The sequence below is a fragment of the Ensifer adhaerens genome (assembly GCF_002007205.1).
Taxonomy (GTDB): domain Bacteria; phylum Pseudomonadota; class Alphaproteobacteria; order Rhizobiales; family Rhizobiaceae; genus Ensifer; species Ensifer adhaerens_D.
On the sequence record NZ_LAZS01000012.1, the window covers coordinates 1 to 57,671 of the forward strand.

The following is a 57,671-nucleotide window of genomic DNA, read 5'->3' on the forward strand; positions in this document are numbered from 1 at the left end:
GACGCCCTTGACGATCTTGGCGACGGCGAGCGGCTCGACCTGGTCTTCGGTCTCGACCAGGATGGCGCGGTCAGCGCCCATGGCGAGCGCCGTCCGCAGCGTCTCTTCGGCCTTGGCCGGACCGACGGACACGACGACGACTTCGTCCGCCTTGCCGGCTTCCTTCAGCCGCAGCGCTTCTTCGACCGAGATTTCGTCGAACGGGTTCATCGACATCTTCACGTTCGCAAGCTCGACGCCCGAACCGTCTGCCTTCACGCGGATCTTGACGTTGTAGTCAACGACCCGCTTCACCGTCACAAGTATTTTCATGGCGAACCTTTCTCCCGCGCTCGGTATCGGCCGAACGCCTTTCGTCAGTGTCTCGATCGATCAGGCAACAATGCCCAGAATGCAAACAGCGGTTTTTCACCGGAACGCATGGCGTGTTTGACGCCAGGCGGATTGTAGAAGGAACCTCCGATCCCGGGTGAAAACCATTCGGAATCGCCATGCTGAAACTCGCCTTCCGACAGGACGAGGTAAGTCTCTTCCGGGGCGTGGTCGTGGTCGGGATAGCGCGCGTTCGGCGCCATCAGCGTCGCGCCAAGCCAGAGGTCCCTCCGATCCTCCAGGCCGCCCGGTCCGACGATCATCGCATTGGCGTGGCCCATCAGGAAATTCTCGCTGGCCGTATGGTCGTAGACCGAGCGCCACTTCCATTCGAGCATCGGCTCAAGGTCCGAGAAGCGCCTGATTAGCGTATCCAGGGACGATCGGCCGGTTTCTGCAGCCAGCACACCGTCGAGATGTTGGCTGCAGACCGGGAGGCGCTTGCCGATGTCCAAACGTTGCGGTTGCGGCGCTTCAAGCTGGGCAAAGATCTGCATCAGTGATTGGCGCGCCGTCAGATCCTGTGAAAACTGGTTGAACGCGACAAAGGCCGCGTCCAGAAACGCTTGCAAGGCGTCCAACCGCGCCATTCTCAGATGTCCTTGGCAAGACGCAGCGCATCGTAGATGGCCGCATGTGTGTTGCGGGCGGCGACCGCGTCACCGATCCGGAAGAGTTGATAGGCGCCCTCCGGGTTGCGTTCGACGGACTGCGGCGTGCCGGCAATAAGCTCTTCGTAGGAGACTTCGCCGAGGTTCCTTGAGCCAGGCTTCAATTCGAAATAGAGGTCGTCCAGCGGGATGGTGCCGTGGTTGACGACGATCTGGTCGAAGGTCTGCTGCTTGGCCACACCACCATAGTCACTGCCGACATGGGCGATGATCTGGTTGCCACTCTTTTCAACCGACTCCAGCCGGTACGTGACGGTGAGGGTCACGTCGAGCTTCTGCAGCGAGCGCATGTAGGGAACGAGGTTCATCGCCATGACCTCGGGCGCAAACGAGCGGTCCGGTGTCATGATTTCGACCTTGGCACCGGCTTTGGCGAGGAACTCGGCAGCCTGGAGGCCCGCATGGTCGCCGGCGTCGTCGAAGATGAGCACGTTGGTTCCAGGTTTCACATCACCGGAGATGATGTCCCAGGAGGAAACGACGAGTTCGTTGCCCTTCGACAGCACCTCCGTGTGCGGCAGTCCACCGGTCGCGATGATGACGACATCGGGCTTTTCGGTGAGTACAGTGTCAGCCTCGGCCCAGGTATTGAACCGGAAGGTGACGCCGAGCTTTTCGCATTGGCTCATGCGCCAGTCGATAATGCTGATCATTTCCCGCCGGCGCTCGCTCTGGGCCGTCAGGCGGATTTGACCGCCCGGATTATTCGCGGCCTCCAAAACGACGACCTCGTGGCCCCGCTCCGCAGACACGCGGGCGGCTTCAAGGCCGGCCGGCCCCGCCCCCACGATGACGACTTTCTTGCCAACGGCGGCCTTCGGGATCCGATGCGGCATCGTCTCTTCGCGGCCGGTCGCGGCGTTATGGATGCAGAAGGCCATGCCACCTTGATAGATGCGATCAAGACAGTAGTTGGCGCCGACGCAAGGGCGGATATCATCCTCGCGCTTTTCCATGATCTTGCGCACGATATGCGGGTCGGTCATGTGGGCGCGGGTCATGCCGATCATGTCGACCTTGCCGGCAGCGATCGCGTGACGAGCCGTCGCCACGTCCTGGATCTTCGCGGCATGGAAGGTCGGGAACTTGGTTGCCGCGCGCACATCGCCGGCAAAATCCAGATGCGGCGCGCTCGCCATCCCCTGGATCGGGATGACATCTGTCAGGCCCGGATCCGTATCGATATGACCGCGGATGACATTCAGGTAATCGATGAGGCCGCTTTCCTTGAGACGACGGGAGATCTCCAGGCCTTCGGCCTTTCCGGTCCCGCCGGGAAGACATTCATCTGCCGTATAGCGAACGCCGAGGATAAAGTCGTTGCCGACCCTTTCGCGCATGGCCTTGAAGACGTCGAAACAAAAGCGCAAGCGGTTATCGAGCGAACCGCCGTAGGGACCGTCGAGCTCGTTGGTGAGCGGCGAGGTGAACTGGTCAATGAGATGCCCGTAGGCTTCCAGCTCGACACCATCCATACCGCCCGCCTTCATCCGTTCGGCGGCGTCCGCAAAGTCCTTGATAATGCGCTCGATGTCCCAGTCTTCGAGCTTCTTGGGAAAGGCACGGTGCGCTGCCTCGCGATGGTGTGAGGGTGCAACGACCGGGAGCCAATCACCCTTGTCCCAGCGAGTACGCCTGCCGAGGTGCGTGAGCTGGATCATGATCGCAGCTCCCTCTTCATGCACGGCGTCGGTCATTTGCCGGATCCACGGCACGATCTCGTCCTTGTAGGCGAGCAGGTTGTTGAAGACCGGAGGGCTGTCCTTGGAGACCGCCGCCGAGCCAGCGGTCATCGTCAGCGCCACGCCGCCCTTTGCCCGCTCAACCGTATAGGCGCGGTAGCGGTCCTTCGGCATGCCGTCTTCGGGATAGGCAGGCTCGTGAGACGTAACAATGATGCGGTTGCGCAGGGTCAAATGCTTCAACTGAAACGGCTGAAGCAGGGGATCGTTCGACATGCGACGGGCTCCGGTTTATGGGAATTTATCGCAACGGTAAGCGGAAATGTACATATGTGTCAATAATCAAAAACACCGTGGTTCAGATATTCGACACACATGTACATTTTGCTTGAAACGGCCGTTTGGATTTGTTAGGAGGCAATCATGGAACAGGCGATGACTGACACTGGCTGGCGCGGTTCTCAGGAGGGATGGCTCGAGGCCGCCTATGACTCCCTGCTCGAGTCGGGCGTGGACTCGGTGAAGATCCTGCCGTTGGCCAAACGGCTCAATCTTTCCCGGACCAGCTTCTATTGGTTCTTCAAGGACCGGGAGGAACTGCTGAGTGCCCTCGTCGCGCGCTGGAGGGAGAAGAATACCGGTAATCTGGTCAAACAGTCCGAAGCCTATGCGGAGTCCTTGGCCGAGGCGATGCTGAACGTTTTCGACTGCTGGGTGAACAAGGAACTGTTCGACTCCCAGTTCGAGTTCGCCGTTCGCAGCTGGGCGCTGCAATCGCCCGAGATACAGGCCGAAGTCCATGAGGCCGATCAGGCGAGAATGGAGGCGCTGGGCCGCATGTTCATGCGGTTCGGATATGACGCGGGACCGGCGGACGTTCGCGCACGAACGACCTACCTGGTCCAGATTGGATACATCTCGATGCAGTCCAAGGAGGATCTTGCGCTCCGCATGAAGCGCATTCCGGAATACATCGCGATTTACACCGGACAAACACCACAGCAGAGGGAGCTCGATCGCTTCTTCGCCCGGCATGGCTACAAACCAGAGTGAGAGAAGCATGGAAACGGGCGGGCCTTTGAGGGTTGGCGTAATTGGTGGTGCGGGATGGCTGGGCGGAGCAATCGCCGACGCCATTCTCGACGCCGGCATCGTCGAGCCTCAAGACCTGTCACTGTCCTATCGCAGCGACCGGCCCGACCGTTTCGATCACTCCTTCTGGACAACAGACAACCAGGCACTCGCCGACCGTTCGGACGTTATCGTTCTCTCCGTCCGCCCGGCCGACTGGCAAAACCTCAACGTCGATGCCAAAGGCAAACTGCTCATCTCCGTCATGGCCGGAATTCGCCTGAACGCTCTCAGCGAGCACCACCGCACCGACCGCGTGGTCCGCACACTGCCCAATGCAGCGGCCGAAGTTCGCAAATCCTATACCCCCTGGATCGCCAGCGCTGGGCTGCAGCACGGTGATCGAGCGGTCGTAAAGGCGATCTTCGACGCTTGCGGCTCTCAGGATGAGGTGCGCTCGGAGGCCGAGATTGACTATCTGACCGGCCTCACCGGATCGGGTCCAGCCTTTCCGGCGCTGCTCGCTGCAGCGATGATGGCAGACGCCATCTCGCACGGACTGGAGCCGGAGATCGCCAAGCGCGCCGTCAACGCCCTCGTCGTGGGCGCCGGCCACCTGCTGGAACAGCGTGACGACTGTCCGACCGACATTGTCCAGACCTTCCTCGACTATCGCGGCACCACTGCGGCCGCGATCGAGGAAATGCGCGCGGCCGGCTTTGATGCCGCCGTTTCGCGCGGGTTGTCGGCGGCGTTCAGGAAATCGGTTCGCATGGGAGAAGCCTCCTAGCGCCGGAGGGCAGGTTTGCGGCAACCCGCTCCAAAAGAAGAAGCCGCCAAAGAGGGAACGATAATGAAAAGCTTGCTTGCATCGACATGCCTCTTCCTTGGGACCATCGCCGGATCATCGCTCGCCAACGCGGCCGACTGCGGCAGCGTCACCATCGCCAGCATGAACTGGCAAAGTGCCGAGGTCATTTCCAATCTCGACAAGATCATCCTCAATGAAGGTTACGGCTGCAGCGCCGAAATCACCATCGGCGATACCGTACCGACGATCACCTCCATGGCGGAAAAAGGCGAGCCGGATATCGCGCCCGAGGCCTGGATCGATCTGCTTCCCGACGTGGTCAAGAAGGGAACCGAAGAAGGCCGTATCGTAAAGGTCGGGTCTCCGCTTCCCGACGGCGGCGTCCAGGGCTGGTGGATCCCGAAGTACTTTGCCGATGCCCACCCGGACATCAAGACGATTCCCGACCTGCTGAAGCATCCCGATCTCATCAAGGATCCTGAAGACCCGAGCAAGGGCGCGATCTTCAATGGCCCGCAAGGTTGGGGCGGCACGGTCGTGACCGCACAGCTCTACAAGGCTTTCGACGCCGAAAAGGCTGGCTGGACGCTGGTTGATACCGGCTCCGCTGCGGGTCTCGACGGGTCGATCGCCAAGGCCTACGAACGCAAGGAAGGCTGGGTCGGCTACTACTGGGCGCCGACCGCCCTCCTCGGCAAATACGAGATGGTGCAACTCGAAGCCGGCGTGCCCTATGACGCAGCGGAGTGGAAGCGCTGCGTAACGGTTGCCGAATGCACCGATCCCAAGCCCAGCGCATGGCCGGTCGACACGATTGTGACGCTGGTCGCCAAGCCCTTCTCCGAAAAGGCCGGCCCGGAGGTCATGGACTACCTCAACAAGCGCTCCTGGAGCAACGAGACGATCGCCAAGCTGATGGCCTGGATGACCGACAACCAGGCGAGCGGCGAAGAAGGTGCCAAGCACTTCCTCGAAGAAAACCCGGATATCTGGAAAAAGTGGGTTTCGCCCGAGGCCGCCACGAAGATCGAGGCCGCGCTCTAAGCAGCACTGCCACAAGCCCGGTGCGGTTTGCCTCGCAGGCCGCACCGTTCCTGCCGACATAACAAGAAGAACGGATCGGCTCTTTCGAGAAGGGGAACCGAATGGACTGGTTTTATCAATTTCCGCATATGAACGACAACGCGCTTCGGGACCTGAAGAAGGTCATCGACGAGACTTTTCGCGGCTTCACCCGTAATTACGGCGAACTGATCGAGGGCTTCTTCGCACCGCTGCAGCATTTTCTGATCGCCGCCGAACGATTCATGACCAAGACGCCCTGGCCGATCATCACGCTGCTGATCCTCGCCATCGCCTGGGCAGCGACCAGAAGCATTCGCATCGCCGCCGGCTGTCTTGTGACGCTGTTGTTGATCGGCTACTTCGGCATGTGGGACGATACGATGCGGACGATCTCGATGATCTTCGTCTGCACCGTTCTGTCGATCGCCATCGGACTGCCGATCGGCATTCTCATGGCGCGTTCCGACAGGGTCCAACGGGTCGTCAATCCGGTACTCGACGTGATGCAGACCATGCCGAGCTTCGTCTACCTGATCCCCGTCGTCATGCTGCTCGGCATCGGCAAGGTTCCCGGACTGATCGCCGTCGTCATCTACGCCATCCCGCCGATGATCCGCCTCACCAATCTCGGCATTCGCCTGGTCGACAAGGATGTTCTGGAAGCCGCCGATGCTTTCGGCGCCGACAACAAGCAGAAGCTCTTCAAGGTGCAGCTCCCGCTTGCGCTGCCGACCATTATGGCCGGCATCAACCAGACGATCATGATGGCGCTCGCCATGGTCGTCATTGCCTCGATGATTGGCGTTCAGGGCCTTGGACAGCCGGTATTGAAGGCAATCGCCAACCAGTATTTCACGCTCGGCATCTTCAATGGCCTCGCCATCGTCGGCATCGCCATCATGTTCGACCGTGTCAGCCAGGCCTATGGCGAGAGACTGCAGAAGCACCGGGAGGTCGTCCATGGTTGACCACGCTTTCGGCGGCATCGCGATCCGCCATCTCTACAAGATCTTCGGGCCAAACGCCGGGGCGCATGTCGAGGCAGTCAGGAACGGCCTGACCAAGACCGAACTGAACGAGCGGCACGGACATGTGCTCGGCCTAAGTGACATCAACATCGAAATGCCGTCCGGCTCCATCCAGGTCATCATGGGGCTTTCCGGATCGGGCAAGTCGACGCTCATCCGCCACATCAACCGCCTGATCGATCCGACCGCCGGCGAAGTCCTCGTCGACGGCGTCGACGTGGTGAAGATGCCGGAAGCGGAGCTGCGCGAATTCCGGCGCCACCAGACGGCCATGGTGTTCCAGAAGTTTGCCCTGCTTCCGCATCGAAGCGTGCTCGACAACACGATCTTCGGCCTTGAAATCCAGGGCGTATCACGTGCGCAGAGCATCGACACCGCCATGCGCTGGCTGGAGCGCGTTGGGCTCAAGGGCTTCGAGAAGAAGTACCCGAACCAGCTGTCGGGTGGCATGCAGCAGCGCGTCGGCCTTGCCCGGGCGCTCGCCAACGACGCGCCTGTTCTGCTCATGGATGAAGCCTATTCGGCCCTCGATCCCCTCATCCGGACAGACATGCAATCGGTGCTTCTGGACCTTCAGAAGGAGATCAAAAAGACGATCGTCTTCATCACCCACGATCTCGACGAAGCGCTGAGGCTCGGGGACCAGATCGCCATTCTTCGCGACGGCGAGGTCATCCAGCAGGGCACCAGCCAGGATATCGTGCTGAGGCCTGCCGACGACTATGTCGCCAATTTCGTCAAGGAGGTGAACCGGGGCCGCGTTGTGAACGTCGAGGCCGTTATGGCGCCACTTGGCGCGGCCGCGACCGGCGGCCCGAGCATCCCGGCCGGCGTCACGATCGAGGAGGCCGTGCGCACACTTGCATCTGCCCCCGAAGGCGACATCACGGTCATCGACGCATCCGGCGGGCCTGTCGGCACCGTCACCTTCCGCCAGCTGGCGGGCGCGATGGTCAATGCGCGTGAGACGAACGATCACGCGATCGCAATCGCGGCCACCGCCGCCTGACTTTGCCGCCGTCTTAGTCGGGGCGGCTTGCCGCCCCGACAATCTCTCCTCCGGGCGGCCCGTCCGGGACTGCATGGAAGGCGGAGAGAGCCCGCCTTCGAATCCCGATCCTCCCCGCCCGGAGTTGCGCGCGATGTCCAAGAAGTTTGCCCGGCTGTTCTCCCCTCTCAAGTTGCGGTCGCACACGCTGAGGAACAGGATCGTGTTTGGCGCTCACACGGCGAACATGGCGGTCGAGGGTCTGCCGACCGAACGCCATGCCGCCTATTACCGGGAACGAGCGATCGGCGGGGCCGCCATGATCGTCGTCGAGCCCATGCCGGTCCATGCCGCGGCCGTCTTGACCCGCGGCAATTTCCGCCACTCCGACGATAGCGTCATCCCCCATTTCAGGAAGGTGGTTGAGGCGATCAAGGAGCATGGAGCCGTCGCGATCCAGCAGCTCTATCACGTCGGCGCGCACGGGGATTCCGACAACTCCTTTCATCCGCACTGGTCGCCCTCAGGCGGGCCCAGCTATCACGACAGCGACGGCTCGCATCCGATGACCGAGGCTGAAATCCTGGAGACGATCGATGGTTTCGTCGAGGCGGCACGGCGATGTCGGGACGCCGGCTTCGACGGCGTCGAAGTCTGGGCAGCCTATCTCGGCATGGTCGACCAGTTCTGGACCCCCTGGTGCAATCGGCGCGACGACCAATGGGGCGGATCGCTTGAAAACCGCACGCGGATATCGCGCGAAATCCTGACACGGATCAGGCAGGTCTGCGGCCCCGACTTCATCGTCGGCCTTGCCGTCAGCGACGAACCGGACGTGAAGGTCGCGCTTCAACGCGACGAGCTTGCCGAAATCATCCGCCTGCATGACGAGCTTGGCCTCATCGACTATGTCACCTGCGGCTCGGGCGGGTACCTGGATTTCTACAAGCTGATGCCGACGTTTCTCTATCCTGAAAAACTTGGCGCCGATCTGGCATCGGTCCTGAAAGGCGTCGTCAAGAATGCCGTGGTGATCGCCGAGAGCCACATCCGCACCCCGGAAAACGCCGAAACGGTGCTCGGCGAAGGAGCCGCCGATCTCGTATCGATCGTGCGCGGGCAGATCGCCGATCCGCATCTGGCGACCAAGGCGGGTGACGATCGCCCGGATGACATCCGCGGCTGCATTTCGTGCAACCAGATGTGCTGGGGACGCCGGTCGCGGGACTACTGGATCAGTTGCCTGATCAACCCCTCGGTCGGGCGCGAAGCCGAATGGAACGGCGACCGCTTCGTAAAGACCGGCGATCCGAAGCGCGTCCTGGTGATCGGCGGCGGACCCGCCGGCCTGGAGGCGGCCCGGGTGGCTGCGGAACGCGGGCACAAGGTCGTTCTCGCCGAAGCATCGAGCCGCATTGGCGGCAACTTCCTTTTGGCGGGCATGCAGCCGCGAAGGGCACAGATCCTCGATCTCATCGCGTGGTACGAACGGCAACTCGACAAACTCGGCGTAGAGGTTCGCCTGAACTCCTATGTCGAGGCCGAGGATGTAGAGCCCTCCGAATTTGACCGCGTCATCGTCGCCACTGGCTCCTATTCCCCGGAGACAGGCTTCCAGAAGGCGCTTCCGACAGTCGAGAGGATGCCGGGCCTGGCGAAGGGCAATGTCTTCACGGTCGAAGCGGTCATGGCACGCCAGGCCAGACCCGGCAAACGCGTGCTGCTCCTGGATGAAGGCGGCGGATGGCGCGGCTGCGGAACGGCCTGGAAGCTCGCCGAAGAGGGCCACCAGGTGACGATCCTGACGCCCGATCCGTTCGTCGGCAAGGAGCTGCAGAGAACTGCGGCAGACGTTCCCATGCGGCAGGCGCTGAGGAAACTCGGCGTCGAATGGATCGTCGAAGCGAGCATCACCGAGTGGCATGGCAGTGGCGCGACGATCGTCGATCACACGACGGGAGAGTGCCGCTTCATCGAGGCAGACGCCCTTGTCACGGCCACCACGAATTCTCCGGCCGACTGGCTGATGCCCGGCCTTGCCGAACGCGATATCGTTGCGCGCCAGATCGGCGATTGCGCCGCACCGCGGCAGGCACCCTATGCGTTTTATGAGGGTAGGAAAGCGGGACTGGAGATCTGAGATGGAAGAGGTCGAACTCAACCAGAGGCAAGCAGAAGATCTGGCGCTGAGAGCCTGCCTTGGTGCCGGCGCCAATCCGGCGAGCGCCCGATCGCTCGTGGACGCAACAGTGTCGGCCGCCCGCTTCGGCCCGGATGCTGTCGGGTTTCCGCACCTGGTCGATTATCTGAACAGCTTTCGCGAGGGGCGCATCAATTGCGATCCCACGCCGGTCGCCACTCGCCCCTTCCCCGCTCACATCACCTGCGATGCCGACCGAGGCATCGCGCAGCTCGGTTTCGACCTTGCCTTCCGCGATTTCGTGGATGCTGCCCGCAACTGCGGGATCGCGCTCTTCACCCAAAAGAACAGCTATACAACGGGCGAGCTCGGCTACTACGTGCGCAGGCTCGCGCTGGAAGGCCTGGGCGGTCTTGCGGCGACCAACGCCAATGCCATGGTCGTAGCGAAGGCAGGAGGACCGGCTGTCTACAGCACGAACCCCATCGCCTTCGGATTTCCGCTCGGCGCCAACGCGCCGCCACTCATCGTCGACCAATCGTCAAGCGCAACTGCCTACGTCAACATTGCCGCCGCCGCCGCCGAGGGGCGAGAAATCCCGGAAGGATGGGCGGTCGACAACGAAGGCGCCAATACTCAAGACCCCGAGAAGGCGCTTGCCGGCGCTCTTCTACCCTTCGGCGGCCGCAAGGGTGCGAACGTCGCGCTCCTCGTCGAAGTGCTGTCGGCCGGGCTTTCCGGTGGTTCCTGGTCGCTGGACACGCCAAGCTTCAGAACCGGCGATGCCTCTCCCGCTGTCGGGCTGACGGTGATTGCGATGATGCCGGGCCCGGAAGGGAGCGACCACATCGCCCGCGCACACGACCAGATCCGGCGGCTGGAGAAGCTCGGCGTTCACGTCCCGGGCGTCACGGGCAGGCCACCTGGCTCGACGGAGCAACCATTGCGCATGTCCCGCGCTGTCTTCGACGCCATCGATCGTTTCGCGTCGAATGAACATCAATCGTCCGGCGGGCTAACGTAAGAACACCGGAGGCCCGTATACGTTACACACCGAGAGAAATCGCCATCCCTTCCGGGGCGGCATACATCGCCATGTTCTTGCGCGACAGATCGAGGTGTGCGCGGATCAACACCTCCGCTCGGTCAGCGTCGTGGTTCGCTATTGCATCGATGATTTCGTCGTGCTGGCGCGACGCCTCGTGCAACTCCTCCAACATGCGCGCGTTGCTCGGTCTGTAAAAAATCTTGCCGATACGCGCATGATCGATCAAGAGCCGGCGAAGGCTTGGAAGAATGTAGGCATTGTTCGCGATCTCGCCGACCCGAAGATGAAACTTGTCATTGTAGAAGACGCGCCCGTCGACGTCATTGCTGTGGACCGCGTCGCGAAAGCTGTCCTGTATCTCGCGCAGGCCCGCGATGTCGGCCTTCGACGCGTGTTCAGCGGCCAACCGCGTGGCCGCGACGTAGATCATCGGCGCAATCAAAAAGAAATCCCGAAGGGATTGGTAGCTCATTGACGTCACGCGGGCCGGTCGGTTCGCCTCAAGTTCGATGAACCCTTCCCCCGCAAGCTGCCGCATCGCTTCGCGCACCGGAGGGCGGGAGAGCCCAAATTCCTCGCTCAATGCGACTTCGTCCAGAACCGATCCCGGCGCTATCTGCATTGTCAGGATACGGTGGCGCAAGGTGTGGTTCAGCGCAGCCTTTCGATCCGGTCCGACGCCTGCTTCAGGTGAGCTTTGATTGTTCGCCATAGCAAACTCCTTCTGAGTGCATCTTGTCTACAAAAAGTAGACTGGTCAACGTATTTCGATTTTCGTCGACTCTCCCCTGCGACCAAGCGGCTCCTTTTGCCCGCACTTCAGAAGATGTGCAAGGCCCGACCAGCTCCACTCGAAGGCAAATCCCCTATCACATATTCGGTTATTAGCCCTGGTTCCCCGAGATGAGGCGCAGCACTGCCCTGCCACCGCACCTCACGTGTCTATTGACAGTAGATCAAATGTCTATCTATTGTATTATGACAAATGAACGAGCGGCGAACCACGTCGAACGTTGCGGATAAATTTCGGATCGATGGGAGCAGACGAATGACGGAACTTCTGACCAGGGCGCAGTACGAGCAAATCGCGTCGCAACTATCCCTCCCCGCACGGGCCATCATCGATGGCCGTTCCGTCGACGCGAAATCGGGACGAACGTTTGCGACGACCAATCCCGCGACAGGAGAGAAGCTCGCGGACCTGCCCGCCTGCGGCCCCGAGGACGTCGACGCGGCGGTTGCGAGCGCGCGGCAGTCGTTTGCCGACGGCCGCTGGGCGAAGCAGCATCCCGCTGCCCGCAAGCAGGCGCTTCTTCGCCTTGCCCAACTCATCGAAGACAATCTGGTCGAACTCTCCGTCATGGAGAGCCTCGACAGCGGCAAGACGATCCTCGATTGCCAGACGGTCGACGTGCCCGAGACCGTCAACTGCCTGCGCTGGCATGCCGAAGCGATCGACAAGATCTACGATCAGGTCTCTCCGGCCTCGAACGACCACATCGCGCTCGTCGTTCGCGAGCCCGTGGGCGTCGTTGGGCTGGTCCTGCCGTGGAATTTCCCGCTGCTCATGCTCGCCTGGAAGATCGGCCCGGCGCTTGCCGCGGGCTGCAGCCTCGTCGTCAAGCCGGCGGCCGAGACGTCGCTGACGGCGCTTCGGGTGGCTGAACTGGCGCTGGAGGCGGGCATCCCGGCCGGCGTCTTCAACGTGGTGACAGGCTCAGGTTCGCAGGTCGGCGAGCCGATTGGCCGGCACATGGATGTCGATGCCGTCTCGTTCACTGGTTCCACGGAAACCGGGCGCCGTTTCCTCAAATATTCGGCCGAGTCCAACCTCAAGGAAGTCGTGCTCGAAATGGGGGGCAAGAACCCCTCGATCGTCATGGACGACGCCGACGACCTGGACGCCGTGGCAGCGCATATCGTCAACGGCGCGTATTGGAACATGGGCGAGAATTGCTCGGCCATTTCTCGACTGATCGTCCACTCCGCCGTCAAGGGGAAGCTGCTCGACAAGATCGTCTCCGAGGTGAAGGGCTGGCACGTGGGCGATCCGCTCGATCCGGACAACCGTGTCGGCCCCCTCGTCTCCGAGGCGCACTTCCGGAAAGTTGCAAGCTACCTCGGCGATGGGGTGAAGGTTCTTCACGGCGGCGAAACCAGCAAGGGCCGCTTCGTTCACCCGACCATCGTCGAGGTCGAAAGTAACGCCGCCCGGCATGCGAAGGAAGAAATCTTTGGACCGATACTGACGGTCATCACGGTTGACAGCCTGAACGAGGCGGTCGCGATCGCCAACGAGACGGAATACGGCCTGACCGCTTCCGTCTTCACCGGAAACGGTAAGCGCGCCGTGCGAGCTGCCCGCGCTCTTCGAGCCGGCACCGTCACCGTCAATTCCTTCGGTGAAGGCGATATCACCACACCCTTCGGCGGTTACAGGCAGTCCGGTTTCGGCGGGCGCGACAATTCCGTTCACGCCCACGACCAGTACACCCAGCTCAAGACCATCTGGCTCGACCTCAACGACGACGAAACCGCGGATCTGTAACCATGACCAGCTTTCCGTTTCCCGGACTGAACCTCGCAATCGCAACGCCCTTCGACGCGGAAGGCCGCATCGACTACGCCAAGCTCGAACAGAATATAGAGCGCTACCTTGCGCTCGGCGTGCCCGGTTTCGTGTTGAGTTCGGGCACTGGCATGCACGTCTATCTGACGAAAGAGGAATCGAAGGAATTCGTGCGGCGCGGCTCAAGGATCATCAATGGCCGAGCTAAGGTGATCGCCCAGACCTCGGCGCTGCTGACAGCCGACGTGGTCGAGCGGACGAAGTTTGCGGCCGATTGCGGCGCTGACGGCGTCATGGTCCTGCCGCCCTTCTTCGAAGGGCCGACGGACGATGAAGGCATCATCGACTTCTACGCGGAAGTGGCGGCTGCCGGCCTTCCGGTCATCGGCTACAACGTCCCGCACGCCGTCGGCGTGACCGTGACGCCGGAGCTTCTCAAGCAGCTTTGCGCGATCCCGAACTTCTGTGCCGTCAAGGACTCGAGCGGTGATCTCGGCAGGCAGGCATCGCTCATTCGTACCGGCCTACCGGTCATGAACGGCGCCGACCACCTGGTTCCCTTCGCTCTCTGGTCCGGGGCGAGCGGCCTCATCTGGGGTGGAGCCAACTTTGCGCCGCGCACGGCGCTCGCGCTGGTCGCCGCCGCAAGCGCCGGCGAATGGGCCAAGGCGCGCCAGATCTGGTCCCTGCTCGAACCGGCGATGTCGCTCATCTGGGAAGGCGACTACGTGCAGTCGGTCTATGCCGCCGCCGAACTCACCGGCTTTGGTGCCGGCGCGCCGCGCAAGCCGCTCCGTCCGCTCTCGGCAGACCGCATCGAAATCATCCGCGCTGCCCTCGGCCATCTGATCGAACGGGAAGCCTGAGCCGTGAGCACCCCCTCGAAAAAGGTCTTTGTCGCATCGAGGCTCCCGAAGAACACGGGCGTTTCCGGGTGGGTGGCGATGCTCCCTCCCCGCCAGGCAAAACCCCGGCTCGAGGGGCATATCACCGCCGACGTCGTCGTCATCGGCGGTGGTTTCGCGGGGCTTTCCGCAGCCCGCAGGATCATGGAGTTCGATCCGACACTCCATGTCGCCGTCCTTGAGGCCGGCGTCATCGGGGAGGCTGCGGCCGGCCGCAATTCCGGCTTCATCATCGACCTACCGCATGAGGTCTCCTCCGAGGACTACGGCGGGGACTCGACCACCAAAAGCCGCGAGGCCATCGAGATCAGCCGCACCGCCATCGCCCTTGCCAGTAGCGTTGCACAGGAACAGGGCTGGGGCCGCGACATCTTCGATCCGTGCGGGCGCTATAGCGTCGCCATCAGCGACGAGGGCGACCAACATCTGGTCGACTATGCCAAGGGATTGGTGAAGCTTGGCGAAAAGCATCAGCTGCTCAATGCGCGCGAAATCGCCGACGTGACGGGCACGAACACCTATACGTCGGCGCTTTTTACCCCTGGGACCATCATGGTGCAGCCGGCGGCCTATATCCGCGGCGTCGCCGACAGCCTGCGCGAACCCGTCAGGGTCTATGAAAATACCCCCGCAGTGAAGTTGGAAAACGCCGGTCGCGGGTGGCTCGTCAAGACACCCAAGGGCTCGATCAGCACGGGCCGGATCATCCTCGCCAACAATGGCCATGCGGAGAGCTTCGGCTTCTTCAAGAGCCAGCTGCTCCATGTCTTCACCTTTGCCTCGATGACGAGAACGTTCGACCCAGGCCGGTTGCCGGGTCAGCGCAAATGGGCAGCGACCCCGGCCCTTCCGATGGGCACGACCGTGCGGCGCATTCAGGGTCAGGCTGGCGACCGGATCCTCATCCGCTCCCGCTACACCTATCACCACAACATCGAGGCGAGCGAAGGAACTCTTCGGCGCGCGGGTGCGAAGCACGACCAGAAATATCACGCCCGCTTTCCCCAGTTGCCGGATATCCCGATGGAGTTTCGCTGGGGTGGCGCCATGGCGCTGACGTGGAATTCGGTGCCCGCCTTCGGCGAGATCGAGCCCGGCCTGTTTGCCGCCTGCGGCTGCAACGGCGTCGGCGCTACGAAAGCCACGGCGAACGGCATCGCTGCGGCGGACCTGGTGCTCGGCGTCAATTCACGACTGACCGAAATCTTCGCGCGCTTCGACGCACCGAAACCGCTGCCTCGCCAACCGTTTCGGACGATCGGCGCCAAGGCGAACCTCGCGTTTCGCGAGTGGCGCGCCGGTGGCGAGTAGATGGTCGCCGCGAACAAGCGCGGCAGCAGACGATTTCGATAACTGAAGCCGGTGGTCGCGGCACTCCGGCTTTGATGGAACACGCCGCCAAAAGAGGGAACGGAAAAATGAAAAAACTGCTTGCATCTACCTGCCTGATGTTCGGCCTGCTTGGCGGAGCATCAGTATCGAATGCCGCGGAATGCGGAAGCGTGACCATCGCCAGCATGAACTGGCAGAGCGCCGAAGTGCTGTCGAATCTCGACAAATTCATCCTCAATGAAGGCTATGGCTGCAGCGCCGAGATCACCATCGGCGACACTGTGCCGACCATCACTTCCATGGCCGAGAAGGGCCAGCCCGACATCGCTCCGGAAGCGTGGATCGACCTCTTGCCCGATATCGTCAAGAAGGGAACGGAAGAAGGCCGGATCATCAAAGTCGGCTCTCCGCTGCCCGATGGCGGCGTGCAGGGGTGGTGGATCCCGAAATATCTCGCTGACGCCCATCCGGACATCAAGACGATTGGCGATGTGCTGAAGCATCCGGAACTCTTCCCCGATCCGGAAGACGCGAAGAAGGGCGCCATCTTCAATGGCCCGCAGGGCTGGGGCGGCACGGTGGTGACGGCCCAATACTTCAAGGCGTTTGAAGCCGAGAAGGCTGGTTTCACGCTGGTCGACACCGGCTCGGCGGCAGGCCTCGATGGTTCCATCGCCAAGGCCTATGAGCGCAAGGAAGGATGGGCGGGCTACTACTGGGCGCCGACCGCGTTGCTTGGCAAGTACGAGATGGTCAAGCTCGATGCAGGCGTGCCGCTTGATGCCGCCGAATGGAAACGCTGCATCACGGTTGCCGATTGCTCGGATCCGAAGCCGAGCGCCTGGCCCGTCGATACGATCGTGACGCTGGTGGCCAAGCCGTTCTCCGAAAAGGTTGGGCCCGAGGTGATGGACTATCTCAACAAGCGCGCCTGGAGCAACGACACCGTCAGCAAGCTGATGGCCTGGATGACCGACAATCAGGCAAGCGGTGAGGAAGGCGCCAAGCACTTCCTCGAAGAGAACGAAGCGGTCTGGTCGAAATGGGTCTCGCCGGAAGCGGCCGAGAAGATCAAATCGGCCCTTTAAACCTCACCCGGGTGCGGTGAGCCCAGGCGCACCGCACCCTTTGCCAAAATCGAACACCTTGCGCCGGCTTCTTCAAAAAGGGGAACCGAATGGAATGGCTTTATGAATTCCCACACATGAACGACGATGCTCTTCGCACGCTGAAGAAAGCGATAGACGAAGGATTCCGGTCGTTCACGCGCGCCTATGGCGACACCATCGAGGGCTTCTTCTCCCCCTTGCAGCACTTTCTGATCGCTTCCGAGCGCTTCATGACCCAGACGCCCTGGCCCATTATTATCATGATCATCCTGGCGATCGCCTGGGGCGCGAGCAGAAGCTTGAAAGTCGTACTGGGCTGTCTGGTGACGCTTCTGGCGATCGGCTATTTCGACATGTGGGACGACACGATGCGGACGATCTCGATGATCTTCGTCTGCACGCTGCTGTCGATTGCCATCGGTATTCCGATCGGCATTCTGATGTCCCGTTCCGATCGCCTCCAGCGGGTCGTCAACCCGGCGCTCGACGTCATGCAGACCATGCCGAGCTTCGTCTATCTGATCCCGGTGGTAATGCTGCTCGGCATCGGCAAGGTGCCGGGGTTGATCGCGGTGGTGATCTACGCGATCCCGCCGATGATCCGCCTGACGAATCTCGGCATCCGCCTGGTCGACAAGGATGTCCTCGAAGCCGCCGACGCCTTCGGCTCGTCCGGCTGGCAGAAGCTCAAGAACGTGCAGCTGCCGCTGGCCCTGCCGACGATCATGGCGGGCATCAACCAGACGATCATGATGGCGCTCGCCATGGTCGTCATCGCCTCGATGATCGGCGTCCAGGGCCTCGGCCAGCCGGTGCTGAAGGCGATCGCCAACCAGTACTTCACGCTGGGCATCTTCAATGGTCTCGCCATCGTCGGCATCGCCATCATCTTCGACCGCGTCAGCCAGGCATACGGCGAGAGACTGCAGAAACACCGGGAGATCGTCCATGGCTGACATCACGTTCGGCGGCATCAAGATCCGCCACCTCTACAAGATCTTCGGCCCGAACGCAGGCGCGCACGTCGACGCCGTGCAAAAGGGCCTGACGAAAACCGAGCTCAACGAACAGCACGGACATGTTCTCGGTTTGCGCGACATCAATATCGAGATCCCGTCCGGCTGCATCCAGGTGATCATGGGCCTGTCGGGGTCGGGAAAGTCGACCCTCATCCGGCACATCAACCGCCTGATCGATCCGACGGCCGGCGAAGTGCTTGTCGACGGTGTCGACGTCGTCAAGATGGGCCAGCCGGAGCTGCGCGAGTTCCGCCGCCACCAGACAGCGATGGTGTTTCAGAAGTTCGCGCTGCTTCCGCATCGCAACGTTCTCGACAACACGCTTTACGGCCTTGAGGTTCAAGGCGTCGAGCGCGCGAAGGGCATAGACATCGCCATGCGATGGATCGAGCGCGTGGGGCTGAAGGGCTTTGAAAACAAGTATCCCAATCAGCTCTCCGGCGGAATGCAGCAGCGCGTCGGCCTTGCCCGTGCGCTTGCCAACGATGCGCCGGTTCTCCTGATGGACGAGGCCTACTCGGCACTTGATCCGCTCATCCGCATGGATATGCAGACGGTGCTTCTCGACCTGCAGAAAGAGATCAAGAAGACCATCGTCTTCATCACCCATGATCTCGACGAGGCATTGCGGTTGGGGGATCAAATCGCGGTCTTGCGCGATGGCGAAGTCATCCAGCAGGGCACCAGTCAGGATATCGTCCTGAGGCCAGCAGACGACTACATCGCCAACTTCGTCAAGGAGGTGAACCGTGGTCGGGTCGTTCATGTCGAGGCCGTCATGACACCGGTCGCCGCCGATCACGCCGTCAACGGCGCGACGCTGAGCACGGGAAGCACGATCGAAGCTGCCCTGAAGATCCTGGCGCACAAGGAGGCCAAGGATCTGGTGGTGGTCAATGCCGTCGGCATGCCCGTCGGCGTCGTCGATCTGAAGCGGCTGGCCGCAGCGGTCGTAACGCCGCATTGAGCGGCGGGAGCCTGCACATATTCAATGGAAACCTAGGAGCCCGGGCCAAGCGTCGCCACGGCGGAAGCCGCTCGTCCAAGTTCCGGCCCTATCGATGGAGAAAACATCATGAAGTTCGAAGGCATCTACACCCCGGCCGTCACGCCGATCGGCCACGACGGGCAAATCGACCGCAAGGGCTTTGCAGCCGTGCTCGAGTCCCTCATCGAAGCCAGGGTTCACGGCATCATCATTGGCGGATCGACGGGGGAATACTACGCCCAGAGCGCAGAGGAGCGGTTCAACCTCGCTGCCCTCGCCAAGGATGTGATCGGTTCACGGCTCCCGCTCGTTGTTGGCACGGGTGCCACGAGAACGGAAGACTCCGTGGCGTTTGCCAAGGCCGCCAAAGAGATCGGCGCCGACGCCATTCTCGTGTCGTCGCCGCCCTACGCCTTGCCGACCGAGGAGGAGAATGCGGCCCACGCGCTGACGGTGGATCGGGCGGCGGGTCTACCGATCATGCTCTACGACTACCCGGCCCGCATGGGCGTGATGATGGGCGACGCGTACTTCTCCCGCGTCAGCGAATCGAGAAACGTCGTGGCGATCAAGGAAAGCTCCGGCGACATGGCCAATCTGCATCTGCTCGCCCGCAAGTATCCTAACATCGCACTTTCCTGCGGCTGGGATGACCAGGCACTCGAATTCTTCGCCTGGGGCGCAAGGAGCTGGGTCTGCGCCGGCTCCAACTTTCTGCCCAAGGAACACGTCGCCCTTTATGAGGCCTGCGTCATCGAGAAGAACTTCGACAAGGGACGGGCGATCATGACGGCGATGCTGCCGCTCATGGATTTCCTCGAAGGCGGCAAGTTTGTCCAGTCGATCAAACACGGTTGCGAACTGGCCGGCCTGCCAGCGGGACCAGTCCGCGCGCCGCTCGGTCCGCTCAATGCCGAAGAAAAGGAAACGCTCCAGACGATCGTCGCCACATTGAAGCGCAATGTCGCTGAGATCACCGATGGAAACCGCCATGCGTGAGCGAATGACTGCCGCCGAAGTGATCGCCAGGTCGCGCCTTGAACCCATGAAAGAGGCGTTCCGATGATCACGCGGCCCGTCAAACGCTTGCCGGTCGAAAATGGCATCTCGGGCTGGGAGGCGATTAGCCAACGTTCGTTTCCGGTCCGCTGTCTCGAAGGCAGGGTGAACGCGGACTGGCTGATCATCGGCGCGGGCTTTGCCGGTCTCTCGGCAGCGCGCCGGCTGCTGCAACTGCATCCCGATGACAAGATCGTCGTTCTCGAGGCGAGTGAAGTTGGCAAGGGCACGTCGGGCCGGAACTCCGGCTACATGATCGACGTGCCGCACAACCTTTCATCCAGCGAATATTCGAGCGGAGGCGCCGACAGCACGCGCCGGGAAATGGCCCAGAACCGGTACGCGATCGAATTCGCCAGGCGAGCGGCGGAAGCCTATGGAATGTCGCGCGAGACCTTCGACCCCGCCGGCAAGATCAATGCAGCTGCGACGGCCCGCGGCATGAAACTCAACGTGAGTTTTGGCCAGTCGCTCAAGGCGGCTGGGGAGAAGCATACCTTCCTCGACGCCGCCGAGATGCGGGAGATAACGGGATCGAACTATTACCTCGGCGGCCTCTATACGCCCGGCGCGGTGCTGATCCAGCCGGCGGACTACGTGCGCCAGTTCGCTGCCGGACTTTCACACGACATTGATGTCTTCGAGCGCTCCCCAGTGACGTCGCTCCGGCGCGACAATGGGACTTGGATGGCATTGACGACGCTCGGATCGGTCTGCGCGCCCAAGGTCATCCTGGGCGTCAACGGCCATGTGGAGGATTTTGGCCATTTCGGCGGGCGACTGATGCACATCTTCGCCTACGCCTCCATGACCGCGCCGTTTCCGGCAGATGATTTCGGCCACAAGGCTTCCGGTCGGGATCGCTGGGCCTTGCTCCCGGCCGATGCCATGGGCGCCACGGTACGAAAGATCACATCAGGTAATCAGTCGCGCATCGTGATCCGCACCAGATACACTTACGACACGACGCTCACCCTGTCGCAAAGCCGCCTCTCGAAAATGGCGCAAGCGCATCGACGTTCGATGGATGCGAGATTTCCTAACCTCGAGGGAATACCGTTCGAGCACAGTTGGGCAGGCCGTCTTTGCCTCAGCCTCAACCACGTACCGGCCTTTGGCGAGATCGACGAGGGGCTTTTTTCCGCGTGCTGCGAGAACGGGCTTGGCACCGTCAAAAGCACGCTCGCCGGCATGATGGCTGCCGACTTGGCGACCGGGTTCACCTCACGGGAACTCAAGGAATATATGAACCACCGCGGCCCAACCCGGCTCCCGCCCGAGCCGTTTGCCTGGCTCGGGATAAACTCAGTGATCCGGTTGCAAGAACTGCGCGCAGGTCGCGAGGGGTGATCCCTCTCGGGCAACGCGATGGGTGGATGGAACGTGCGTTCATGCCGTGAATGAGCGTCTGCGGGGAGGCACTGTACTGCCGAATTTTCGTGCAGATGAGCCCCTTGGGCTATGCCCTCAGCAAGCGGATTTGAGGAGCGCGCCTCCGCTACGCGCAAAGGTGCCAACCAGGGCTTCGGCGGAGAGGTAGGTTTTCTATGACAACGACCATGCAATCCAACACAGCATCGACGAACCGCCTCAAGATCGGTTTCGTGCTGGCCCGGTCCTTCACGCTTTCCGCCTTCGCCCTCTTTGTCGATACGCTCCGGCTGGCGAGCGACGAACTCGACAAGTCCGGCCGCATCCGAGCCGACTGGCAGGTGCTCGGCAACACGAGGCATCTGATCGCTTCGAGCTGCGGCGTGCAGGTGGCGCCGACATCGGGCCTCGTAGACCCTGTCCAATTCAACTACATCGTCGTGGTCGGCGGTTTGCTCAACAGTGAGAACCCGATAGACGACGAGACGATCGCCTTCCTCAAGAAGGCCGCCGTTCGAAAAGTTCCGTTGATCGGCCTGTGCACAGGGACCTTCATACTGGCTGAAGCCGGCCTGATGAACGGACACAATGTTTGCGTCAGCTGGCTTCACTATAAGGCTTTTCGCGAACGGTTCCCGGGTCTCAAGGTTCGTTCGGACCGCCTCTTCAACCTGGAGCGCAGCCGCGGATCCTGCGCCGGCGGCAGCAGTGCTGCCGACATGGCAGCCCATATCGTGCGGCTACACATCAGCAAGGAAGCGGAACGGAACGCGCTCGAAGTGCTGCAGATCGACAAGGCGCGCTCGCATCTTCACGTCCAGCCTCGGAAACCGCTCTCGATCGAGAGCAACGATCCCCGTTTGAACGCTGCCCTCATCATCATGGAGCAGCATACCGAAAACACGATTTCGATCCCTGAACTGGCCGCCTCCGTCGGCTTGTCCCGGCGGCAGCTGGAACGCCTGTTCATGGAAAAGGCGAAGATGTCGCCGGCCCTGGTCTATCGGAAGTTCCGGCTGGAACGGGCCAAGCACCTTCTCACGCAGACCGATGCATCACTGATCGAAATCGCGCTCGAGGTTGGCTTCGAGAGTGCCGGGCACTTCTCCCGAATATTTGCGAAGGCCTACGGACAAACGCCGAGCTCGCTGAGAGCACAACATCATATATGAGCAATCCAGCGGCCGTCTCAATGAGAAACGCGCGGCAGTGTGCGGCAAAGGGGCTGCGTGCCGCGCACTGGACGTAGCAGTTGATGCATTATGCGACCCTAACCGCACAAAACCTGACCATATGAAGACCTCGGACTAATCCGTACGAAACCAAGCCAGGGCTTGACGGCGATCGCAGTTTCAGTTCGCCTTCAGCGCGGCCTCAATCGTCGCGAAGATCGTCTCGACCTCATGCTCACCGATGGTGAGCGGCGGCGACAGCACGATCGTGTTTGCCACCGGACGAACGAGCACTCCGTGTTCGAAGCAGTGCTCGTAGACTTTCCTGGCCAGCTCCTTCCCGCTGACGGGATCCTCTCCAAGTTCGATGCCGGCGAGCAGACCGAGGTTGCGGATGTCGACGACCCCTGGAAGACCCTTGAGGCTGTGGGCGCATGTTTGCCAATGCGGCTCAAGCCGCGCTGCCCTTTCGAACAGGCCTTCGGAAACATAGACATCGAGCGACGCGAGGCCGGCCGCCGCTGCCAGCGGATGGCCGGAATAGGTGTAGCCGTGGGACAATTCGACGGCACCCGAGGCCGCTTTCCCGGTGACCGTGTTGTAGATGGCGCTTGAGGCGATCACGCCGCCCATCGGAACCGCGCCGTTGGTCATCCCTTTCGCGACCATCAGGAGATCGGGTATGACCCCGAAGCGATCGGCCGCAAAGGGCCGGCCAAGCCGCCCGAAGCCGGTGACGACCTCGTCAAAGATCAACAGGATGCCATGGCGTGAACAGAGATCGCGCAACCGTTCGAGATATCCCACCGGTGGCACGAGCACGCCGGTCGAACCGGCGACAGGTTCGACGATAACGGCTGCGATCGTCGAGGCGTCGTAGGTCGCGATCATCTGTTCGAGTGCATCGGCAAGCTCTGCACCGTGGCGAGGCTGACCGAGGCTGAAGGCGTTCCTTGCCGGATCGTGCGTATGGGGCAGGTGAACCGCGCCCGGCAAGAGCATGCCAAACTGCTTCTTGTGCGGCCCCATTCCGGCGGCCGACAGGCCCCCGAAACCAACACCGTGATAGCCGCGCTGGCGCCCGACGATACGCTGGCGCTGCCCCTCCCCCCGTGCGTGATGATAGGCAAGCGCGATCTTGATCGCCGTATCGGCGGCTTCGGAACCCGAATTGGTAAAGAATATATGGTTCATATCCGCCGGAGCGATCGACGTCAGCCGATTGGCATATTCGAAAACCAGCGGGTGCCCGAGGCCGAACGAGGAGGCGAAGTCCAGCCGCGCCGCCTGCTTCTGGATCGCCTCGACGATCCGCGGATGACCATGCCCGGCGTTGACGCACCAGAGACCGGCAATGGCGTCGAGCAGGCGATGGCCGTTGCTGGTGAAGTAGTAGAGCCCTTCGGCATGCGAGATGAGTGCCGCATTCGACTTGAAATCCCGGTTTGCCGTGAACGGCATCCAATAGGCATCAAGGCTGTTCGGGCCGGGCGTGGTGAGCGTATCCATGTGATTGGGCCTTCTGTTCGCTGGGCAAGCGCACCGGCAAGGCGCGCCGGTAGGCCTTCAGGCCGCGATTTCATCTCGGTAGGTCGGGTAGCTCTTGAAGCTCGGATTGTCGGCCGGCAGCACCGCGAGTTCCATCTCGCCGGCCGCAGGCCGCATCACGATGGTCGCGACCGTCGCTGAGACATGGCCACGCGACGAACGATGTGGCGGACGGCAGACGGCATAGGGATAACCGAACTTGTCAGAAAGCGCGGCCTTGACTTCGGTGACCCCGATCTTGTCGGACTTTTCGAGAATGCGGCGAACGCGCCAGTCGCGATAAAAGCTGTCCGACCAGCTTGAGTGGGCCTGCTCGCGCAATTTCAGAAGCGCCGTTTGGCTCTGCCAATGGTTGGCATGCACGATGAGATCGTTTTCCGGATAGATGTTGAACGCTTCGTCCGGCGCGCATTCGAAGCTGACGGCAAAGCCATCCTTGTGGCTCACGATGATGTTGTTCGACGCCGACTTCCTCGTTCCAGCCACGGCGCGCATCGCCATCGCCAGATGTTCCTGTTGCAGGACCATGCGCCGGATGAGTGCCAGCGGCACGCCATCGCCGGCAAAGTCGCGATCGCTCTCGAGATAATTGGCCGTGACGGCGATGCCCTTGTCGTTCATCCCGCTGCGTGCAAGGCCACCGGCCTCGGTGAACGTCTGGTAGGACGGACCTTCATCCGGTTTGACGCGCAAGACGATCGCCGTCTCCGCGCATTCTGCCATCCAGTCCCAGTTCTGCGCGTGCACGAGCTCTCCCGTGGCGCTGCGCTCGGGCAGGACAACGACACCGGTGCAGCCATCGCCCGAATGCTCGGCCCTCGCCGCCTGGGTCCTTCGCGCCCTCGCAAGGATCTCGGTACGGGCATTGATCAGTACGACGTGCTCGAACGGCAAGTTCGCACCTTCGGCTATGCCCTTCATCTCCACCACGAAGTTTGGGTCGAATGCCTCGATGAGGGGCACATAGCCGGCAACGATCGATTTCAGGTCGTCGGCCAAGACCCCGAGCGTCGCAAGCCGGCCAGCATACAGATCGACGCTGCGACGCACACGGTCCTTCGCCTGCTGCCCATACTGACGCCCACGCTCGAGCGGAGTTCCTGAGATCGAAACGAACGGAAACGGTGCGGCGGTCATCTGTCTTCTCTTTCACTCTATGTTGCGTTTTGTGTTGTTAAAATGCATTATCGCAAGGAATTGTCCAGAGGAAATCGAACAGCTATGTCAAAAGCGCACCCCAAAGACCGACCAGACCCTGGAGCCAGTTGATGAGCACGGAAAGCAGCCCGAGCGCGTTGCAGATCGACATTGCCCGGCAGATCCTGCTTCAGGCACAAAAAGAAGGCTGGCGGGCCGGTCATCCGATTGTCGAGAAGACCCTGGCAACCATGTTCGGCGTATCGCGCACGCCGATGCGGGCCGCCCTCGAGATCCTTGCGACCAAGGATCTCGTGCGTCTCATCCCCAACAAAGGCTTTATCGCCGCCACCGATCTCGGCAACGGCACCTACATCGAGACATTCAGCGAGAGCGAAACGGAACGCCTGAAGCAGCAGATCCTGCGTGACCGCTCTGTCGGCACCATTCCGCAGGAAGTGTCGGAAAACGAGCTGACGGAACGCTACGGCATTGCCCGCGGCACGATCCGCAAGGCGTTGACACAATTGTCCTCGCAAGGCCTCATTCACCGCCAGCGCGGCCACGGATGGGCGTTTGTCGATTCACTCGACAGCGCGGAAAGCCTGGCGGAAAGCTACCGTTTTCGCATCGCGATCGAGCTTGCGGGCCTTGCCGAGCCGAACTACCGCGCCGATCCGGATGCGCTGAAGGCCCTCATTGCTGAACACGAAAGCATGTTCGAGCAGATCAATGCCGCGGGCAGCATCCCCCGCGACAGTTGGTTGAAACTGAATGCCTCCTTCCACGAGACACTCGCCGCATGGTCCGGCAACCGCTTCATCCTGCAATCCGTGCGCATGCAAAACGACCTCAGACTGCTGCGCGAGTCCTCGGTGTTCGATCGGCTCCGGCCCGAGCGCATGGAGAGGTCGCTGACGGAGCACATCCAGATTCTCAGGTATATCGGCTCCGGCGAGATCGAATTCGCCCAGCTTGCGCTGCGTCGCCACCTCGAATCCACGCTGCAGAAGGTCGAGGACCGTATCCGCAGCGAAAGATAACGCCTGCCGAGAGCGGGTAACCTCTTCATTTGCAGAGGCGGAAAAGGTCCGCGATTTTTTGTATTGCATTATGAGCGAACAAAAGGCACAATTTGATCAACCACAAAAACGGGACAGACCGCGAAGAGGAGAACTGAGGTGAACCGTAGACAGAGACTTGCCGCATCGGCCGCAGCAATAGCGCTGAGCTTGACCTGCGGCCCGGCCGCAGCCGAAACGCTGAAAATCGCACTCAATGCCGACATCCGCAGCCTCGACCCGGGCGTAAACCGAGATGCTAACAGCGACGCCGTCGTCTTGCATATGGTCGAGGGTCTCGTCGCATACAGCGAGGACGCCTCGGTAAAACCGCTGCTCGCCAAGGAGGTCGCCGTCTCGGACGACGACCTGACCTACATTTTCACGCTCAGGGATGGCGTCAAGTTCCATAACGGCAACGTGCTCACATCAGCCGACGTCGTCTGGAACTGGAACCGCTACATGGACGAAGCCACGAAATGGCGATGCCGCAACGACTTTGCCGAGGGCGGCGCCGCCCATGTCGTATCGGTCACGGCACCCGACGACAAAACCGTCGTGTTCAAGCTCGAAAAGCCGAACGCCCTTTTTCAGGCAACGCTTGCCAGAACCGACTGCGGCATGACCGGCATTCTCGATAAATCATCGTTCAACGCCGACGGCTCGTTCAATGTGCCTGTCGGCACCGGTCCCTTCCGGTACAAGGAATGGCGCAAGGGCGAATTCATCGACCTCGAAGCCTTTGCCGACTATGCGGTACGCAGCGAAGAAAAGCGGGACGGCTACACCGGCGCCAAGCGTCCGCTCGTCTCGGCCGTCCGCTTCGCCGTCATTCCCGACCGCTCCTCCGCCAAGGCTGCGCTGCTCAATGGCGACATCGATATCGTACCGGACGTTCCCTATGCCGATGTCGAGGAGCTCAAGCAGAACGCCGATACCGCCGTCTCGCTGGCGACCAATCCCGGCATCGTCGCGCTCCTGTTGCAGACGCGCGATCCTCTGCTCAAGGACATGCGCATCCGCAAGGCGATCGCCATGGCTCTCGACACCAAGACCATGGTCGAGGGAATTACGCTCGGTCTCGGCAAGGCCAACAACTCGCTGATACCGCCGACCTCAAAGTACCATTCGCCAGCCCAGGGCCAGGGCTACAGCTACGATCCCGAGGCGGCAAAGGCGCTCCTGCGGGAAGCCGGCTACAACGGCCAACCAATCAAGCTCATCGCCAATACGCGCTACTCCAACACCTACGACGCAGCAATCGTGGCACAGGCAATGCTGCAGCAGGTCGGCATAACCGCTGAACTCGAAGTGCTGGAATGGGCGGCACAGCTCGACCGATATCAAAGCGGCAATTATACGGCGATGGTATTTCCCTATTCGGGACGCTACGACCCCGCGCTGACCATGGACTCCGTCATGGGCAACAAGGACAAGGAGCCGCGCAAGGTCTGGGACGATCCGGACGCACAGGCCATGCTCGCCGATGCCGTGCGCTATTCCGATCCCGCCAAGCGCCAGGAGCTCTTCGACAAGCTGCATGCGCGCTTCCTGGAAACCGTGCCCTTCATCATGCTCTATAACGGGCTCGAGGCGTCGGCTTACCAGAAACACGTCCAGAACTACGCGGCCTCGATCTTCTCCATGCCCAGGGCATGGGAAGTCACGATCGCCGAGTAAGAAGGTATCGTCGAGATGCTGCGCTTCATCCTGTCGCGAATAGGAATGGCCGTTCCGACGGTCTTCCTCGTCGCCGTCGTCGTCTTCTTCCTGATCCGCCTCGTTCCCGGTGATCCGGCGGCACTCCTGCTTGGAGACATGGCGTCGCCTGAGAGCGTCGCCGCCCTGCGGTCGGATCTCGGACTGGACAAGAACATCCTGACGCAGTTTGCGATCTGGTTGACCAACGTGTTCCAGGGCGACCTCGGGACGTCGATCACGACGAAGGAGCCGGTGGCCCATCTCGTCATCGAGCGTTTCAAGGTGAGCGCCGGCATCGTCCTCGTTGCCGTCGCCCTTGCCTCGCTGGCTGCGGTCCCCGCCGGCTTCATTGCCGCGCTCCGGCAGAACTCGAAGCTTGATCTGACGCTGGTATCGGTTGCGGCCTTGCTCTTGTCGATCCCGACCTTCTGGCTCGGCCTCGTCATCCTGCTCATCTTCGGCCTCAAGCTCGGCTGGTTGCCGGTGGTCGGTTACGTATCGGTTGCCGAAGACCCGAGCCGGGGGCTGCTTTACGTGCTGATGCCGATCCTTACCCTGTTCCTGCACGAGATCGGCGTGCTCCTGCGCATGGCCCGCGCCTCGGCGCTCGAAGTCCTAAGGCTCGATTACATTACCCATGCCCGCGCCAAGGGCCTTCCCGAGCGCACCGTGCTGTGGCGACACGTGTTTCCCAACGCCTTTGCGCCGACGCTGACGCTGATCGGTCTGGTTCTCGGCAACATGCTGGGCGGCATCGCCGTCGTCGAGACCGTATTCACCATCCCCGGCCTCGGGCGCCTTCTGGTCGATGCGATCTTCGGCCGTGACTATCCGGTGATCCAGGGATGCCTGCTGTTCATCGCTGTCATCTACGTGCTGGTCAATCTGATCGTCGACCTCTGCTATCCGCTCTTCGATCCGCGAGTGAAAATCACATGAAGACCCTTTCTGCCAATGCGATGGTTGGCGGCCTGTTCGTCGGCGCCTTCGTGATCGCAGCCTGCATCGGTTCGGTCTGGACACCCTACGATCCGATGGCGCTCGACATGAAGGCGCGCCTGGCCGGACCGTCGACCCAGCACCTGCTCGGCGCCGACGAGTTCGGGCGCGACGTGCTCAGTCGTCTGATGCTCGGCGCCTCGGCAAGCGGCATCGTCAGTCTCGCGACCGTTGCGATTGCGACCGTTCTCGGCACCGCGCTCGGCTCGATATCGGGCTATCTCGGCGGATGGACCGACCGGGTGCTCGTCGCCGTCACCAACGCCCTGCTCGCTTTCCCCGGCATCCTGCTCGCACTCGGCCTGCTCGCGATCTTTGGCGCCAACAAATACGGCATCGTGCTGGCGCTCGGCATCGCCTACACGCCTTCAGTCGCCCGGATCGTGCGCGGTACCGTGCTTTCGCTTAGGGAGCGGGAGTTCATAGATGCCTCGCGGATATCAGGTGATTCCGGGCTTTACACGCTGCTTCGCCACATCCTGCCCAATTGCATCGCCCCGTTGACAGTTCTGACGACATCGATGTTCGGCTGGACCCTGCTTTCGGAGAGCGCCCTTTCCTTCCTCGGCCTCGGTGTACCCCCACCAGCGCCGACCTGGGGCAACATGCTGGCCGCTGCCCGGCCTTACCTCGCCCAGGCCGCCTGGCTTGCGATCTTCCCGGGCCTTTGCATCTCAATTGTGCTGCTCGGCATCAATCTGCTCGGCGACGCACTGCGGGATCGGCTCGATCCGAAAATGAGAGGCATGCAATGAACACGCCACCCCTCCTCACGGTCGACCGGCTGGTGCTCGGCGCCACAGCCGTCGCCACCCAGGTCGTCAACGGCGTCAGCCTGACGCTTCGCCGCGGCGAGCGCATCGGCATCGTCGGTGAATCCGGCTCCGGCAAGTCGATGCTGATGCGCGCCGTCATCGGCCTTCTTCCGCCCGCAATCTCCAAGCTCGGCGGCAGCGTCCGGTTCGAGGATCGCGACATGGGAGATCTCCAGCCTGAGGAACTGCGCAAGCTGCGCGGCAAGGGCATAGGGCTCATCTTTCAGGAGCCGATGACCTCACTCAACCCTGCGCTCACAATCGGCCACCAATTGGAGGAAGGCCTGGCACTGCATACCGCGATGGATGCCACGGGACGCCGGGACGCAATCCTGGCGATGTTGAGGCGTGTCGGCATTGCCGATCCCGATGCCGCCGTTCGCGCCTTTCCGCACGAGTTTTCAGGAGGCATGCGCCAGCGCATCATGATCGCATCCGTCATGTTGCTGGAGCCGGCACTGTTGATCGCCGACGAGCCGACGACCGCACTCGACGCCGTCGTCCAGCGAGAGGTGCTGGAACTCTTGCATGCCCTGGTGGAGGAGAAAGGCACCGCAATGGTGCTTATCAGCCACGACATGGCGATGGTGGCCCAGTACACCGATCGCGTGCTGGTCATGCAGAAGGGCGTCTGCGTCGAGGAAGGAGCGACCAGCGAACTGTTGCGCGCTCCGCGCCACGAGTACACCCGGAAACTTTTGTCCGCCCTTCCCCGCCGCGCGCCGGCACGCGCGATCGCACCCAACGCGCCGCTTGCCAGCGTCAGAAACATGAAACTTGCCTATGGCAGCGGCAGCAGCGCCAAGGCTGTGCTGCACGGCATTGACCTCGACATCCATCCCGGCGAGATCGTCGCGCTGGTTGGGGGATCGGGTTCCGGCAAGACGACGCTTGGCCGCATCATCGCAGGGCTGCTACAGCCGAACGAAGGCACACTGACCTTCCGCGGCCAGGCGGTGAACAGGAAAAGCGGCGGCTACGCCGATTACCGTGCGAATTGCCAGATGGTGTTTCAGGATCCCTACTCCTCGCTTGATCCCAGGATGCGTGTGCGCGAGATCGTCGCCGCGCCGCTCCGGCACGAAAAGTCGATGCATTCGACCGCACGCCGCGAGCGGGTGAACGAAGTCTTGAGCGAGGTCGGGCTCGGTCCGCAATTCGCCGATCGTTTTCCGCATCAGCTCTCGGGCGGACAAAGGCAGCGTGTTGCGATCGCCCGTGCGCTCGCTCGCCGGCCGGACCTCGTCATCGCCGACGAAGCGGTCTCGGCTCTCGACATGACCGTAAAGGCCCAGATCCTCAAACTGTTGTCGCAGTTGCAGGAACAGCAGGGATTTGCGTGCCTTTTCATCTCGCACGACCTTGGCGTCGTCGAACAAATCGCCGATCGCGTCGTGGTAATGCATCGCGGCGTCATCGAGGAGCAGGGCAGCCGTGATGAAATCTTCGATCGGCCGACGTCGTCCTACACGAGGAAACTCCTGTCGGCGGTTCCCATGCTTACTCCGGCTGACGGCGGCGGCATCGACCTCGTCTGGCGAGCGGCTTAATCCAGGCGTTCAGCAGTAGCGGACGGCACAGTCTCGGCTGCCTTGCTGCTGCGCCGCCATTGTTGGCGATCAGGAATAGCCGGCAAGGCCCGCTGGCCCGATCAATTCACCTCGCGCGAACGAGGCGATGAACATTCATCAAAGGCTCTCCATGGCTCACTATCCAGACATTCTGCTTCACATCGATGGCATCTGGCGCGCCGCACGCTCCGGCAAGACCATTCCCGTCATCGACCCTGCCAGCGAGGAAACGATCGGTCAGGTGGCCTGGGCCGAGGTGGAGGATCTGGACGAGGCGCTTGCGTCCGCCGAGAAGGGTTTCAAGACGTGGCGGGCCACGTCCGCCTTCGACCGCGCCCAGGTGATGCGGTCGGCAGCCGCCCTGCTTCGCGAAAGGGCCGGCGACATCGCCTGTCTGATGACCCGCGAACAGGGCAAGCCCCTTGCCCAGTCGAAGGGCGAGATCCTCAGCGCGGCCGAAATCATCGAGTGGTTCGCCGAGGAAGGAAAGCGCGCCTACGGCCAGATCATTCCGCCGCGTTCGCCCGACGTCACCCAGATGACCGTCAAGCTGCCGGTCGGTCCCGTTGCCGCCTTCACGCCCTGGAACTTCCCGATCAACCAGGTGGTGCGCAAGCTGTCGGCGGCGCTGGCCACCGGATGCTCGATCATCGTCAAGGCGCCGGAGGAGACGCCGGCGTCGCCGGCCGAGCTCATCCGCTGCTTCGTCGACGCCGGGCTTCCGGCCGGCGTCGTCAATCTCGTCTACGGTGTGCCCTCGGTCATCTCGGAATATCTGATCGCCCATCCGGTGATCCGCAAGATGTCGTTTACCGGCTCGACCCCGGTCGGCAAGCTGCTCGCCGCCCTTGCCGGCCAGCACATGAAGCGCGCAACGATGGAACTGGGCGGGCATGCGCCTGTCATCGTCACCGATGACGCCGATGTCGAGCGCGCCGTCGCCGTCATGGCCGGCAGCAAGTACCGCAACGCCGGCCAGGTCTGCGTGTCGCCCACCCGCTTCCTCGTGCAGGAGCGCGTCGCGGACCAGTTCCTCGACGGCTTCGTCGCCGCGTCGAAAAAGATCAGGGTCGGCAACGGTCTCGAAGCCGGTATCGACATGGGGCCGCTTGCCAACGAGCGGCGCATCCCGGCGATCGAGAGCCTGGTCGCCGACGCGGTGGAACATGGCGCCCGGCTGGCAACCGGCGGCCATCGCATCGGCAACCGTGGCTACTTCTTCGAGCCGACGGTGCTGGCGGACGTGCCGCTTTCCGCGCGGATCATGAACGACGAGCCTTTCGGCCCCGTCTCGATCATCAACCGGTTCCAGGATCTGGACGAGGCGATCGATGAGGCCAATCGCCTGCCCTTCGGCCTTGCGGCCTACGCCTTCACCGGATCGGAGCGCAGCGCCCATCGCCTCGCAAGCGAGGTCGAAAGCGGCATGATTTCGATCAACCATCTGGGCCTCGCACTGCCGGAAGTCCCCTTCGGCGGCATCAAGGATTCCGGTCACGGTACCGAGGGCGGTTCCGAGGCGATCGAAGCCTATCTGGAAACGCGCTTCGTCACGCGAAAGAGCGTCTGAGCCGACAGAGCGAGTGCACCCGCCCTCGGCGACTGCCGGCGCCCCCTGGGCGCCATCCAACTTCTTCTCTTCTAAAACTCGGACTTCAACTTGCGTTACCATCGCCGCGACTGTTTCGAGATCGAACGCTCCTTCCGTCCACCTCCGGAACTGACACTGGAACGGAACGACGAGGCGCGATCCTGTCTTCATCAGCATCGACGTTTCGACGCCCTGAGGCTTATGCGATCTTCGGATCTCTTTCCCAATACCAAGCGACATACATCTTGCTGCGATCGTGTTGCCGCGCCTTGAGGTCCGCCTTGATCGCTCGTATGTCTTTTTTCTCGCAGGCAGCCCAGATGAAGGTCTCGTCATCTGCGGCTTCAATCGCTGCTTTCGCCTCTGAGACGAGAACGTCGGCGGTGTCCTCCCGGTAGCCCGCCCGGTGCAACCAACGCACGTTGAGCAGGCTATCGGTTAGAAGCACCTGCTCTTCGTCCTTGTCCTCAACCTCGATGATCGCTCGTATCTGTGTTCCGGCCGCCGCCTCGGCTGCGATACGTGCAATCGCTGGTAATGCGCTCTCGTCCCCGATCAGCAAAATGGACCGCGCTTCTGGTAAACCGCCTGCGCCAGGCCCGAGAAGAGCGACCGCGTCTCCCGGCTGGGCGTCGCGCGCAAAGTCCGCGCCTGGTGTCGATACGCCGGGTACGGGATGCTGCAAGAAATCGATCCACAACTCGCCCCGATCGCAATCGACGGCGCGGATGGTATAGACCCGAACAAGCAGCTCGTTCTCACCCTCCGGCCAGGCGATACGGCCGTCTTCTCGGAAGCCGGGCCAGACCGGCGGCTTGCCCTTCGGCGGCACCAGCAGGCGGACATGCATGTCGCCGCCCACGAAGGGGTTTACATCGGCGCAGGAAAATATCACGCGCCGCATATGGGGAGTGACATCGTGTGCCGAGACGACTTGCACTTCATGAAGGTTCGGGAGCACCGACAACGACGTCGGCTCCGACCACGTCAATTCAAACGGCTGGCCTTCGGCAAAGTAGAAAAGATGTTCGGCCAGGATCGTGCGGCTCATGTGCAGCATTTCACGCGTCGGGCAGTCGAGCTCGATCAACAACTGGGCCTTTTCGATCCTGATGTGGGCGACACCGAGCTTGCTTCGCAACACCGCCAAGTCGTCTTTACGTTCGACCTCGGCATGTTCGACGAAATGCTCGCAGATCTCGTCGAGCATGTCGGCCGGGCTGACGGGGACGGCTATACCGGACAGCTTGAAATTAGCCGCGTTCATGCGCTCTCCTTTTGTGATGCATCACCCATGCCGCCGATGGCGATCATCCGGTGTCGCCCGATCGGCAGCATGATTGGCCGGCCCGATGTGGGGTCGCTGATGACGCGACTATCGAGGCCGAAAACCTGTCGTACGGTCGCTTCGGTGAGCACCTCTTCCGGCGTGCCCGATATTTGCACGCGTCCATCGGCGATCGCGACGAGATGATCGGCATAGCGCGCAGCAAGGTTGAGATCGTGCAGCACCATGACGACCGTCGTGCCGCGCGTACCGTTGAGATCGGTCAGGAGGTCGAGCACTTCGATCTGATGGTTGATGTCGAGAAAGGTCGTCGGTTCATCGAGCAGCAAGATGTCGGTCTGCTGCGCAAGCGCCATCGCGATCCAAACACGCTGCCGTTGACCGCCGGAGAGTTCGTCGATCGGCCGTTCGGCAAGGTCGATTGTCTTTGTCGCCGTAAGCGCGCTGTCGACCGCCTCGTCGTCCTGTCGCGTCCAGCGGGAAAACAGGCTTTGATGCGGATGCCGTCCCCTGCTGACGAGGTCGGCCACGGTGATCCCTTCCGGCGCGATCGGCGATTGCGGCAGCAGACCCAGCGTCCGGGCGAGCTCTCTCGACGGCGTCCGGTGGATGGACTTGCCGTCAAGCATAACCTGTCCTGCGCTTGGTGCGATCAATCGCGAGAGCGTGCGCAGAAACGTGGATTTGCCACAGGCATTGGCGCCGACGATCACCGTGACTTTGCCCGGGGGAATGGTGAGGTCGAGCCCGTGCAGGATTTCGGTATTGTCGTAGCCGGCCGTCAATCCGCTGGCGACGAGCAGATGATCGGTCATAACGACCCTCCGATCCGATTGATGCGAACGATGAGGTAAATGAGGTAAGGCGCACCAAGCGCTCCGGTGACGACGCCGACCGGGTAGCGGCCCGGCAGAACGTGTTGCCCGACGTAATCGGCCAAAAGCACGAGCACGGCGCCCGTCAGCGCAGCGGGTGTGAGCAGCGAGCCATCGTTTCGCACGATCCGGCCGGCGATCGGTCCCGAAAGGAATGCGACGAAAGCGATCGGTCCCGTCGCTGCGGTCGCCGATGCGATCAGGCCGACCGCAGCGACGATCACGAGCATTCGTGTCTGCGAGACCCTGGTGCCAAGGGCCGCCGCCGTATCGTCACCCAGCCGCAGCGTCTCGAGATCGCGACCGCGAACGAGCAGTAGCCCGCCGAAGAAGAGGAGGGCAAGCAGAAGCGGCAGCGCCTGGCCAAGCTGCGCGCCGTTGACGCTACCTGTCAGCCAACGCATCGCTTCCTGCAGGTTCCAGTCAGGTGCCGACTGCAGGATGTAGGCGATAACACTTTGCAGCATGGCGGAGACGCCGATGCCGACCAGGATCAGCCTGGTGCCGGCGACCCCGTTGCGGAAGGAAAGGCCGTAGACGAGCAGCGCAACCCCAAGTCCCGCAACAATGGCGACGACCGAAACCATCGGCCCGTTCATCGACAGGACGGCAATGGCGAAAACCGCAGCCGCCCCTGCCCCGGAGCTAATTCCGATGATATCGGGGCTGGCGAGCGGATTGCGCAACATGACCTGGAATGCCACGCCGCCCAGTCCAAAGCACAAGCCCGCAAGGATCGACAGCACGGCGCGAGGTAATCTCAGTTGCCCGACCGTAAAGGACGCGCCCGAAACCGGTTCTCCGACGAGCACGCGCAGAACGTCGCCCGGCGGCGTGATGGATTGCCCAACCGACAAGGTGACGGCGAAAATCGCTGCGACCAGGGTCAGTAGCACCGCAAGAACGAGCCTGTACCTGCGCGCGCTTTTGCGGCGGTGTGCGATGACACCATCAATGGTGGACGAGGGAATTGTCACAGTTCCCTCACACGTTGGCGCCGGACGATCCAGATGAAGAACGGCGCACCGATCAGCGCGGTGACGATGCCGACGTCGATCTCTGCGGGGCGCGCGACGATGCGCCCGAGAACGTCTGCGGCGAGCAGGAGGCACGCGCCTGCAACCGTCGAAAACGGCAGCAGCCATCGATGGTCGACGCCAATCAACAGGCGGCAGATATGCGGCACGACCAATCCGAGGAATCCGATCGGTCCGCACACGGCCGTCGTCGCACCGCACAGAAGAATGGCGCCGAGGGAGGCAACGGCGCGCGCGGTTGCGACGCTTTCGCCGAGCCCGGTCGCAAGCTCGTCTCCGAGTGCAAGAGAGTTGAGTTTTCTGGCCGACAACAGGCTGACCAGGAAGCCTGCGAGCAGAAACGGCAGGACCGGAAGGATACGCTCGTAAGTCGCCCCGCCAACGCCACCGATCTGCCAGGAATGAATACCGCCCGCGATGTCGCCGCGCGGCAAAACGATGGCGATAACCAAGGACGCAAACGCGACCGAGGTTGCCGCACCTGCGAGCGCCATTTTCAGAGGGGTTGCGCCGCCCCTGCCGAGCGAACCTATGGCGTAGACGAAGATCGCGGCGCACCCGGCACCCAGGATCGCCACCCAGATGTATGCATAGAGTGACGACATTCCGAACCAGGCGACGCCGACGACGACAGCGAGAGATGCCCCCATGTTGACGCCGAGAATGCCGGGGTCGGCAAGCGGATTGCGGGTCACACCTTGCATGATTGCCCCTGCCAATCCCAGTGCACCACCGGCAAGCAGCGCCAGCAAGGTCCGTGGAATGCGCAACGCAACCGATGCGCGACCGATGTTGTCCTGCGCTCCGCTCAGCGCCGCGACGATATCGCCCCACCCGACATAGCGCGCACCGACCGTAACAGAGGCGACAAGCAAAAGACCGAGGAGCGCGAAAAGCGCTGCCAGCCAAAGACTTCGCATGCGGTTGGAACGGGAAACGGGCGAACACCACCCGCCCGATGTCTTGTTGGTCCAGGCGTTCATTTCGCCTTCTTGGCTGCCTCACTCAGCAGCCTCACGTAGTCCTTCAGGACCCAACTTATGGACAGAGGCGTGGGATTGGCGGCATTCCCGACAGCGTTGTTGCCGAGCATGACAATCGATTCTCGCGCAACTGCCGGCATATGCAGCATCAGGGCGTTGGCTTTCAAAGCGTCGAAGAGCATCCCGTCGCCGTAGGTCACGAGAATATCGACATCGTCGAAGGCATCGATCTGCTCCGCGCTGACCGAGCCCGAGAATTTTCCAGGTTGCGACGCCTGGACCACACTTTTCGGGGACGCGAGCCCAAGGTCGGCGAAAAACCTGACGCGCGTATCGTTGGTCGTGTAGAAATTGACGGTGCTGAGGTCCCATGAACTCAGATGGGTGATGAACATCGCCGATTTGCCCTTGAGTTCGGGATGTCCGTCTAGCGTTTGGGCAATGTCGGCCTCGATGCTGGTGATCAGCGCGTCCCCTTCGGCTGCCATCCCGAGCCCCGCACTGTTCAACCGGATCGTCTCGCGCCAGTCGGTGGACCAAGGAGCCTGCGGATAGGCGATGACAGGCGCAATCGCGCTCAACGTGTCATAATCCACCTGGCTGAGGCCCGAATAGGCCGCAAGGATGACGTCCGGTTGCGTGGCGGCGACCGCCTCGAAATCGATGCCATCGCCTTCGTCAAAAAGCACCGGCTTTTCGGCCTTGAGTTCATCCAGCCGCGCGGCCACCCATGGCAGAATGCCGTCGCCATCATCGTCGCCAAAGTTGGCGCGCGCCATGCCGACCGGAACAATGCCAAGAGCCAGCGGTACCTCATGGTTCGCCCAGGCAACGGTTGCAACCCGCTCCGGCTTCCTTTCAATGACGGTCGTACCGAAGGCGTGGGTGATGGTGATGGGATACGCAGCACCCTCGGCGGCGTGCACAAGATCGTGCCTACCGATCCAGAAAAGGGCGATCATTGCCAGCACGGCGAAACGGGCAAGCTTCATCGCCCCACTCCATCCAAGATAATAAGTTGACCCCAAGTCTCAGCTTATTTACCCGGCGTCAACGTCAAAGCAGCCGATATCCAGAAAGTGCGTGGAGATTCCCGCGGGATCGTACAAAAGCGGGGGAATATACAATACTGGACAAATCCGCTCCAGTTAATAGCGGAACCGTGGGACAACGACTTCAAGACGGGGATGTCCGGGGCAGCTTTGATGGGCACCGGACGGCAAGACGCGATGCGGTTCGGCGGCCTTCGACGGCATTAATCAGGCCGATCGCTTCAGCGTCTACGTCAATTGGAAAAATGGATATGAACATGCAGACAAGCCGCAGCCCGAAGCGGGCACCGATCCGCTACCGCAACGCGCTTCTCCTCGGCTGCACGACACTCTTTGCCTGGGCACCTGCCCTGTCTTTTGCACAGCAGGCAGGAACGGAAGGCGGAGTGACGGCGCTGGAAAAGATTGTCGCCGAAAGTGCTCGTGGCGGCAGCGTGCTGAACACCGATGACGATTCGAAGTCGATCGTTGCGACAGAGACGACCGGCGTCGGCAAGATGCCGACCGACATCCTTATTGCTCCTGCCTCGGTTTCCGTCATCACCTCCAAGGAGATTGAGGAGCGTGCCGCCGACACCGTTGAGCAAGTCGTTCAATACACCGCTGGTGTGGTGACCGACTTCTATGGCTCGGACGACCGCTTTGACTACTTCGACATTCGCGGCTTCACCCCGTACACCTATCGCGACGGCCTGGCCATCGGCAGGACCTTTGCTGGCGTTCGCGAAGAACCCTATGCCTTCGAGCGCATCGAGGTCTTGAAAGGCGCGAGCTCCTCGAGTTTTGGCACGGCAGAACCCGGCGGATCGGTCAACTACGTCACGAAAATGCCGAAGAGTGATCGTTTCGGTGAAGTCTATGGCACGGGCGGCTCGTTCTCGCACAAGGAACTGGGCTTCGATCTTGGGGACAACCTCACCGAAGACGACACCCTGTCCTATCGTTTGACGGGCAAATTCCAGCGCTCGGACGCCGAATACGATTATTCCCAGGATGACGAAAACTTCATCATGGGTGGCCTGACATGGCGTCCCACCGACACGACGAGCCTGACGTTCGTCTTCGATCATCTGGACAAGGACGGTGTCCCAGGCAGCGGTGGCCATCCTCTGGGTACTGATTTTGACAGGGACAAGTTTTTCGGTGAGCCGGACTATTACTTCACCGAAACGAACCGTAACAGCTACAGCGTCCTGTTCGACCACGATTTCGGCAACGGCCTGAGCTTCAGCTCCAATGCGCGTTACAGCAATCTGAATGACGGGTTCGGCAGCGCCTATATTGGCAGCACGCCGACCAACGGATCGACTGTGGCGGGCCGCTATTTCTTCGGAAACGAGAAATCGAATGAACAATTCGTCATCGACGCGCACCTCGTCTACGAGGCGGGTTTCGATAATGTCGAGAGCCGAACCTTGTTCGGCGCCGACTACAACAAATACGAGTCGGACAGCGCGAATTTCTATACGCTTGCGCCGTCGATCGACTGGGAAAACCCGATTTATTCCGGCGGTCCCGGCGCGATGGCCCCCTATGCCAAGACGAACAACGACCAGCAGACCAACGCCATCTACCTTCAGCAGGATCTGACCTTCTTCGACAGGCTGACCGTCAGCGTCGGCCTGCGCAACGATTGGCTGGATCTCCGCGAGACAAACCTGCTGGCAGGAACCACGCGGAGTGGCAGCCACAGCGAATTCACGACTCGAGTCGGCGCGAGCTACAAGATAACCGAGGAGCTCGCTCCCTATATCAGCTACGCCGAATCGGCAGCGCCGCCCGCCGCAGGCAGCGATCCAACGACGGGAAAGCAGTATGAAGCCGGTATCAAGTATCGTCCGGATGCTTTCCCGGCCCTGTTCACCGCTTCCGTCTACGATCTGACGAAGGGCAACATTACCGTCTTCGACCAGGTCACCTATCTGCCGCAAACGGTCGACAAGGTTCGACATCGCGGCTTCGAACTCGAAGCGAAGGCTGAGGTGACGGATAATTTCAGCGTGATCGCTGCCTACAGCTACATCGATTCCAAGATCGAAGAACCTGGCGGCGCCAATGACGGCAACCGCCTGATGCGCGTTCCGAAGAATATTGCTTCGGTGTGGGGCACTTACACACTGGAGGGAGAAGGGGCCCGAGGTGATATGATGTTTGGGCTCGGGGCGCGTTACACGGACGCGTATTACACCAACATCACCAACACCACATCATCGGACAGCGCGGTCGTGTTCGATGCGGCCTTCACCTATAAGGTCCAGGAAAACACGACGTTCCAGGTGAACGTCAATAATGTGTTCGACGAGAAACACGTGGCGAGCAAGGATAGCGGCGCGGTGTACTACAATCCGGGACGCAGCATCCTCGCGACGCTGCGTCAGACTTGGTAGACATGGGTCATCCCGCCCGCGACATGCCGGGCGGGATGCTTAAGATTGCCCGAATTGCCGCGTCCGCCGCCAAGCCGCCGGTGTTTCGCCAACGATCTGGCGGAAAACTTTCGTCAGGTGCGCCTGATCGGAAAAGCCGAGTTGCGCGGCGATGCTGGCAACGGAAAGATCACTTTCGCCCAGCAATTGTTTCGATAGGTCGACGCGCTTTGAGAGTTGCCACTGCAACGGCGTATTTCCCGTCGTTTGCTTGAAGACGTTCGCAAACCAGCTTTCGGACAGACCAACGACAGCAGCCATGTCGGCAACCGACATGCGGTAGTCGCCAAGCGCGTCGATATGCGAGGTGAGCTTGTTCATCTGTGCCTGGGTGAGCCTGCCGCCGACCTTTTCCTCCCGGTCAGCCGGAATATCCAGGAGCCCGGCAATGATGCTGCCGATAAGGCTCTCGGCATAGACTTCATGCTTCGAGGGGCTCTTTATTTCGTCGGCCAGCAGTTTCGCCAACGCATCGAGCGCCGCCACGTCTTGAAGCTCGACCGGACGGCGTAGCGCCGTCTGCGCTACTGAACTCCCCACCGATGGGGTCAGATAGCGCAACACCCGGTCCTTATGGAGGTGCAGGTTAAGATGGGAGAAGGTATGCGTCCTCCGGCTGCCCGTCCACAGCGGGACGCCGGCCGGGACATACACGGCACGCGCCATTGGGCGTGAATTCCTCGTTACATCATTGTCCAAGTTTGAAATGCGGACATTCGGCGAGATGTCGTTGAAAAAGAACATGATGCGCGGATCGTCCGCCAGGTAGTAGCCACTGGCACCGGCTTGGCTTTCTGCCTCCCAGAGAACACCAACCATCCCATCGTACTGACGCCATTGGACTGGTGCGGTGACCCGAATGCCTTCGGTTTTCCAGGACATGGAATGCCAGAAGCCCATTTTGAGATCAGTTCTTCCTCTCGAGGTGTGCCGATGCGAGCCGGTCAAATCCGCTTTCGCCTGACGCCGTCACCTCTCAATACCAGTAAGTTGACTCGTATTCTCATATTTATACTGGTGTGGCAAGCCGGGCTAGGAAGCTCCGCGAAAAGGCGGACACCTTTGGCACTCCAAGCGCATTCGGATGTCTCGATCGCGTCGACCTCTCATCCCTGTCTGCCCCGTCCGGCGAGCCTAAACACCGCGGCCGATCCCGCAACGACGAGGAACACCCGGGCGATGTGATGGAGAACGACGAAGGGCACTTCTATGCCAAGCGACAGAGCAATCAGGCTCATTTCGGCGACACCGCCCGGAGAGTAAGCGAGCACGAGCGCGATGAAGCGGTCGCCGGTCAGATGGGAAAGACCAGCGGCGAAGGCGAGCGACACACAGAGCAACAGGACGGTGGAGCCGATCGACAGGCCCACGGCCTTCATGATCGTTCGTGGCGAGGCCATGGCGAAGCGACAGCCGATCGTGGCGCCGATCACCACCTGCGCCAGGCCGAGGGCCACGCTCGGCAGGACGAACTCGGTCAACCCTGCGAGATGCATGATGGCGCTGAGCAACATCGGGCCGAGCAGGTATCGCGCCGGCAAGCGCAGCACTGCGCCGGCGCCGACACCGATCACGATAGCCGTGCAGAACCACAGAAAGTCCTCAAGGTTGACGCTTGCGAGCGCGACATAGTCAGCGCCGTTCCGATCCAGGGTGATCCCAGTGGCGACCTGAACAAGGAACGGCAAGGACAGGACGACCAGAAAGATACGGGCGGCGTGGATGAGCGCGATCATCTTCTCGTCGCCACCGCGCTCGGCGCCGAGCGTCACCATTTCGACGAGCCCGCCCGGCATCGCGGAGAAGAAGGCTGTCGGATGGTCGAAGCCGGCAACGAAGCGAAAATAGGCATAGACCGATGCGCCCGCGACCGCGATGAAGACAGCAAGGCCACCAAGCGAAACCAGCCACAGCCCGGCATGCTCGAAGATGGCCGGAGAGAACGAAGTTCCGAGCATCGCCCCAATGATCGCCGTCATGGGCGGGCGCGCAAAGGCCGGCATCGACACCGGTGCTCCAAGCAGCGCACCGAGCCCGGTCGCGATCATCGCGCCGAGCAGCCACGCCAGCGGCAAATGCAGATGCCACATGACCCAGCCGCCAGCCGATCCGAGCGCCACCGTCAGCAAGAAACGGCCTGTTGCCGCAGTTTTACTACGCATCATCACCCATAGGAGGCCAGCGCCTCGGTATGGGTCACCTTCGGTGCACCGTCGAAGCAGTGGCTGACGAGCCGCCGCCACTCCTCAAAATCGTCCGAATTTCGGAATCCGATCATGTGATCGTCGACCGTCTCCCACTTGACCACCAGACGATAAACCGACGGCATCTCAACGACACGGTGCAGGGACAGGCCGTGGCATCCCTTGGCCCTCAAGAAAAGTGGCACGGCCTGCCGAACACCGTCTTCGAAGGCACGCTCGCTGCCCGGCTGGATACTGATTTCTGCAACCTCCAGGATCACTTGCCGCCTCCCCCGCCGGACTGATGCCCGTGCTCGGCATCAATCGCCCGTTCCTCGCCGGTCGCAATCATCGTTCGCGTCGCATCAATCGAGGCGTAGATCCAGAAGATCCGCATCGGGGCAGTCGCAGATGCATTGATGAAACGGTGCGGCACGTTTGCCGGTATCCAGGTCGTATCGTTTGTATCGAGATGGTGCCGCACACCGTCGACCTCCGCGATCGCCTGGCCTTCGATCACCATCACGCTTTCTTCGCAATTGTGCTTGTGTAGCCCGATCGCAGCACCCGGATCAAAGGCGGTGATGCCGTTGATCATGCTGGTCGACCCACATTCGCGCGTGACCAGCGGCGTGGTGCGCGCACCACCGCCACGGTCGTTGGTCGGCAGTTCACGCGGGCGAAGTATTGCTGGTTGGGTCATCAAAGCCATCCCTTACTTTGCCGCGGCGGCAGGGCCGATCCAGACGGTCTTGATGTTGACGAACTCGCGAATGCCATAGACCCCAAGTTCGCGACCATAGCCGGAGCGCTTGATGCCGCCGAAGGGATAACGCGGATCGGATGCGACCATGCCGTTGATGAAGACGGCACCGGCATCCAGATCGCGCGCGAGCTTGCGCGCCCTATCAACGTCTTTGCTCCAGATCGCCGAGCCGAGTCCGAATTCGGTCTGGTTTGCCAGGCGGATCGCTTCCTCGGCATCTGTTGCCCGGATGATCGCCGCGACAGGTCCGAAGGTTTCTTCGCGGAAAGCGGTCATTTCCTCAGTCACATGATCGAGCACGGTCGGGGGATAGTAGAAGCCCTGGCCATCGATCGGCTTGCCGCCCATCTTGAGAGTCGCACCGGCCGCGACCGTCTTTTCCACCTGGGTATGCAGACCGCTCAAGAGATTGGCACGCGCCATTGGCCCGATATTCGTGTCGCGCTCAAGGGGATCACCGATCTTCAGCTTGGCAACGCCCGCGCAGAAAAGCTCGACGAAACGATCGGCGACCGCGTCCTCGACGATGAACCGCTTTGCGTTGACGCAGGACTGGCCGACATTGATGTAGCGCGCCTTGACGGCAACGGCGGCCGCCTGCTCCAGATCGGCGTCGGCAAGCACGATGAACGGATCGGAGCCGCCGAGTTCCAGCACCTGCTTCTTCAACGCCTTGCCGGCCTGCGCGGCGACAATCGCGCCGACCTCAGTGGAGCCCGTCAAAGTAACCGCAGCGATGCGGTCGTCGGCGATGAGGCCCGCGACCTTCTGGGGCTCGATCAGAAGCGTGCGGAAAAGCCCCTCAGGGCAGCCCGCCTCTTTCAGGATCTCTTCGATCACCAGCGCGCATTGCGGCACGTTGTTGGCATGCTTGAGGATGGCGCCGTTACCGGCCGCAAAGGCGGGTGCGGCGAAACGAAAGAACTGCCAGAAGGGATAGTTCCACGGCATGATGGCCAGAACGATGCCGAGCGGATCGAAGGCGACGACGCTTTCGGACGCATTGGATTTGATCGGCTCGTCAGCAAGATAGCACGGCGCATGCTCGGCGTAGAAATCGCAGTTGTAGGCGCACTTCTCGATCTCGGCTTCGGCCTCGGCAATGGGCTTGCCCATCTCGAGCGTGATCATCTCGGCATAGCGGGCCTTGCCGGCTCGCAGCGCCCTCGCCATGCCTCGAAGAAGGCCAACTCGCTCTTCGACGCGCACCTTGCGCCAAACCTTCTGGGCGGAGCAGGCCGCAGAAAGGGCGGCGTCGACATAGGCATCGTCATGCGCCTCGAAACGCGCCAGTTCCTTGCCCGTTGCCGGATTGATTGCTGTGATCATGCGAACCTCCTGTCTTGCCGCATCTGCTGCAACTTGGCGCCGATCGATTGCTTCCAGCCGGGAAGGAAAGCGGCGCTGTCGATTGTGGTCTTGGAAGGGATGTATTCGAAGCCGATTGCGCCTTCGTAGGCGTGTTCGGCCAGGGCATCGAGAAGTGCTTCGAAGTCGATTGCTCCGGTTCCGGGTTCATGCCGGTCCGGATAATCGGCGATATGGATATGCCCGACCCGGTGCGCGTTGGCCTCTATCCACTGCGCCAGATCGACGCCGTTTGAGCATGCATGGAAGGTGTCAACCAGCAGCGAGAGATTGCCGGGTCCGAAGATGTCCTGAATTCGGCTCGAATGGTCGAGCGTGGACATGAAGTAGCCCGGCACTGCCGCCTCACTGATTGCCTCAATGAGGATCTTGACGCTCGTGCCCGTTGTTCGCTCCACGGCATAGCTCAGATTGCGATGATAGGTTTCCGCCGCCGCCGACATCTCGGCATTGCCTGGGACACCCGCCATCGGGTGCACGAAGGGGCAATCGACGGCGACCGCGTAATCGAGCGCCCGGTTGAAGCTCTCGCGAAATTCGCGTTCGCGACCAGGAAGTGCGCCCAAGCCTTTTTCGCCTTTGCTGGCGTCACCGACAGCCGCGCAGAGCTGCGCGAACGAGAGGCCGCTCGCGACCAGACGCGATCGCATTTCGGTTGCGGGAACATGCCATGGACTAGGATGCTCGATCGCCGTGAACCCGGCGTCGGCCGCCGCCTCTATCCTTTCCGGAAGGGTGTGTTCCGTGAACAAGTAGGCGATATGGGCTGACAAGCGGTTCATCAGGCGGCCTCGCCGGATGCGCGGCCGGTCGGGAAGTCCACGCCGATGCGTTCGCCTTCCTTCATCAGGTCGGCAACGACATTCTCGGTGATCGGAATCCCGGTCCCCAAGCGCTCCTCCTCGCGGCGCTGTTCCGGCTCGCCCGGCATCATGATCTCCCCGACACCAGCCGCCTTCGGCAGCGCCTTGATGCGTTCGTAGAATTCGTCCATGCGCGCATCGAAGTTCTCGAGCGACATGAACAGATCAGGCTTGATGGCAAAGAAGAGGTGGCCGACGTTCTGCGGCTCACTGTGATCGAAATAGAGGCTCTTCACGTCGCCGCCGAAGTTTGCGCCGGTGAGCACGCCGGACATGAGGTCCATCAATGTTGCAAGCACGGAACCCTTGACCCCACCAAACGGCAGGCAGACGCCTTCGAACGCCTTGGCCGCGTCCGTCGTCGGATTGCCGTCCACGTCCAGTGCAAGTCCTTCCGCAATGGCTTCGCCCTTCATTGCCGCAAGGCGAATCTTGCCGCGGGCGATCACGGTCATCGCCATATCCATCACATAGGGCGCGTGTTTACCGCCCGGGATGCCCGCAGCGATCGGGCTTGCACCGAGGAAGGTGGTACGCCCGCCCCACATCGGGATCGCTGGCGACGAGTTCGTGAAGATCATCGAGATATAGCCGGCCTCGATCGCCTGCAGCGCGTAAAGCGCACCCATGCCAAAGTGGGTGCTGCGGTGAACCCCGACCAGGCCGATGCCGTTGGTCCTCGCGAGCTCAACTGCTTCTTCCGTCGCCTTGTGTGAGGCAAGGAACCCCATGCCATTGTCGCCATCGACAAGAGAGACGGCTCCGGCAACCTTCTGCACGCCGATTATGGGTTTCGGGTTCACCAGCCCGCGCTGCAGCCGCTCGACATACATCGGGATCCGCGAGACCCCGTGGGAGTCGATACCGCGCAGATTGGCCTTCACCAGATCGCGGGCGATCGTGGCCGCATCTGGCTCTGACATTCCAGTGCCGGCGAATATCTTCGTCGCGAAGGCAGTCAGTTCGTCGACGGAGAAGTATGTGACTTTCGACATGGCGATGTTCCTGGTTGATCGGTGACCGACGACAAGGCTCAGACTTGGTTTGCGGCTTGGTTTGCGGCTTCGCTTGCCTGGCGTGCAGCACGCCAGCGCAAGACGGTAGGCACGAGAACAAGCGTCAGAGCGATGACAATCAGCGCGAGCGAGATCGGGTGGGTGAAGAAGACGCTGGCATCCCCCTGACTGATCGTCAGGGCGCGACGGAACTGCTGCTCGGCGAGCGGTCCAAGGATCAAGCCAACGATGCAAGGCGCGACCGGGACGTTGAGCACCCGCATGCCAAAGCCGATGACGCCAATGATCCAGAGCAAGGCCACGTCGACGATATTGTTGTTGAGCGTATAGGCGCCCATCGTCGCAAACAGCAGGATGCCTGAGTAGAGCCACGGACGCGGGATGGCGAGCAGTTTTACCCAGACCCCGGCAAGCGGCAGGTTGAGCAGAAGCAGCATGACGTTGCCGATATAGAGGCTGGCAATCAGTCCCCAGACGAGCTCGGGGTTGTTATCAAAGAGCAGCGGTCCCGGCTGGATGCCGTATTGCTGGAAAGCTGCCAGCATGATCGCCGCTGTCGCCGAGGTCGGCAGACCGAGCGCCAGGAGAGGCGCAAGCACGCCCGCGGCTGAAGCGTTATTGGCCGCTTCCGGTCCGGCGACCGCCTCGATCGCACCATGACCGAACTCTTCCGGGTGCTTGGAAAGGCGTTTTTCCGTCAGATAGGACAGGAATGTCGGGATCTCGCTGCCGCCGGCCGGGAGCGCGCCGATCGGAAAACCAAGGGCCGTACCACGCAACCAGGGCTTCCAGGAGCGACGCCAGTCCTCACGGCTCAACCACTTGGAGCCCTTGAGCTGATAGAGTTCCTCGGTTTCGAAACAGTGACGGGCGACGGTGAAGAGAGTTTCCCCGACGGCGAAGAGGCCGACTGCAACAACCACCACGTCGATGCCGTCGAGCAGCTCCGAAATGCCGAGCGTAAACCGGGCCTGACCGGTCTGCAGATCTATCCCCACAAGCCCCAGCGCAAGTCCGAACAGCAGGCTCGCAAGACCCCGAGAGAGCGAATCGCCAAGCACCGCGGTGACGGTAGTGAGCGCAAGCACCATCAGCGCGAAGTATTCCGTCGGGCCGAAAAGCAGCGCGATCTTCACCATCAGCGGCGCGACGAAGGTGAGCGCGATGGTGGCGATGGTGCCGGCGACGAAGGAGCCGATCGCAGCGGTGGCCAGCGCCTGCGCACCGCGGCCCTTGCGCGCCATGGCGTGGCCGTCGAGCGCCGTGACGATGGATGCGGATTCACCAGGCGTGTTGAGCAGGATAGAGGTGGTCGATCCGCCATACATGGCGCCATAGTAGATGCCGGCAAACATGATGAAGGCGCTTGTCGGCTCCATCCCGTAGGTGACGGGCAGAAGCAAAGCGACCGTCAGCGCCGGTCCGATGCCGGGAAGAACGCCGATCGCTGTTCCCAGAGTCACGCCGACGAGGGACCAGAACAGATTGTATGGCGTGGCGGCAACGGCAAAGCCGTGGAAGAGTGCTGCTAGGGTATCCATGTTCATTCCGCCCTTGGGCTATGAGAATTCGGCCAGGTCTCTGGTTTCAACATTCGAACCGAGCGCGACTTCAAACGGAGCCGCCGGCAAGATCGATCAGGTCTTCGACGTAGCTGCCAGTCGGCAGATCGAGATCGAGCCCGTAGTCGAACACGAGATACGTCAGCGCGGTCAGCAACAGCCCGATCAGGAGATTGCGGAGATGGGTCCGGCTGCCGAAGGCCATTGCCGAGACGGCGAAGAGGAAGGTGCCGGAGACGATCCAGCCGAGCCTCTCAAGCAACACGAGCTGTGACGCGAAGGCAGCAGCCACAAGGATGACGGCCTTCCAGTCGAGCTCGGGAAATTCCTCCGCCTGCAAGCGATGAAGATAAGCCTCGCAGAGAAGCTGCAGGCCGACGAGGATCAGTCCCGTGGCGATGAGGGCAGGAAACAGACCTGGTCCGATCACCGTCTGCGCTGCGATGGGAGGCGTCGACCATGTCTCGACACCGATGAAGAGGCCGAGACCGAGCGATGCAAGTCCGAGGATTGTCTCCCCGATCCGGAAATTGGCCGATTTCAACATGATGACACCTCCCAACGTGGACGCCGGTCAGAGCAGCCCGACTTCCTTCAATGCGCCCTCGACGCGCTTCTGCTCGTCGGCGAGGAACGCGCCGAAAGCGTCTGCAGGCAGATAGGTGTCGATCCAGCCGCGCTTCTCGAGGGCAGCCTTCCACTCGGGGGTCTTGACGAGGGCGGCGATCGCGTTTTCGAGCCCTTCTCGATCTTTATCGGCGAGCTTCGGGTGCGCCATGATCCCGCGCCAGTTCATGACGGCGAGATCAACGCCCGCCTCCTTCAGCGTCGGTACCTCGACCCCCGGGATACGAGTGTCGCCGGTGACGGCAAGCGCGCGAAGCTGGCCGGCCTCGACCTGCGCGCGGAACTCCTCATAGCCGCTGATGCCAACGGTCGCATGGCCTCCAAGTGTCGAGGCCAGCACCTCGCCGCCACCAGCATGCACCACGTAGTTGATCTTCTTCGGGTCGACGCCGACGGTCTTGGCGATCAAGCCCGCAGCGACGTGATCGATGCCGCCGATCGAGCCACCGGCCCAGGAGACCTTCGCCGGATCTGCCTTCAGACGGGCTACAAGGTCATCCATCGTCTTGATATCGGAATTCGCCGGCACCACGATGGCATCGGCTTCCCCCATGAGCCTCGCGACCGGAACAGTCTGGTCGAGCGTCACGGGCGACTTGGTCGTCAACACGCCGCCGACCAACGCAAAACCGATGACCAGGGCCGACGGATGGCGCGGCTTGGTCGTCACGAACTGCGAAAGGCCAACCGTTCCGCCGCCGCCGGCAGCGTTCTGAACCTCGACCGGTCCGGTGATCTTGCCTCCTTGCAGAATGGTCTGAATGGTTCGAGCCAGTTGGTCGTAACCACTGCCAGGGCTGCTCGGGGCCATGATGTGCAGGGATTCCAGCTGTTCTTGCGCGAAGGCGGGAACGGTCGCCTGGTGGACCAGCATTGCCGTTGCAGCGGCGGCCAGCGCCGTCGAAAAGACGCGTCGTGTGATCTTCTTCATGGAAACTCCTCCATCCATGTGTCTGTGTTGTTCGATCCCAGGGACCGCCACTCGGCCCCCTCCTCCAGGATCGCCGGAACACATTCCCGGCTTGCCCTTTCGGGAATTGCAGGTGTGCTCACGCGGCCGACGTCGAAGCACCGGCGGCGCGAATGGCATCCACCACCTTCGCGGTGAAGGCGTCGGTATCGAGACCTCCGCCAACGTCGCGCGTGCGTGATTGCGGCTCCCGCAACGCGGCGTCGATCGCTGATTCGATGAGTGCCGCGGCACGCGCGAGGCGCGGGTCGTTTCGACGGCGAGCGAGCCAATCAAGCAGCATGCCGGCCGAAAGAATGAGCGAGGTCGGGTTCGCCACGTTCCTGCCGGCGATGTCAGGTGCCGAGCCATGCTGGGCTTGTGCGACGCAGATATCGTCACCTGCGTTGATGGATCCACCAAGACCAAGGCTACCCGAGAGCTCCGAGGCCTCATCCGAGAGGATATCGCCGAACATGTTGGTGGTGACGATGACGTCGAAGCGATCCGGGGAACGAATGAGATGGGCGGCCGCCGCATCGACGATCAGCTCTTCCAGGTGAATATCCGGATAGGCTTCTGCGATCTTGCGCACTTCGCGCAGGAACAGCCCGTCTGACAGCTTGACGACATTGGCCTTATGCACCGCGGTCACCTTCCTGCGGCGGTGGCGTGCCAGTTCGAAAGCCGTCTTGGCCACGCGAGAAGACGCCTTGGCGGTCACCTTGCGGATCGAAAACGCCATATCCGGATCAGGCATGAATTCGCCAGTTCCGGCATACATGTTGCGGTCAGAGTAGAAGCCTTCCGTATTCTCGCGCACCAGGACGAGGTCCATGGGTTTGCGAAGAATGGTTAGCCCGTCGCGCGAGCGACAGGGGCGAATGTTGGCGTAAAGCTCGAATTTGGTTCTGAGTTCGCCGGACGGATTAATCCCGCCCCTGTCGCGCGAGGGATATTCATAGTGCGAGACCGGCCCAAGGATGACCCCATCCACCTCGGGCACGCGCTTCATCACCGCATCCGGTAGCGTCGTGCCCTGCTCGGCAAGGGACTTGAGGCCAATGTCTTTGAACTCGAAGTCGAGCCCCACGCCGGTTGCAGCGTCGGCAGCCTTCAGCACCTCCAAGGTCGCGGTCGTGATTTCCGGACCGATCCCATCACCTGGCAGTACGAGAAGTTTAATCGTCATGTCTTCCTCACCGTTCAGGAGATGGCGGAGGCCACGCGAGATCGTTCGCCGACTTGGCGCCGGCGTCGAACAAGCAAAGATCGAATTGGAGTCCTCCAGACCGACTTGGTCTTTTTCTCCTCTAAAATACCAATTACGCCGTCGCTTGGTATTTTGCAATAGAGAAAAACCAAAATCTCTTGGCGTCGTCACCGCGTTGTGGCATAGATGAGCAAAATCGGGAGCTTAGCCTTGCAGACCACCCCGCTGATCGTCAGCCTCGCCGACCAGATCGTCGCCCATATTCGCACCGACAAGCTTTCCGAGGGCGATCGCCTGGTGGAACGCAAGCTTGCAGAACAGTTCCGGGTATCACGCTCGCCGGTGCGCAACGCCATGAAGTTGCTGCACGAAGCGGGCGTGCTGAAACAGGGCGAAGGTGGCGGCTACATGATCGCCGATATCGGGGCGGCTGAGAAACTGTCACTGGAATCCGCCTCCACAGAGGATGACGAACAGATCTATCTGACGATCGCCGACGACCGCCTTCACGGCCGTCTGCCGGAAAAGATCACGGAAAGCGAGTTTCTGCGCCGCTACGATCTCACGAAAGGCCGGCTGTCAAAAATCCTGCTGCGCATGGCCAATGAGGGCTGGATCGAGCGTCTGCCGGGCCACGGCTGGGCATTTCTGCCGGTCCTCACTTCGCTCCAGGCTTACGAAGACAGCTACCGCTTTCGCCTGTTGATCGAACCAGCCGCATTGCTGGAGCCGACCTTCAAGCTGAACCGACCTGCACTTCTGCGCTGCCGCGAGGAACAGGAGTGGCTGGTCAACGGCGGCATCTGGACCGTGTCGGATGCAAAGCTGTTTGGACTAAACAGCGGGATGCACGAGGCGATCATCGAATGCTGCCAGAACAGTTTCTTCATCGATGCACTGAACAGGCTCGACCGCCTGCGCCGGCTCATCGACTATCGCCAGATGCTCGACCGCGACAGCGCGCGCGAACGTTGCCGCGAGCACATCGAACTTTTGGACCTGATCCTTGCGGGGAAAAACGAAGAAGCGTCGTGCTACATGGCACGACACCTTGGAGACCTTAGCCGCCTGAAAACGGTTGCGAGAGAGATGCGAGGCTAACGCAATTCACCCTAAATCTTGCTCCGACGGCGGCGAGAGACACTTGCCAAGCCTGCCATCAGTAGCGCCATCGTAACTGAACTTTTCAGCCAACTCCGGCTGGCATGTTGTCAGAAAGTCGCGGGGCCGTTGATTCCGGGATTGCTCGAATATAAATCGCCTCAACAACTTTCAGTTTTGCTAAAAGCGGCGACCGAGGATGTGGAGGAGTGCCGAGCGCATGCGCCAATGTCGGAGCAGTTGGTCATGAGGCGAAATTGCGCTTGTAGGTCGCGGCGATCAGGGTTGCAGCGCGTTCGAATGCCTTGTCCTCGTCGCGTTCTTCGATCGCGAGCAGGATCGCCTCATGCTGGGCCAGAGATTGGCCAAAACCGCCAGTTGCTGCCATCGTCTTCGGGATACTGATCGAGAGCGCTGCTCGAATGACTGAGGCAACCGGCAGAAGAAAGCGGTTGTGCGCCGCCTGGAAGATCTGCAGGTGGAAGGCGATATCGGCCTCGATCGCCTCTTCGACACGCACGTTCCCCTCCGCCATGCGCTGGAATGCAGCGCGGATTTCAGCGTGTTCCGCTGCGGAACCACGCTTTGCCGCAAGCCGCGCGGCGAGCGGCTCGATCGACAGGCGGATTTCAAACAGTTCTTCGGCAAGCGCCTCCTGATCTTCAGCATCACCCTGCCAGGAAAGCACGACAGGATCGAGCGTGTTCCAGTGCTCCGCTGCCTTCACCCGGGTCCCGAGGCGGGGCTTGGCTTCGATGAAACCCTTGGTCGAGAGGATCTTTAGCGCTTCGCGCAGCGTCGTGCGGCTGACGCCGAGCGTCGCAAGCATGTCGGCCTCCTTCGGCAGGGTATCGCCGACCTTCAGCTCACCCAGCGTAATTCGCCGGCCGATATCGCCTGCGATGCGGGCCGGCAGGCCGCGATCCTCCCGAGCGATTGCCTTCATGTGCGCCCTCCCCGTTGCATCTCGACCTCGTTCATAGCCGGTCGCCAGCGTCAGGAAAAGCGCCCAAGGCGCCTGCATAACGCCGGGCCATCTCGAGGCCGACCGCTGTCGGCCGCATCGCGGGTGAACGGTCGTGGATCGTGATGCCGGCCCGCTCGCCGAAGAGGCGTTTGCCGTAGCAAAGCAGCGTCTCGATGCCCTGCATGGTGAAGACCACGCCCGGCAGCATCCGCCGGTAGGCACTTTCTGCGTGCTCGTCCCAGCCGTCTGAAAAGAACTCATAGGCGCGCACGGCATAGTCGATCGAATCAGGCGCAAGGATCAGCCCGTGGCAACCGATGCGCAGGTTCTCCAGCATTTCGAGGCCCGCCCGGCCATTGAACACAGGCAGTCGGCCCTCGGTGACCTCGATCAGATGCGCGATGTCGACGACCGGCCCCTCGCCCTTCACCAGCCGAATGTTGGGGTGTTGGCGCACCAGCTCGCGAATATCGGCGGCCGTCAGCCCTCGTCCCATCAGGGCCGGGGCGTTCTGAATGGCAAGCGGCAGATCGGCCTGGTCGGCGACGCGGCCGAAGAAGCGGATATATTCAACGGCCGAGAACTGGCCGACCATCGGCGGCTGGAGGATCAGCCAGTCGGCGCCGATGCCCGCCGCATGTCGCGCCTGGCGCACCTGTTCCTCGACCGACGAGCCAAAGATCGTCAAGGCGACCGGCACCTGGCCGGCCGTATCCTCGACCAGCCACTCCATGATTGCCATGCGCTCGGCCTCGTCGAGCTTGGAGGCCTCGGTCGCAAGGCCGAGCCCTGCCATGCCGTGCACGCCGCTCGCCAGGCAGATTTCCGTCTGGCGCCGCATGGCGGCGCGGTCGAGCTTCTCCTCCTTGTCGAAGAGCGCGTAGAGGATGGCGTGGATGCCGTGGAGGTTTTCGATGCGGAAGTCGTCCACCGTCGCCTCCTCAATGGCTTTCGCGCGGAACCGCGTGGCCGCGGCTGCCGACGAGAAAATCGAGATCCGCGCCGGTGTCGGCCTGCATCACGCGTTCGACATAGAGGCCCTGGTAACCGCCGACCATTTCCGGCGTCGGCGCAGTCCAGCCGGCTTTTCGGCGCGCCAGTTCCTTTTCGCTGACATCGAGGTGGAGGCGACGGCCGGCGACGTCGAGTTCAATCCAATCGCCATCGTTCACCAATGCGAGCGGGCCGCCGACCGCGGCTTCGGGCGCCGTGTGCAGGACGACGGTGCCAAAGGCCGTTCCCGACATGCGGGCATCCGAGATCCTGACCATGTCGCGCACGCCCTTTTTCAAGAGCTTCTGCGGGAGAGCCATGTTGCCCACCTCGGCCATGCCCGGATAGCCCTTCGGGCCGCAGTTCTTCAGCACCATGATCGAGGTTTCGTCGATACTAAGATCCGGGTCATCGATCCGCGCCTTGTAGTGGTCGATGGTTTCGAACACGACGGCGCGGCCGCGGTGCTGCATCAGCGCTGGCGTTGCGGCAGACGGCTTGATGATTGCGCCGTCAGGCGCAAGGTTGCCGCGCAGCACGGCGATGCCGCCACTCGACGTCAGGGCCCGATCGAGCGGCAGGATGACATCGTCGTTGTAATTCTCGACCGCTTCGATGTTGGAGCCGACGCTCCGTCCCGTCACGGTCAGGGCGCTGAGTTCCAGAAGCGCGGCAATCTCCTTCATGACGGCGGGCAGCCCACCGGCGTAGTGGAAATCCTCCATCAGATAGCGACCCGAAGGCATGAGGTTGAGGATGGTCGGAATATCGCGACCGAACCGATCCCAGTCGTCGAGCGAGAGCTCCGTGCCGATCCGACCGGCGATTGCCAGGAGATGCACGACGGCGTTGGTGGAGCCGCCGATCGCACCGTTGACGCGGATGGCATTGGCGAAGGCGTCACGGGTCAGGATCTTCGACAGGCGCAGGTCCTCGGCAACCATTTCGACGATCCGCCGCCCGGTCAGCCGCGCCAGCCGGGCACGGCCGGCATCAACCGCCGGACAGGCCGCATTGCCGGGCAGCGCGAGGCCCAGAGCCTCGACCATCGAGGCCATGGTCGATGCGGTGCCCATCGTCATGCAGTGGCCCGGCGAGCGCGACATGGCGCTTTCGGCCGCCATGAAATCCTGTTGCGACATGACGCCGGCACGCACGTCTTCGGAGAATTTCCAGACATCGGTGCCTGAGCCGATGGTGCGCCCCTTGAAACGGCCGTTCAGCATCGGCCCGCCGGAGATGACAATCGAAGGAAGATCGCAGGAGGCGGCCCCCATCACCAGCGACGGCGTGGTCTTGTCGCAGCCCGCCATCAGCACGACGCCGTCGATAGGGTTGCCGCGGATCGCCTCCTCTACGTCCATCGAGGCGAGGTTGCGGAAAAGCATGGCGGTCGGCCGCAGATTGGACTCGCCGCAGGAAAACACCGGGAACTCCAGCGGCAGGCCACCGGCCTCGAGCACGCCTGCCTTGATGTGCTCGACCAGCCCGCGGAAATGCGCATTGCAGGGCGTCAGCTCCGAGAAGGTGTTGCAGATGCCGATCACCGGCCGCCCGTCGAAGACATCATTGGGCAAACCATTGTTCTTCATCCAGCTGCGATGAATGAACGCATCCTTGTCCAGTCCGCCAAACCAATGCTGCGATCTCAATTTCCTCGACATGTGTCCTCTCCGATTACCTTGAGCGCCTCGTTCGTATTTCTCATATAATCGGAGTTATTCTCGGTCAAGCGATGGACGGCCTATCGTGAAGGCAAAGAAAAACCTCCGGCGGGTGACGCCGGAGGCCGCAGAAAGTCGAGGAAGCTGTCGAAGTGGTCGCTCAGGGATGGTGCAGCACGCTCATGCCGCCATCGACCGTCAGGCAGGTGGCGTTCATGAACGGGCATTCGTCGGAGATCATGAAGAGTGCAGCCTTGGCGATTTCCTCCGGCGTTGCGATGCGGCCGCCGGGATGGAGCTTCATTGTCTCCGCCTCGGCCGCGGCCGGATCGGGGAAGCTGCTCCAGTATTCCACCGCCTTCTGCGTGCGCACATAGCCCGGCGCCAGCGCATTCACGCGTACGCCCTGCCCGGCATATTCGAGCCCCAGCGCCTTGGTCATGCCGAGAAGCGCATGTTTGGCGACCGGATAGGGGAAGGTGTGCGGGATGATGGTAAAGGCGTGGGTGGAGGCGATGTTGAGGATGACGCCGCCGCCCGCCTCGATCATGCCCGGCAGCACGGCCTTGCTGCAGTTCCAAGCGCCCTTGAGATTGATGTCGAAGCAGCGCTGCCAATCGGCATCCGAGAGCTTCAGCGGCTCGAAGAAGACGTTGACGCCGGCATTGTTGACCAGCGCATTCGGCTTTCCGATTTCATGGGCAGCATTGGCAACCGCTTGCTCGATGGCATCTGCGTCCGTGATGTCGGCCGTCGTGTAGCCGACCTTCCCGCCCGCCGCGCGCAGGCGCTCCGCTTCGCTCGCCAACAGGTCGCCGTCACGGTCGATGAGAAAGAGGCTCGCCCCTTCCGCAAGGAATGTCTCGGCGATCGCAAGGCCGATCCCCTGTGCCGCACCCGTGATAACGACGCGTTTTCCCTCAAGACGACCCGCCATGTCCGCGCTCCCTACCACTCGGCGACGCTGCCATCGGCGTGGCGCCAGATCGGGTTGCGCCAGCGATGGCCTTCCTTTGCGCGCTCGATGACATATTGCTCGTCCACCTCGATGCCGAGGCCAGGGCCTTGCGGGATAGACACGAAGCCGTCCGCGTAGTGGAACACCTCCTTGTTGGAGATGTAGTCGAGGATGTCGTTGGCCTCGTTGTAGTGGATGCCGAGGCTCTGCTCCTGGATGAAGGCGTTGTAGCTGACGGCGTCGACCTGGAGGCAGGCGGCAAGGGCGATCGGCCCGAGCGGGCAATGCGGCGCCAGCGCGACGTCATAGGCTTCGGCCATCGCCGCGATCTTGCGGCATTCGGTGATGCCGCCGGCATGCGACAGGTCCGGCTGCAAGATGTCGACATAACCGTCGGCCAGCACCGACTTGAAATCCCAGCGCGAATAGAGCCGTTCGCCAAGCGCGATCGGCGTCGAGCAATGGTTGGCGATTTCCTTCAACGCCTCGCGATTTTCCGAAAGCACCGGCTCCTCGATGAACATCAGGTTGAAGGGTTGCAATTCCTTGGCCAGAACCTTGGCCATTGGCCGGTGCACGCGGCCGTGGAAGTCGACGCCGATGCCGATATGCGGGCCGATCGCCTCGCGGATCGTCGCGATGGTTTCGACCGCCTTTTCCACCTTCTCCCAGGTGTCGACGATCTGCATCTCCTCGCAGCCATTGAGCTTGATCGCCTTGAAGCCGCGCGCGACGACGTCGCGGGCATTTTTGGCGACATCGGACGGACGGTCGCCACCGATCCAGGAATAGACCTTGATGCGGTCCCGCACCTGGCCGCCTAAGAGCGCATGGATCGGCTGGCCATAGGCCTTGCCCTTGATATCCCAGAGCGCCTGGTCGATGCCGGCAATCGCCGACATGTGGACCGCGCCGCCGCGGTAGAAACCGCCGCGATACATCACCTGCCAATGGTCC

Annotated in this window: 51 protein-coding genes (1 of these 51 running past the window's edge); 24 read left to right on the forward strand and 27 right to left on the reverse strand. The window is 61.8% G+C overall.

What is annotated here, in order from left to right; genetic code table 11:
• From XB14_RS24925 to XB14_RS24935, 3 genes are all read right to left on the reverse strand, one after another.
• On the reverse strand, nt 1–312 hold a 312-nt coding region (locus tag XB14_RS24925), incomplete at its 3' end, for an electron transfer flavoprotein subunit beta/FixA family protein (RefSeq protein ID WP_419178621.1).
• A 44-nt stretch (nt 313–356) separates the two neighbouring features.
• Nucleotides 357–962, reverse strand: a complete 606-nt coding sequence (locus tag XB14_RS24930; protein ID WP_077965462.1) for a dimethylsulfonioproprionate lyase family protein — start codon at nt 960–962, stop codon at nt 357–359.
• A gap of 2 nt (nt 963–964) precedes the next feature.
• Entirely contained in the window at nt 965–3,001 is a 2,037-nt protein-coding gene (locus XB14_RS24935) for an NADH:flavin oxidoreductase (protein WP_077965464.1), read from the reverse strand.
• A 147-nt stretch (nt 3,002–3,148) separates the two neighbouring features.
• Between XB14_RS24935 and XB14_RS24940 the strand changes: the two genes are divergently transcribed.
• The 7 genes from XB14_RS24940 to XB14_RS24970 all read left to right on the forward strand — a co-directional run bounded on the left by XB14_RS24940 (nt 3,149) and on the right by XB14_RS24970 (nt 10,852).
• Nucleotides 3,149–3,778, forward strand: coding sequence for a TetR/AcrR family transcriptional regulator (locus tag XB14_RS24940; protein WP_034799984.1), 630 nt, complete (start codon nt 3,149–3,151; stop codon nt 3,776–3,778).
• A gap of 7 nt (nt 3,779–3,785) precedes the next feature.
• Entirely contained in the window at nt 3,786–4,586 is an 801-nt protein-coding gene (locus XB14_RS24945; protein ID WP_077965466.1) for a pyrroline-5-carboxylate reductase family protein, read from the forward strand.
• A gap of 63 nt (nt 4,587–4,649) precedes the next feature.
• Nucleotides 4,650–5,651, forward strand: a complete 1,002-nt coding sequence (locus XB14_RS24950) for an ABC transporter substrate-binding protein (protein ID WP_077965468.1) — start codon at nt 4,650–4,652, stop codon at nt 5,649–5,651.
• Between the two features lie 101 nt (nt 5,652–5,752).
• Complete coding sequence (locus XB14_RS24955; protein WP_077965470.1) at nt 5,753–6,640, forward strand: ABC transporter permease; 888 nt, start codon at nt 5,753–5,755, stop codon at nt 6,638–6,640.
• Nucleotides 6,633–7,709 carry a quaternary amine ABC transporter ATP-binding protein gene (locus XB14_RS24960; RefSeq protein WP_077965472.1) on the forward strand — a complete coding sequence of 359 codons (1,077 nt, stop codon included), beginning with the start codon at nt 6,633–6,635 and terminating at the stop codon, nt 7,707–7,709. Before XB14_RS24955 ends, XB14_RS24960 begins: the two co-directional genes overlap by 8 nt.
• Before the next feature lie 133 nt (nt 7,710–7,842).
• Nucleotides 7,843–9,828 (forward strand): FAD-dependent oxidoreductase, encoded by a 1,986-nt coding sequence (locus tag XB14_RS24965; RefSeq protein ID WP_077965474.1) that lies wholly within the window; start codon nt 7,843–7,845, stop codon nt 9,826–9,828.
• 1 nt (nt 9,829) lies between these two features.
• On the forward strand, nt 9,830–10,852 hold the full coding sequence (locus XB14_RS24970) for an Ldh family oxidoreductase (RefSeq protein WP_077965476.1): 1,023 nt from the start codon (nt 9,830–9,832) through the stop codon (nt 10,850–10,852).
• 22 nt (nt 10,853–10,874) lie between these two features.
• On the opposite strand, the gene XB14_RS24975 is transcribed toward XB14_RS24970, so the two are convergent.
• The gene (locus XB14_RS24975; protein ID WP_077965478.1) at nt 10,875–11,588 is read right to left on the reverse strand and encodes a GntR family transcriptional regulator; all 714 of its coding nucleotides are present in this window, start codon (nt 11,586–11,588) and stop codon (nt 10,875–10,877) included.
• A gap of 336 nt (nt 11,589–11,924) precedes the next feature.
• Here XB14_RS24975 and XB14_RS24980 point away from each other — a divergent pair, with 336 nt between their 5' ends.
• From XB14_RS24980 to XB14_RS25020, 9 genes are all read left to right on the forward strand, one after another.
• Nucleotides 11,925–13,424 carry an aldehyde dehydrogenase gene (locus XB14_RS24980; protein ID WP_077965480.1) on the forward strand — a complete coding sequence of 500 codons (1,500 nt, stop codon included), beginning with the start codon at nt 11,925–11,927 and terminating at the stop codon, nt 13,422–13,424.
• Nucleotides 13,425–13,426: 2 nt separating this feature from the next.
• Complete coding sequence (locus XB14_RS24985; RefSeq protein ID WP_077965483.1) at nt 13,427–14,311, forward strand: dihydrodipicolinate synthase family protein; 885 nt, start codon at nt 13,427–13,429, stop codon at nt 14,309–14,311.
• 3 nt (nt 14,312–14,314) lie between these two features.
• Nucleotides 14,315–15,661: an NAD(P)/FAD-dependent oxidoreductase gene (locus XB14_RS24990; RefSeq protein ID WP_077965485.1), complete on the forward strand. Its 1,347-nt coding sequence runs from the start codon at nt 14,315–14,317 to the stop codon at nt 15,659–15,661.
• Nucleotides 15,662–15,768: 107 nt separating this feature from the next.
• A complete protein-coding gene (locus XB14_RS24995; RefSeq protein WP_077965487.1) occupies nt 15,769–16,770 on the forward strand; it encodes an ABC transporter substrate-binding protein in 1,002 nt (333 codons plus the stop codon).
• 89 nt (nt 16,771–16,859) lie between these two features.
• Entirely contained in the window at nt 16,860–17,747 is an 888-nt protein-coding gene (locus tag XB14_RS25000; RefSeq protein WP_077965489.1) for an ABC transporter permease, read from the forward strand.
• Nucleotides 17,740–18,777 carry a quaternary amine ABC transporter ATP-binding protein gene (locus tag XB14_RS25005; protein ID WP_077965491.1) on the forward strand — a complete coding sequence of 346 codons (1,038 nt, stop codon included), beginning with the start codon at nt 17,740–17,742 and terminating at the stop codon, nt 18,775–18,777. The genes XB14_RS25000 and XB14_RS25005 overlap by 8 nt, the downstream gene beginning before the upstream one ends.
• Nucleotides 18,778–18,885: 108 nt before the next feature.
• Nucleotides 18,886–19,797, forward strand: coding sequence for a dihydrodipicolinate synthase family protein (locus XB14_RS25010; RefSeq protein ID WP_077965493.1), 912 nt, complete (start codon nt 18,886–18,888; stop codon nt 19,795–19,797).
• A gap of 63 nt (nt 19,798–19,860) precedes the next feature.
• Nucleotides 19,861–21,207 carry an NAD(P)/FAD-dependent oxidoreductase gene (locus tag XB14_RS25015; protein WP_077965494.1) on the forward strand — a complete coding sequence of 449 codons (1,347 nt, stop codon included), beginning with the start codon at nt 19,861–19,863 and terminating at the stop codon, nt 21,205–21,207.
• 209 nt (nt 21,208–21,416) lie between these two features.
• Nucleotides 21,417–22,400, forward strand: coding sequence for a GlxA family transcriptional regulator (locus XB14_RS25020; protein WP_077967686.1), 984 nt, complete (start codon nt 21,417–21,419; stop codon nt 22,398–22,400).
• Nucleotides 22,401–22,580: 180 nt separating this feature from the next.
• Here the strand turns inward: XB14_RS25020 and XB14_RS25025 are convergent, their stop codons facing one another.
• Both XB14_RS25025 and XB14_RS25030 read right to left on the reverse strand, forming a co-directional pair.
• Nucleotides 22,581–23,909 (reverse strand): aminotransferase class III-fold pyridoxal phosphate-dependent enzyme, encoded by a 1,329-nt coding sequence (locus XB14_RS25025; RefSeq protein WP_077965496.1) that lies wholly within the window; start codon nt 23,907–23,909, stop codon nt 22,581–22,583.
• 57 nt (nt 23,910–23,966) lie between these two features.
• Nucleotides 23,967–25,085 carry a C45 family autoproteolytic acyltransferase/hydolase gene (locus XB14_RS25030; protein ID WP_077965499.1) on the reverse strand — a complete coding sequence of 373 codons (1,119 nt, stop codon included), beginning with the start codon at nt 25,083–25,085 and terminating at the stop codon, nt 23,967–23,969.
• 131 nt (nt 25,086–25,216) lie between these two features.
• Between XB14_RS25030 and XB14_RS25035 the strand changes: the two genes are divergently transcribed.
• The 6 genes from XB14_RS25035 (at nt 25,217) to XB14_RS25060 (ending at nt 32,802) form a co-directional block, all read left to right on the forward strand.
• Nucleotides 25,217–26,128, forward strand: coding sequence for a GntR family transcriptional regulator (locus XB14_RS25035; RefSeq protein ID WP_077965501.1), 912 nt, complete (start codon nt 25,217–25,219; stop codon nt 26,126–26,128).
• Between the two features lie 138 nt (nt 26,129–26,266).
• A complete protein-coding gene (locus XB14_RS25040; protein WP_077965503.1) occupies nt 26,267–27,826 on the forward strand; it encodes an ABC transporter substrate-binding protein in 1,560 nt (519 codons plus the stop codon).
• Nucleotides 27,827–27,841: 15 nt separating this feature from the next.
• A complete protein-coding gene (locus tag XB14_RS25045) occupies nt 27,842–28,786 on the forward strand; it encodes an ABC transporter permease (protein ID WP_077965505.1) in 945 nt (314 codons plus the stop codon).
• On the forward strand, nt 28,783–29,601 hold the full coding sequence (locus tag XB14_RS25050; RefSeq protein WP_077965507.1) for an ABC transporter permease: 819 nt from the start codon (nt 28,783–28,785) through the stop codon (nt 29,599–29,601). Before XB14_RS25045 ends, XB14_RS25050 begins: the two co-directional genes overlap by 4 nt.
• Nucleotides 29,598–31,211 carry a dipeptide ABC transporter ATP-binding protein gene (locus XB14_RS25055; protein ID WP_077965509.1) on the forward strand — a complete coding sequence of 538 codons (1,614 nt, stop codon included), beginning with the start codon at nt 29,598–29,600 and terminating at the stop codon, nt 31,209–31,211. Before XB14_RS25050 ends, XB14_RS25055 begins: the two co-directional genes overlap by 4 nt.
• A gap of 151 nt (nt 31,212–31,362) precedes the next feature.
• On the forward strand, nt 31,363–32,802 hold the full coding sequence (locus XB14_RS25060) for an NAD-dependent succinate-semialdehyde dehydrogenase (RefSeq protein WP_077967688.1): 1,440 nt from the start codon (nt 31,363–31,365) through the stop codon (nt 32,800–32,802).
• A gap of 220 nt (nt 32,803–33,022) precedes the next feature.
• On the opposite strand, the gene XB14_RS25065 is transcribed toward XB14_RS25060, so the two are convergent.
• The 5 genes from XB14_RS25065 to XB14_RS25085 are packed head-to-tail and all read right to left on the reverse strand — an operon-like array spanning nt 33,023 to nt 37,998.
• On the reverse strand, nt 33,023–34,090 hold the full coding sequence (locus XB14_RS25065) for a DUF2218 domain-containing protein (protein ID WP_077965511.1): 1,068 nt from the start codon (nt 34,088–34,090) through the stop codon (nt 33,023–33,025).
• Nucleotides 34,087–34,926: an ABC transporter ATP-binding protein gene (locus XB14_RS25070; RefSeq protein ID WP_077965513.1), complete on the reverse strand. Its 840-nt coding sequence runs from the start codon at nt 34,924–34,926 to the stop codon at nt 34,087–34,089. The genes XB14_RS25065 and XB14_RS25070 overlap by 4 nt, the downstream gene beginning before the upstream one ends.
• Nucleotides 34,923–35,963 (reverse strand): FecCD family ABC transporter permease, encoded by a 1,041-nt coding sequence (locus tag XB14_RS25075; RefSeq protein WP_077965516.1) that lies wholly within the window; start codon nt 35,961–35,963, stop codon nt 34,923–34,925. The genes XB14_RS25070 and XB14_RS25075 overlap by 4 nt, the downstream gene beginning before the upstream one ends.
• Nucleotides 35,960–37,006 (reverse strand): FecCD family ABC transporter permease, encoded by a 1,047-nt coding sequence (locus XB14_RS25080; protein WP_077965518.1) that lies wholly within the window; start codon nt 37,004–37,006, stop codon nt 35,960–35,962. The genes XB14_RS25075 and XB14_RS25080 overlap by 4 nt, the downstream gene beginning before the upstream one ends.
• Complete coding sequence (locus XB14_RS25085; protein ID WP_077965520.1) at nt 37,003–37,998, reverse strand: iron-siderophore ABC transporter substrate-binding protein; 996 nt, start codon at nt 37,996–37,998, stop codon at nt 37,003–37,005. The genes XB14_RS25080 and XB14_RS25085 overlap by 4 nt, the downstream gene beginning before the upstream one ends.
• A gap of 305 nt (nt 37,999–38,303) precedes the next feature.
• Here XB14_RS25085 and XB14_RS25090 point away from each other — a divergent pair, with 305 nt between their 5' ends.
• Nucleotides 38,304–40,445, forward strand: coding sequence for a TonB-dependent siderophore receptor (locus XB14_RS25090; protein ID WP_077965522.1), 2,142 nt, complete (start codon nt 38,304–38,306; stop codon nt 40,443–40,445).
• A gap of 39 nt (nt 40,446–40,484) precedes the next feature.
• On the opposite strand, the gene XB14_RS25095 is transcribed toward XB14_RS25090, so the two are convergent.
• The 11 genes from XB14_RS25095 to XB14_RS25145 form a co-directional block, all read right to left on the reverse strand.
• Nucleotides 40,485–41,384 (reverse strand): helix-turn-helix domain-containing protein, encoded by a 900-nt coding sequence (locus XB14_RS25095; protein WP_077965525.1) that lies wholly within the window; start codon nt 41,382–41,384, stop codon nt 40,485–40,487.
• Nucleotides 41,385–41,590: 206 nt separating this feature from the next.
• Entirely contained in the window at nt 41,591–42,646 is a 1,056-nt protein-coding gene (locus XB14_RS25100; RefSeq protein WP_179119665.1) for an AbrB family transcriptional regulator, read from the reverse strand.
• Nucleotides 42,647–42,648: 2 nt separating this feature from the next.
• Nucleotides 42,649–42,948 (reverse strand): antibiotic biosynthesis monooxygenase family protein, encoded by a 300-nt coding sequence (locus XB14_RS25105; RefSeq protein ID WP_077965528.1) that lies wholly within the window; start codon nt 42,946–42,948, stop codon nt 42,649–42,651.
• Nucleotides 42,945–43,370: a cupin domain-containing protein gene (locus tag XB14_RS25110; RefSeq protein ID WP_077967690.1), complete on the reverse strand. Its 426-nt coding sequence runs from the start codon at nt 43,368–43,370 to the stop codon at nt 42,945–42,947. The genes XB14_RS25105 and XB14_RS25110 overlap by 4 nt, the downstream gene beginning before the upstream one ends.
• A 12-nt stretch (nt 43,371–43,382) precedes the next feature.
• On the reverse strand, nt 43,383–44,762 hold the full coding sequence (locus tag XB14_RS25115; protein WP_077965529.1) for an NAD-dependent succinate-semialdehyde dehydrogenase: 1,380 nt from the start codon (nt 44,760–44,762) through the stop codon (nt 43,383–43,385).
• The gene (locus tag XB14_RS25120; RefSeq protein WP_077965530.1) at nt 44,759–45,583 is read right to left on the reverse strand and encodes a hydroxypyruvate isomerase family protein; all 825 of its coding nucleotides are present in this window, start codon (nt 45,581–45,583) and stop codon (nt 44,759–44,761) included. The genes XB14_RS25115 and XB14_RS25120 overlap by 4 nt, the downstream gene beginning before the upstream one ends.
• Nucleotides 45,583–46,659 (reverse strand): Ldh family oxidoreductase, encoded by a 1,077-nt coding sequence (locus XB14_RS25125; protein WP_077965531.1) that lies wholly within the window; start codon nt 46,657–46,659, stop codon nt 45,583–45,585. Before XB14_RS25125 ends, XB14_RS25120 begins: the two co-directional genes overlap by 1 nt.
• A 38-nt stretch (nt 46,660–46,697) precedes the next feature.
• Nucleotides 46,698–48,221, reverse strand: a complete 1,524-nt coding sequence (locus tag XB14_RS25130) for a tripartite tricarboxylate transporter permease (protein WP_077965532.1) — start codon at nt 48,219–48,221, stop codon at nt 46,698–46,700.
• A 70-nt stretch (nt 48,222–48,291) separates the two neighbouring features.
• Nucleotides 48,292–48,789 (reverse strand): tripartite tricarboxylate transporter TctB family protein, encoded by a 498-nt coding sequence (locus XB14_RS25135; protein WP_077965533.1) that lies wholly within the window; start codon nt 48,787–48,789, stop codon nt 48,292–48,294.
• A gap of 27 nt (nt 48,790–48,816) precedes the next feature.
• Nucleotides 48,817–49,800 carry a Bug family tripartite tricarboxylate transporter substrate binding protein gene (locus XB14_RS25140; RefSeq protein WP_077965535.1) on the reverse strand — a complete coding sequence of 328 codons (984 nt, stop codon included), beginning with the start codon at nt 49,798–49,800 and terminating at the stop codon, nt 48,817–48,819.
• Between the two features lie 118 nt (nt 49,801–49,918).
• Nucleotides 49,919–51,202, reverse strand: coding sequence for an isocitrate/isopropylmalate dehydrogenase family protein (locus XB14_RS25145; RefSeq protein WP_327327271.1), 1,284 nt, complete (start codon nt 51,200–51,202; stop codon nt 49,919–49,921).
• A gap of 39 nt (nt 51,203–51,241) precedes the next feature.
• Between XB14_RS25145 and XB14_RS25150 the strand changes: the two genes are divergently transcribed.
• Entirely contained in the window at nt 51,242–52,132 is an 891-nt protein-coding gene (locus tag XB14_RS25150; protein ID WP_234804143.1) for a GntR family transcriptional regulator, read from the forward strand.
• Nucleotides 52,133–52,376: 244 nt separating this feature from the next.
• Here XB14_RS25150 and XB14_RS25155 read toward each other — a convergent pair whose 3' ends face one another.
• From XB14_RS25155 to dgoD, 5 genes are all read right to left on the reverse strand, one after another.
• Nucleotides 52,377–53,078 carry a FadR/GntR family transcriptional regulator gene (locus XB14_RS25155; RefSeq protein WP_179119666.1) on the reverse strand — a complete coding sequence of 234 codons (702 nt, stop codon included), beginning with the start codon at nt 53,076–53,078 and terminating at the stop codon, nt 52,377–52,379.
• 31 nt (nt 53,079–53,109) lie between these two features.
• Nucleotides 53,110–54,030 carry a dihydrodipicolinate synthase family protein gene (locus XB14_RS25160; protein ID WP_077965542.1) on the reverse strand — a complete coding sequence of 307 codons (921 nt, stop codon included), beginning with the start codon at nt 54,028–54,030 and terminating at the stop codon, nt 53,110–53,112.
• A 10-nt stretch (nt 54,031–54,040) separates the two neighbouring features.
• Nucleotides 54,041–55,756, reverse strand: coding sequence for an L-arabinonate dehydratase (araD, locus tag XB14_RS25165; RefSeq protein ID WP_077965545.1), 1,716 nt, complete (start codon nt 55,754–55,756; stop codon nt 54,041–54,043).
• Between the two features lie 160 nt (nt 55,757–55,916).
• Nucleotides 55,917–56,693, reverse strand: coding sequence for an SDR family oxidoreductase (locus tag XB14_RS25170; protein ID WP_077965548.1), 777 nt, complete (start codon nt 56,691–56,693; stop codon nt 55,917–55,919).
• An 11-nt stretch (nt 56,694–56,704) separates the two neighbouring features.
• Nucleotides 56,705–57,671, reverse strand: partial view of a galactonate dehydratase gene (dgoD, locus tag XB14_RS25175; protein WP_077965550.1) — the 3' portion only. The gene runs 182 nt beyond the window's last position; the window shows 967 of its 1,149 coding nt (coding positions 183–1,149); the start codon falls outside the window, past its right edge — the gene reads right to left on this strand; it ends in the stop codon at nt 56,705–56,707.

Excerpts from the sequence above, each read along its gene's own strand:
- XB14_RS25060 (WP_077967688.1), top strand. The coding sequence starts at position 31,363 with ATGGCTCACTATCCAGACATTCTGCTTCACATCGATGGCATCTGGCGC.
- XB14_RS24940 (WP_034799984.1), top strand. The coding sequence starts at position 3,149 with ATGGAACAGGCGATGACTGACACTGGCTGGCGCGGTTCTCAGGAGGGA.
- XB14_RS24970 (WP_077965476.1), top strand. The coding sequence starts at position 9,830 with ATGGAAGAGGTCGAACTCAACCAGAGGCAAGCAGAAGATCTGGCGCTG.
- XB14_RS25135 (WP_077965533.1), bottom strand. The coding sequence starts at position 48,789 with ATGTTGAAATCGGCCAATTTCCGGATCGGGGAGACAATCCTCGGACTT.
- XB14_RS25005 (WP_077965491.1), top strand. The coding sequence starts at position 17,740 with ATGGCTGACATCACGTTCGGCGGCATCAAGATCCGCCACCTCTACAAG.
- XB14_RS25130 (WP_077965532.1), bottom strand. The coding sequence starts at position 48,221 with ATGGATACCCTAGCAGCACTCTTCCACGGCTTTGCCGTTGCCGCCACG.
- XB14_RS25000 (WP_077965489.1), top strand. The coding sequence starts at position 16,860 with ATGGAATGGCTTTATGAATTCCCACACATGAACGACGATGCTCTTCGC.
- XB14_RS25010 (WP_077965493.1), top strand. The coding sequence starts at position 18,886 with ATGAAGTTCGAAGGCATCTACACCCCGGCCGTCACGCCGATCGGCCAC.
- XB14_RS25125 (WP_077965531.1), bottom strand. The coding sequence starts at position 46,659 with ATGTCGAAAGTCACATACTTCTCCGTCGACGAACTGACTGCCTTCGCG.
- XB14_RS25155 (WP_179119666.1), bottom strand. The coding sequence starts at position 53,078 with ATGAAGGCAATCGCTCGGGAGGATCGCGGCCTGCCGGCCCGCATCGCA.
- araD (WP_077965545.1), bottom strand. The coding sequence starts at position 55,756 with ATGTCGAGGAAATTGAGATCGCAGCATTGGTTTGGCGGACTGGACAAG.
- XB14_RS24955 (WP_077965470.1), top strand. The coding sequence starts at position 5,753 with ATGGACTGGTTTTATCAATTTCCGCATATGAACGACAACGCGCTTCGG.
- XB14_RS25120 (WP_077965530.1), bottom strand. The coding sequence starts at position 45,583 with ATGAACCGCTTGTCAGCCCATATCGCCTACTTGTTCACGGAACACACC.
- XB14_RS25055 (WP_077965509.1), top strand. The coding sequence starts at position 29,598 with ATGAACACGCCACCCCTCCTCACGGTCGACCGGCTGGTGCTCGGCGCC.
- XB14_RS25140 (WP_077965535.1), bottom strand. The coding sequence starts at position 49,800 with ATGAAGAAGATCACACGACGCGTCTTTTCGACGGCGCTGGCCGCCGCT.
- XB14_RS24975 (WP_077965478.1), bottom strand. The coding sequence starts at position 11,588 with ATGGCGAACAATCAAAGCTCACCTGAAGCAGGCGTCGGACCGGATCGA.
- XB14_RS25070 (WP_077965513.1), bottom strand. The coding sequence starts at position 34,926 with ATGACCGATCATCTGCTCGTCGCCAGCGGATTGACGGCCGGCTACGAC.
- XB14_RS25030 (WP_077965499.1), bottom strand. The coding sequence starts at position 25,085 with ATGACCGCCGCACCGTTTCCGTTCGTTTCGATCTCAGGAACTCCGCTC.
- XB14_RS25115 (WP_077965529.1), bottom strand. The coding sequence starts at position 44,762 with ATGATCACAGCAATCAATCCGGCAACGGGCAAGGAACTGGCGCGTTTC.
- XB14_RS25020 (WP_077967686.1), top strand. The coding sequence starts at position 21,417 with ATGCAATCCAACACAGCATCGACGAACCGCCTCAAGATCGGTTTCGTG.
- XB14_RS25110 (WP_077967690.1), bottom strand. The coding sequence starts at position 43,370 with ATGACCCAACCAGCAATACTTCGCCCGCGTGAACTGCCGACCAACGAC.
- XB14_RS24985 (WP_077965483.1), top strand. The coding sequence starts at position 13,427 with ATGACCAGCTTTCCGTTTCCCGGACTGAACCTCGCAATCGCAACGCCC.
- XB14_RS25090 (WP_077965522.1), top strand. The coding sequence starts at position 38,304 with ATGGATATGAACATGCAGACAAGCCGCAGCCCGAAGCGGGCACCGATC.
- XB14_RS25170 (WP_077965548.1), bottom strand. The coding sequence starts at position 56,693 with ATGGCGGGTCGTCTTGAGGGAAAACGCGTCGTTATCACGGGTGCGGCA.
- XB14_RS25050 (WP_077965507.1), top strand. The coding sequence starts at position 28,783 with ATGAAGACCCTTTCTGCCAATGCGATGGTTGGCGGCCTGTTCGTCGGC.
- XB14_RS25025 (WP_077965496.1), bottom strand. The coding sequence starts at position 23,909 with ATGGATACGCTCACCACGCCCGGCCCGAACAGCCTTGATGCCTATTGG.
- XB14_RS24930 (WP_077965462.1), bottom strand. The coding sequence starts at position 962 with ATGGCGCGGTTGGACGCCTTGCAAGCGTTTCTGGACGCGGCCTTTGTC.
- XB14_RS25085 (WP_077965520.1), bottom strand. The coding sequence starts at position 37,998 with ATGAAGCTTGCCCGTTTCGCCGTGCTGGCAATGATCGCCCTTTTCTGG.
- XB14_RS25045 (WP_077965505.1), top strand. The coding sequence starts at position 27,842 with ATGCTGCGCTTCATCCTGTCGCGAATAGGAATGGCCGTTCCGACGGTC.
- XB14_RS24960 (WP_077965472.1), top strand. The coding sequence starts at position 6,633 with ATGGTTGACCACGCTTTCGGCGGCATCGCGATCCGCCATCTCTACAAG.
- XB14_RS24965 (WP_077965474.1), top strand. The coding sequence starts at position 7,843 with ATGTCCAAGAAGTTTGCCCGGCTGTTCTCCCCTCTCAAGTTGCGGTCG.
- XB14_RS24995 (WP_077965487.1), top strand. The coding sequence starts at position 15,769 with ATGAAAAAACTGCTTGCATCTACCTGCCTGATGTTCGGCCTGCTTGGC.
- XB14_RS24945 (WP_077965466.1), top strand. The coding sequence starts at position 3,786 with ATGGAAACGGGCGGGCCTTTGAGGGTTGGCGTAATTGGTGGTGCGGGA.
- XB14_RS25015 (WP_077965494.1), top strand. The coding sequence starts at position 19,861 with ATGATCACGCGGCCCGTCAAACGCTTGCCGGTCGAAAATGGCATCTCG.
- XB14_RS25035 (WP_077965501.1), top strand. The coding sequence starts at position 25,217 with ATGAGCACGGAAAGCAGCCCGAGCGCGTTGCAGATCGACATTGCCCGG.
- XB14_RS24950 (WP_077965468.1), top strand. The coding sequence starts at position 4,650 with ATGAAAAGCTTGCTTGCATCGACATGCCTCTTCCTTGGGACCATCGCC.
- XB14_RS24935 (WP_077965464.1), bottom strand. The coding sequence starts at position 3,001 with ATGTCGAACGATCCCCTGCTTCAGCCGTTTCAGTTGAAGCATTTGACC.
- XB14_RS25100 (WP_179119665.1), bottom strand. The coding sequence starts at position 42,646 with ATGCGTAGTAAAACTGCGGCAACAGGCCGTTTCTTGCTGACGGTGGCG.
- XB14_RS25095 (WP_077965525.1), bottom strand. The coding sequence starts at position 41,384 with ATGGGCTTCTGGCATTCCATGTCCTGGAAAACCGAAGGCATTCGGGTC.
- XB14_RS25065 (WP_077965511.1), bottom strand. The coding sequence starts at position 34,090 with ATGAACGCGGCTAATTTCAAGCTGTCCGGTATAGCCGTCCCCGTCAGC.
- XB14_RS25080 (WP_077965518.1), bottom strand. The coding sequence starts at position 37,006 with ATGAACGCCTGGACCAACAAGACATCGGGCGGGTGGTGTTCGCCCGTT.
- XB14_RS24980 (WP_077965480.1), top strand. The coding sequence starts at position 11,925 with ATGACGGAACTTCTGACCAGGGCGCAGTACGAGCAAATCGCGTCGCAA.